At 68.1% G+C, this 54,978-nt stretch carries 57 protein-coding genes and 1 other RNA gene (1 of these 58 only partly in view); 31 read left to right on the top strand and 27 right to left on the bottom strand.

All coding sequences use genetic code 11. The features are described 5' to 3' along the window. Positions 1-2 precede the first annotated feature (2 nt). The 7 genes from D620_RS15210 to D620_RS0110715 all read left to right on the top strand — a co-directional run bounded on the left by D620_RS15210 (position 3) and on the right by D620_RS0110715 (position 6,649). Complete coding sequence (locus D620_RS15210) at positions 3-563, top strand: DUF3617 domain-containing protein (RefSeq protein ID WP_017665813.1); 561 nt, start codon at positions 3-5, stop codon at positions 561-563. A gap of 70 nt (positions 564-633) precedes the next feature. Then, positions 634-1,470 (top strand): esterase/lipase family protein, encoded by an 837-nt coding sequence (locus D620_RS0110740; RefSeq protein ID WP_017665812.1) that lies wholly within the window; start codon positions 634-636, stop codon positions 1,468-1,470. Between the two features lie 205 nt (positions 1,471-1,675). After that, complete coding sequence (locus D620_RS0110735) at positions 1,676-3,106, top strand: circularly permuted type 2 ATP-grasp protein (RefSeq protein ID WP_017665811.1); 1,431 nt, start codon at positions 1,676-1,678, stop codon at positions 3,104-3,106. A gap of 127 nt (positions 3,107-3,233) precedes the next feature. Next, positions 3,234-4,178, top strand: coding sequence for an alpha-E domain-containing protein (locus tag D620_RS0110730; RefSeq protein ID WP_026092139.1), 945 nt, complete (start codon positions 3,234-3,236; stop codon positions 4,176-4,178). Between the two features lie 5 nt (positions 4,179-4,183). After that, on the top strand, positions 4,184-5,032 hold the full coding sequence (locus D620_RS0110725; protein WP_026092138.1) for a transglutaminase-like domain-containing protein: 849 nt from the start codon (positions 4,184-4,186) through the stop codon (positions 5,030-5,032). Between the two features lie 107 nt (positions 5,033-5,139). Then, positions 5,140-5,886, top strand: a complete 747-nt coding sequence (locus D620_RS0110720; protein WP_026092137.1) for a proteasome-type protease — start codon at positions 5,140-5,142, stop codon at positions 5,884-5,886. Positions 5,887-6,028: 142 nt separating this feature from the next. Further along, complete coding sequence (locus D620_RS0110715; RefSeq protein WP_017665807.1) at positions 6,029-6,649, top strand: response regulator transcription factor; 621 nt, start codon at positions 6,029-6,031, stop codon at positions 6,647-6,649. 241 nt (positions 6,650-6,890) lie between these two features. Here D620_RS0110715 and D620_RS0110710 read toward each other — a convergent pair whose 3' ends face one another. The 3 genes from D620_RS0110710 to putP form a co-directional block, all read right to left on the bottom strand. Beyond that, complete coding sequence (locus D620_RS0110710; RefSeq protein ID WP_017665806.1) at positions 6,891-7,610, bottom strand: extensin family protein; 720 nt, start codon at positions 7,608-7,610, stop codon at positions 6,891-6,893. A gap of 107 nt (positions 7,611-7,717) precedes the next feature. Beyond that, positions 7,718-8,119, bottom strand: a complete 402-nt coding sequence (locus D620_RS0110705; RefSeq protein ID WP_017665805.1) for a VOC family protein — start codon at positions 8,117-8,119, stop codon at positions 7,718-7,720. A 139-nt stretch (positions 8,120-8,258) separates the two neighbouring features. Continuing rightward, positions 8,259-9,719, bottom strand: coding sequence for a sodium/proline symporter PutP (gene putP / locus D620_RS0110700; protein ID WP_017665804.1), 1,461 nt, complete (start codon positions 9,717-9,719; stop codon positions 8,259-8,261). Positions 9,720-9,796: 77 nt separating this feature from the next. On the opposite strand from putP, the gene D620_RS16425 reads away from it, so the two are divergent. Then, on the top strand, positions 9,797-10,198 hold the full coding sequence (locus D620_RS16425; protein WP_155800109.1) for a hypothetical protein: 402 nt from the start codon (positions 9,797-9,799) through the stop codon (positions 10,196-10,198). A 3-nt stretch (positions 10,199-10,201) separates the two neighbouring features. Here the strand turns inward: D620_RS16425 and typA are convergent, their stop codons facing one another. After that, a complete protein-coding gene (gene typA, locus D620_RS0110690; RefSeq protein ID WP_017665802.1) occupies positions 10,202-12,034 on the bottom strand; it encodes a translational GTPase TypA in 1,833 nt (610 codons plus the stop codon). Between the two features lie 442 nt (positions 12,035-12,476). On the opposite strand from typA, the gene D620_RS0110685 reads away from it, so the two are divergent. From D620_RS0110685 to D620_RS0110675, 3 genes are all read left to right on the top strand, one after another. After that, on the top strand, positions 12,477-15,053 hold the full coding sequence (locus D620_RS0110685) for a TonB-dependent receptor (protein WP_017665801.1): 2,577 nt from the start codon (positions 12,477-12,479) through the stop codon (positions 15,051-15,053). 124 nt (positions 15,054-15,177) lie between these two features. Continuing rightward, positions 15,178-15,573 carry a DUF805 domain-containing protein gene (locus tag D620_RS0110680; RefSeq protein WP_017665800.1) on the top strand — a complete coding sequence of 132 codons (396 nt, stop codon included), beginning with the start codon at positions 15,178-15,180 and terminating at the stop codon, positions 15,571-15,573. 101 nt (positions 15,574-15,674) lie between these two features. Beyond that, on the top strand, positions 15,675-16,544 hold the full coding sequence (locus tag D620_RS0110675) for a hypothetical protein (RefSeq protein WP_017665799.1): 870 nt from the start codon (positions 15,675-15,677) through the stop codon (positions 16,542-16,544). Here the strand turns inward: D620_RS0110675 and D620_RS0110670 are convergent. Continuing rightward, positions 16,541-19,066, bottom strand: coding sequence for an ABC transporter permease (locus tag D620_RS0110670; RefSeq protein WP_017665798.1), 2,526 nt, complete (start codon positions 19,064-19,066; stop codon positions 16,541-16,543). The genes D620_RS0110675 and D620_RS0110670 overlap by 4 nt on opposite strands. Continuing rightward, positions 19,063-19,770, bottom strand: a complete 708-nt coding sequence (locus D620_RS0110665) for an ABC transporter ATP-binding protein (RefSeq protein ID WP_017665797.1) — start codon at positions 19,768-19,770, stop codon at positions 19,063-19,065. The genes D620_RS0110670 and D620_RS0110665 overlap by 4 nt, the downstream gene beginning before the upstream one ends. 59 nt (positions 19,771-19,829) lie before the next feature. Between D620_RS0110665 and D620_RS0110660 the strand changes: the two genes are divergently transcribed. Further along, complete coding sequence (locus D620_RS0110660; protein WP_026092135.1) at positions 19,830-20,576, top strand: arylesterase; 747 nt, start codon at positions 19,830-19,832, stop codon at positions 20,574-20,576. Between the two features lie 33 nt (positions 20,577-20,609). After that, positions 20,610-20,738 (top strand): hypothetical protein, encoded by a 129-nt coding sequence (locus D620_RS16880; RefSeq protein ID WP_017665795.1) that lies wholly within the window; start codon positions 20,610-20,612, stop codon positions 20,736-20,738. A gap of 37 nt (positions 20,739-20,775) precedes the next feature. Here the strand turns inward: D620_RS16880 and recF are convergent, their stop codons facing one another. Next, entirely contained in the window at positions 20,776-21,864 is a 1,089-nt protein-coding gene (recF, locus tag D620_RS0110650; protein ID WP_017665794.1) for a DNA replication/repair protein RecF, read from the bottom strand. Between the two features lie 233 nt (positions 21,865-22,097). Between recF and D620_RS16645 the strand changes: the two genes are divergently transcribed. The 3 genes from D620_RS16645 to D620_RS0110635 are packed head-to-tail and all read left to right on the top strand — an operon-like array spanning position 22,098 to position 22,600. Further along, positions 22,098-22,211, top strand: coding sequence for a hypothetical protein (locus tag D620_RS16645; protein WP_017665793.1), 114 nt, complete (start codon positions 22,098-22,100; stop codon positions 22,209-22,211). 30 nt (positions 22,212-22,241) lie between these two features. Beyond that, the gene (locus D620_RS16640; protein WP_017665792.1) at positions 22,242-22,355 is read left to right on the top strand and encodes a hypothetical protein; all 114 of its coding nucleotides are present in this window, start codon (positions 22,242-22,244) and stop codon (positions 22,353-22,355) included. A 32-nt stretch (positions 22,356-22,387) separates the two neighbouring features. Continuing rightward, positions 22,388-22,600: a PspC domain-containing protein gene (locus D620_RS0110635; protein ID WP_017665791.1), complete on the top strand. Its 213-nt coding sequence runs from the start codon at positions 22,388-22,390 to the stop codon at positions 22,598-22,600. Positions 22,601-22,622: 22 nt separating this feature from the next. Here D620_RS0110635 and D620_RS0110630 read toward each other — a convergent pair whose 3' ends face one another. The 5 genes from D620_RS0110630 to D620_RS0110610 all read right to left on the bottom strand — a co-directional run bounded on the left by D620_RS0110630 (position 22,623) and on the right by D620_RS0110610 (position 26,213). Continuing rightward, positions 22,623-23,405: an SDR family oxidoreductase gene (locus tag D620_RS0110630; protein WP_081596579.1), complete on the bottom strand. Its 783-nt coding sequence runs from the start codon at positions 23,403-23,405 to the stop codon at positions 22,623-22,625. Between the two features lie 5 nt (positions 23,406-23,410). Further along, a complete protein-coding gene (locus tag D620_RS0110625) occupies positions 23,411-23,971 on the bottom strand; it encodes an NUDIX hydrolase (RefSeq protein ID WP_017665789.1) in 561 nt (186 codons plus the stop codon). 69 nt (positions 23,972-24,040) lie between these two features. Beyond that, positions 24,041-24,715 carry a TPM domain-containing protein gene (locus D620_RS0110620; protein WP_017665788.1) on the bottom strand — a complete coding sequence of 225 codons (675 nt, stop codon included), beginning with the start codon at positions 24,713-24,715 and terminating at the stop codon, positions 24,041-24,043. Between the two features lie 3 nt (positions 24,716-24,718). Next, positions 24,719-25,588: a TPM domain-containing protein gene (locus D620_RS0110615; protein WP_017665787.1), complete on the bottom strand. Its 870-nt coding sequence runs from the start codon at positions 25,586-25,588 to the stop codon at positions 24,719-24,721. A gap of 22 nt (positions 25,589-25,610) precedes the next feature. Then, entirely contained in the window at positions 25,611-26,213 is a 603-nt protein-coding gene (locus D620_RS0110610) for a LemA family protein (protein WP_017665786.1), read from the bottom strand. 171 nt (positions 26,214-26,384) lie between these two features. On the opposite strand from D620_RS0110610, the gene mscL reads away from it, so the two are divergent. Together mscL and ssrA are read left to right on the top strand one after the other, a co-directional pair. After that, the gene (gene mscL, locus D620_RS0110605) at positions 26,385-26,807 is read left to right on the top strand and encodes a large conductance mechanosensitive channel protein MscL (protein ID WP_026092132.1); all 423 of its coding nucleotides are present in this window, start codon (positions 26,385-26,387) and stop codon (positions 26,805-26,807) included. A gap of 138 nt (positions 26,808-26,945) precedes the next feature. Next, positions 26,946-27,318, top strand: a transfer-messenger RNA (tmRNA) gene (gene ssrA / locus D620_RS16045). Between the two features lie 192 nt (positions 27,319-27,510). Here the strand turns inward: ssrA and D620_RS0110600 are convergent. The 4 genes from D620_RS0110600 to D620_RS0110585 all read right to left on the bottom strand — a co-directional run bounded on the left by D620_RS0110600 (position 27,511) and on the right by D620_RS0110585 (position 31,308). Then, the gene (locus tag D620_RS0110600) at positions 27,511-27,765 is read right to left on the bottom strand and encodes a hypothetical protein (protein ID WP_017665784.1); all 255 of its coding nucleotides are present in this window, start codon (positions 27,763-27,765) and stop codon (positions 27,511-27,513) included. 92 nt (positions 27,766-27,857) lie between these two features. Further along, on the bottom strand, positions 27,858-29,108 hold the full coding sequence (locus D620_RS0110595; protein WP_017665783.1) for an N-succinylarginine dihydrolase: 1,251 nt from the start codon (positions 29,106-29,108) through the stop codon (positions 27,858-27,860). Next, entirely contained in the window at positions 29,105-30,121 is a 1,017-nt protein-coding gene (locus D620_RS0110590) for an arginine N-succinyltransferase (protein WP_017665782.1), read from the bottom strand. The genes D620_RS0110595 and D620_RS0110590 overlap by 4 nt, the downstream gene beginning before the upstream one ends. After that, positions 30,118-31,308, bottom strand: coding sequence for a hydrolase (locus D620_RS0110585; RefSeq protein WP_026092131.1), 1,191 nt, complete (start codon positions 31,306-31,308; stop codon positions 30,118-30,120). The genes D620_RS0110590 and D620_RS0110585 overlap by 4 nt, the downstream gene beginning before the upstream one ends. A gap of 115 nt (positions 31,309-31,423) precedes the next feature. Between D620_RS0110585 and D620_RS0110580 the strand changes: the two genes are divergently transcribed. Then, positions 31,424-33,520 (top strand): malate synthase G, encoded by a 2,097-nt coding sequence (locus tag D620_RS0110580; RefSeq protein WP_026092130.1) that lies wholly within the window; start codon positions 31,424-31,426, stop codon positions 33,518-33,520. Between the two features lie 237 nt (positions 33,521-33,757). Here D620_RS0110580 and rsmA read toward each other — a convergent pair whose 3' ends face one another. From rsmA to D620_RS0110560, 4 genes are all read right to left on the bottom strand, one after another. Continuing rightward, on the bottom strand, positions 33,758-34,582 hold the full coding sequence (gene rsmA, locus D620_RS0110575; RefSeq protein WP_051020601.1) for a 16S rRNA (adenine(1518)-N(6)/adenine(1519)-N(6))-dimethyltransferase RsmA: 825 nt from the start codon (positions 34,580-34,582) through the stop codon (positions 33,758-33,760). A gap of 4 nt (positions 34,583-34,586) precedes the next feature. After that, the gene (gene pdxA, locus D620_RS0110570) at positions 34,587-35,606 is read right to left on the bottom strand and encodes a 4-hydroxythreonine-4-phosphate dehydrogenase PdxA (protein ID WP_026092129.1); all 1,020 of its coding nucleotides are present in this window, start codon (positions 35,604-35,606) and stop codon (positions 34,587-34,589) included. Continuing rightward, the gene (locus tag D620_RS0110565; protein WP_017665777.1) at positions 35,603-36,970 is read right to left on the bottom strand and encodes a peptidylprolyl isomerase; all 1,368 of its coding nucleotides are present in this window, start codon (positions 36,968-36,970) and stop codon (positions 35,603-35,605) included. The genes pdxA and D620_RS0110565 overlap by 4 nt, the downstream gene beginning before the upstream one ends. 193 nt (positions 36,971-37,163) lie before the next feature. Beyond that, a complete protein-coding gene (locus D620_RS0110560) occupies positions 37,164-39,575 on the bottom strand; it encodes an LPS assembly protein LptD (protein WP_017665776.1) in 2,412 nt (803 codons plus the stop codon). Positions 39,576-39,699: 124 nt separating this feature from the next. On the opposite strand from D620_RS0110560, the gene D620_RS0110555 reads away from it, so the two are divergent. From D620_RS0110555 to D620_RS0110540, 5 genes are all read left to right on the top strand, one after another. After that, the gene (locus tag D620_RS0110555; protein ID WP_017665775.1) at positions 39,700-41,160 is read left to right on the top strand and encodes a leucyl aminopeptidase; all 1,461 of its coding nucleotides are present in this window, start codon (positions 39,700-39,702) and stop codon (positions 41,158-41,160) included. Positions 41,161-41,184: 24 nt separating this feature from the next. Further along, positions 41,185-41,337 carry a DUF2256 domain-containing protein gene (locus tag D620_RS16040; RefSeq protein ID WP_081596577.1) on the top strand — a complete coding sequence of 51 codons (153 nt, stop codon included), beginning with the start codon at positions 41,185-41,187 and terminating at the stop codon, positions 41,335-41,337. Next, on the top strand, positions 41,334-41,756 hold the full coding sequence (locus tag D620_RS0110550; protein ID WP_017665774.1) for a hypothetical protein: 423 nt from the start codon (positions 41,334-41,336) through the stop codon (positions 41,754-41,756). Before D620_RS16040 ends, D620_RS0110550 begins: the two co-directional genes overlap by 4 nt. Next, positions 41,753-42,187, top strand: coding sequence for a DNA polymerase III subunit chi (locus D620_RS0110545; RefSeq protein ID WP_017665773.1), 435 nt, complete (start codon positions 41,753-41,755; stop codon positions 42,185-42,187). Before D620_RS0110550 ends, D620_RS0110545 begins: the two co-directional genes overlap by 4 nt. Before the next feature lie 64 nt (positions 42,188-42,251). After that, positions 42,252-42,770: a hypothetical protein gene (locus D620_RS0110540; protein ID WP_017665772.1), complete on the top strand. Its 519-nt coding sequence runs from the start codon at positions 42,252-42,254 to the stop codon at positions 42,768-42,770. Positions 42,771-42,777: 7 nt separating this feature from the next. Here the strand turns inward: D620_RS0110540 and D620_RS15205 are convergent, their stop codons facing one another. Beyond that, positions 42,778-43,419 (bottom strand): protocatechuate 3,4-dioxygenase, encoded by a 642-nt coding sequence (locus D620_RS15205; RefSeq protein WP_017665771.1) that lies wholly within the window; start codon positions 43,417-43,419, stop codon positions 42,778-42,780. A gap of 211 nt (positions 43,420-43,630) precedes the next feature. Between D620_RS15205 and ndk the strand changes: the two genes are divergently transcribed. After that, positions 43,631-44,053, top strand: coding sequence for a nucleoside-diphosphate kinase (ndk, locus tag D620_RS0110530; RefSeq protein ID WP_017665770.1), 423 nt, complete (start codon positions 43,631-43,633; stop codon positions 44,051-44,053). 56 nt (positions 44,054-44,109) lie between these two features. On the opposite strand, the gene D620_RS0110525 is transcribed toward ndk, so the two are convergent. The 3 genes from D620_RS0110525 to purM form a co-directional block, all read right to left on the bottom strand. Continuing rightward, entirely contained in the window at positions 44,110-45,327 is a 1,218-nt protein-coding gene (locus D620_RS0110525; protein ID WP_017665769.1) for a sulfotransferase, read from the bottom strand. Then, entirely contained in the window at positions 45,327-46,286 is a 960-nt protein-coding gene (gene purN / locus D620_RS0110520) for a phosphoribosylglycinamide formyltransferase (RefSeq protein WP_026092128.1), read from the bottom strand. The genes D620_RS0110525 and purN overlap by 1 nt, the downstream gene beginning before the upstream one ends. A gap of 105 nt (positions 46,287-46,391) precedes the next feature. Then, a complete protein-coding gene (gene purM, locus D620_RS0110515) occupies positions 46,392-47,513 on the bottom strand; it encodes a phosphoribosylformylglycinamidine cyclo-ligase (protein ID WP_017665767.1) in 1,122 nt (373 codons plus the stop codon). 102 nt (positions 47,514-47,615) lie between these two features. Between purM and D620_RS0110510 the strand changes: the two genes are divergently transcribed. From D620_RS0110510 to D620_RS0110495, 4 genes are read left to right on the top strand one after another with little or no spacing between them, the layout of a single operon-like run. Beyond that, positions 47,616-48,875, top strand: coding sequence for a heavy-metal-associated domain-containing protein (locus D620_RS0110510; RefSeq protein WP_233992057.1), 1,260 nt, complete (start codon positions 47,616-47,618; stop codon positions 48,873-48,875). 16 nt (positions 48,876-48,891) lie between these two features. Continuing rightward, positions 48,892-49,530 (top strand): HdaA/DnaA family protein, encoded by a 639-nt coding sequence (locus D620_RS0110505; RefSeq protein ID WP_017665765.1) that lies wholly within the window; start codon positions 48,892-48,894, stop codon positions 49,528-49,530. Between the two features lie 53 nt (positions 49,531-49,583). Then, the gene (gene epsC / locus D620_RS0110500) at positions 49,584-50,324 is read left to right on the top strand and encodes a serine O-acetyltransferase EpsC (protein WP_017665764.1); all 741 of its coding nucleotides are present in this window, start codon (positions 49,584-49,586) and stop codon (positions 50,322-50,324) included. An 8-nt stretch (positions 50,325-50,332) separates the two neighbouring features. After that, complete coding sequence (locus D620_RS0110495; protein ID WP_026092125.1) at positions 50,333-50,701, top strand: DUF2794 domain-containing protein; 369 nt, start codon at positions 50,333-50,335, stop codon at positions 50,699-50,701. A gap of 11 nt (positions 50,702-50,712) precedes the next feature. Here D620_RS0110495 and D620_RS15840 read toward each other — a convergent pair whose 3' ends face one another. The 3 genes from D620_RS15840 to D620_RS0110480 all read right to left on the bottom strand — a co-directional run bounded on the left by D620_RS15840 (position 50,713) and on the right by D620_RS0110480 (position 53,215). Then, the gene (locus D620_RS15840) at positions 50,713-51,366 is read right to left on the bottom strand and encodes a DUF4328 domain-containing protein (protein ID WP_017665762.1); all 654 of its coding nucleotides are present in this window, start codon (positions 51,364-51,366) and stop codon (positions 50,713-50,715) included. Positions 51,367-51,466: 100 nt separating this feature from the next. Continuing rightward, positions 51,467-52,396, bottom strand: a complete 930-nt coding sequence (locus tag D620_RS0110485) for an SDR family NAD(P)-dependent oxidoreductase (RefSeq protein WP_017665761.1) — start codon at positions 52,394-52,396, stop codon at positions 51,467-51,469. A gap of 123 nt (positions 52,397-52,519) precedes the next feature. Beyond that, positions 52,520-53,215, bottom strand: a complete 696-nt coding sequence (locus tag D620_RS0110480; protein WP_017665760.1) for an HAD hydrolase-like protein — start codon at positions 53,213-53,215, stop codon at positions 52,520-52,522. A gap of 70 nt (positions 53,216-53,285) precedes the next feature. On the opposite strand from D620_RS0110480, the gene glmU reads away from it, so the two are divergent. Then, positions 53,286-54,659 carry a bifunctional UDP-N-acetylglucosamine diphosphorylase/glucosamine-1-phosphate N-acetyltransferase GlmU gene (glmU, locus tag D620_RS0110475; protein WP_017665759.1) on the top strand — a complete coding sequence of 458 codons (1,374 nt, stop codon included), beginning with the start codon at positions 53,286-53,288 and terminating at the stop codon, positions 54,657-54,659. Between the two features lie 4 nt (positions 54,660-54,663). After that, on the top strand, positions 54,664-54,978 hold the 5' portion of the coding sequence (locus D620_RS15195; protein WP_081596576.1) for an alpha/beta hydrolase family protein. 615 nt of this gene lie beyond the right edge of the window; the window shows 315 of its 930 coding nt (coding positions 1-315); its start codon is at positions 54,664-54,666; the stop codon falls past the right edge of the window.

The raw sequence follows: 54,978 nt of genomic DNA, 5'->3' as shown, positions 1-54,978 counted from the left end.
CCATGACCCGCACCACCATCCTCGCCGCCGCCGCCGCCGCTGTCACCGCGCTGCTGGCGGGCTGTTCGGGCGGAGGCACCGCCGAGAGCGGCAAGAACGGCACGGCCGGCGGCACAGAGGCGGCCGAACAGGCGCAAGCCCAGATTCCCCGCCCCCGGCCCGGGCTCTACAAGACCACCGTCACCATGACCAATATCGCGATCCCCGGCGTTCCCGACGGGCACGGCGCGGGCCAGATCGTCACCACCGAGGACTGTCTCACCAAGGCCGATGTCGACAAGGGCTTCGAGGAGATGGTCCGCCAGGGCCAGGATGGCGAGTGCACCTATGAACGCTTCGCCATGGCGGACGGCAAGCTCGATGCGGTGATGGTCTGCGCCGCAAAGGGGCGCACCTCGCGGATCGCCATGCAGGGGACGATCACCCCCACGGGCAGCGATCTTGAAGCCGCGACCGATCTCGAATTCGAAGGGATGGGCAAGGGCCGCATGACCTTCACCGTGAAGCATGAACGCCTCGGCGAATGTCCCGCAGCGCAAGCCTCTGAAAAACCTGCCGGATAAAATGTGTCGGAATTGTTACGCATGTTACAATTAATTGAACGATCAGAGGGAATCTGGTTGGGTCGTGTCAATGGCCCAGCAGCGTTTCCTCCCCGAATTGCCCCGCTTGCCCGCCCCGCTGATGGCGGCGGCGAGCGCTGCGGGTGCGCAGGCGCAGCAGGCCTATAGCGCGAGCCTCTTCGCCCGCCGCGTCGCCCTGGCGCGCGAGGCCTGTCCGGAAGAACACGAACTCGGCAAGCCGCGCCTGATGCGCCTGCTGGGCGAGGCCGGGGTGCTGGCCGAACCGATCCGCCGCCCGCGCCGCAAGCTCGCGATTGCGCCCACCAGCAATCCGCAGGTGGCGATGATCCTCCCCGGCTTTGCCACCCACCCGATGCGCATGCGCTACCTCGCGCGCGCGCTCGAGGCCGCCGGGCACACCACCAAGCGCTGGGGGCTGGGCCGCAACTGGGGCCCCGATCCCGAACGCTTCGACGCGATCGAGGAGCGCCTGCTCCAGCTCCACGCGCGCCACGGCCGCAAGGTCGTGCTGATCGGCTGGAGCCTCGGCGGGCTCTATGCGCGCGAGATCGCCAAGCGCCAGCCGGGCAGCGTCGCCAAGGTGATCTCGATGGGCTCGCCCTTTTCGGGAAGCCCCCGCGCCAACAACGTGTGGCGCGCCTACCAGTTCATCACCGGCCATTCGGTCGACGCGCCCCCGATCGCCGCCGAGCTCGCCGTCAAGCCCCCGGTCGAGACGGTCGCGCTGTGGAGCGCCAATGACGGCGTCATCGGCCCGCGCTGCGCCGCCGGCCGCCCGGGCGAGCGCGACCGCGCGGTGGCCGTGCGCTGCACCCACATGGGCTTCACCTACGACCCGCAGGTGATCGCGACGCTGCTGGCGGAGCTGGAGAGCGTGCGGGGGTAAGGTTGCTGCGGTTCGTCACCCCAGCGAAAGCTGGCGCCCAGGGCTCCACAATCTATTGCTTGCGGCTCTAGGTGCCAGCTTTCGCTGGGGTGACGGACCAAGCTTGAGGTTTGTGTCCACCCCCATCTACGTCAAATGCCCCATCCGCTTTCCTTTTGCGAAAGCGGGGTTAGAGTGGCCGGACTAAGTCATTCAGCGGGGGTCGATGCAGGCGCGGGGCGGGAATTTCGACGAGATGTTCGACGAGGCAGGCAATACCCGCCCGGCCTATGCCGAATATTGCCGCTGGTATCACGAACAGCCGCCAGAATTCCTGCGCCGCAAGAACCGCGAGGCGGATGACACTTTCCGCCGCACCGGCATCACCTTCAACGTCTATGGCGAGAACGAGGCCGAGGAGCGGCTGATCCCCTTCGACATGGTGCCGCGCATCATCACCGCGGCCGAATGGCGCAAGCTGTCGAAGGGCATCGAACAACGGGTCCGCGCGCTCAACTCGTTCCTCTATGACCTCTATCACCGGCAGGAAATCGTGCGCGCGGGCCGCCTGCCCGAACGCCTTCTGCGCAGAAACGACGCGTGGCTTGCCAACATGGTCGGCTTCACCCCGCCGGGCGGCATCTACACCCACATCGTCGGCATCGATCTGGTGCGCACCGGGCCGGACGAATTCTTCGTGCTCGAGGATAATGCCCGCACCCCCTCGGGGGTCTCCTACATGCTCGAAAACCGCGAGACGATGATGGGGATGTTCCCCGATCTGTTCAGCCGGATCGGGGTGGAGAGCGTCTCGAACTACCCGCGCCGCTTGGCCCGCAGCCTTGCCGCCTGCGTCCCGCCGGCGTTCGGCGGGGGCAAGCCGACCGTCGCGGTGCTGACGCCGGGCATCTTCAACTCGGCCTATTTCGAACACGCCTTCCTTGCCGACCAGATGGGCGCCGAACTGGTCGAGGGCAGCGACCTGCGCGTCACCGGCGGGCGCGTACAGATGCGCACCACGCGCGGCTACAAGCCGATCGACGTGCTCTATCGCCGGGTCGATGACGAATTCCTCGATCCGCTGACGTTCAATCCCGATAGCGTGCTGGGCGTGCCGGGGATCATGGACGTCTACCGATCGGGCGGGATCACCATCGCCAATGCGCCGGGCACAGGCGTTGCCGACGACAAGGCGATCTACTCCTTCATGCCCGAGATCGTCGAATTCTACACCGGCGAGCGGCCCTTGCTGCCCAACGTCCAGACCTGGCGCTGCGCGGACAAGGACTCGCTGGCTTACGTGCTCGACAATCTCGCCGAGCTGGTGGTCAAGGAAGTCCACGGCTCGGGCGGCTACGGGATGCTGATCGGGCCAACCTCGTCGAAGCGCGAGATCGCGCTTTTCCGCGAAAAGCTCGTCGCCAAGCCCGACAATTACATCGCCCAGCCCACGCTCGCGCTGTCGACCTGCCCGATCTACACCGCCAAGGGCCTCGCGCCCCGGCACCTCGACCTGCGGCCCTTCGTGCTGGTCTCGCCCGAGGGGATCGACATCACGCCCGGAGGGCTCACGCGGGTGGCGCTCAAGAGGGGCTCGCTGGTGGTCAATTCCAGTCAGGGAGGCGGCACCAAGGACACCTGGGTGCTGAAGGACTGATGGTGCGGACCGATCGCCTTGCCAAAGTCCCCCTCCCGCCTGCGGGAGGGGTTACGGGTGGGCCCGTCAAGGGGCGGTGTGCGGCTTCGTGCCCACCCCCGGCCCCTCCCGCAAGCGGGAGGGGAGTATGCTAGGCAGAACCGCCAACGGCCTGTTCTGGATGTTCCGCTATCTCGAGCGGGCCGAGAACACCGCGCGCCTGCTCGAGGCGGCGCTGCGCATGGCGCTGACCCGCGATGTGGTGACGGCCGAGGCGGAATGGCGCTCGGTGATCGCGACGCTCGGCTTGCAGAAGCCCTACGAGGCCGCGCACGAGGCCTATGACGGCATCTCGGTCTGGAACTTCGTGCTGCGCGGGCCTTCCAACCCCGGCAATGTCCGCAACATGTTTGCAACCGTCCGCTCCAACGCCCGCGAGAGCCGCATCAACATCTCCTCGGACCTGTGGGAAGCGGTCAACGAGAACTGGATGCGCATCGACCGCCTGCTGGCGCGGCCCGTCGGCCAGAGCGCGGTCGGCGAGGTGCTGGCGGCGATCCGGCGCGCGGGCACGCAGGTCCACGGCGCCTTCGACGGGTCGATCCTGCGCGACGAGGGCTACCACTTCGCCCGCGCCGGCACCTTCATCGAACGCGCCGACAGCACTGCGCGCATTCTCGACATGAAATATTTCCTGCTGCTGCCCTCGCTTTCCTATGTCGGATCGAGCCTCGATACCGGGCAGTGGGAACAGGTGCTGCGCTCGGTCGCGGGGGCGCGGGTCTATAGCTGGCTCAATGCCGGGCAGATCGAGGCGCGGGGGATCGTCGAATTCGTGGTGCTCGACTACCGCTTCCCGCGCAGTCTCGCCTTCTGCCGCAATGCCCTGCGCGATTGCCTCGGCGCGCTCGCCCGCACCCACGGCACCGAAGGCAGCGCGGTGACCCTGATGCGCGAGGCGGACACCAAGATCAGCCACCTCACCGTCGACCAGATCTTCGAGCAGGGCCTGCACGAATTCCTCGTCGATTTCCTCGCCCGCAACAACGCCATCGCCCGCGCGATCGCCGAGGATTACCGGTTCCACGCATGAGCAAGCTGAAACTCCAGGTCCGCCACACCACGCATTACGCCTTCGCAACGCCGGTGGTCCACGCGCTCCAGCGGCTGCGGCTGACCCCCAAGGAGACGCAGGGCCAGCGCATCCTCGACTGGCGGATGAGCTTCGAGAATGCCCATGCCGAACTCCACTATGACGACCAGCATTTCAACCATGTCACGCTGATCGGCCTGACGCCGGGCGCGCAGGAGGTGACGGTGACCTGCGAGGGGGTGGTCGAGACCGAGGACAATGCCGGGGTGATCGGCCGCCATTCGGGCCACCTGCCCTTGTGGAGCTTCCTGCGCCAGACCCCGCTGACCCGCCCCGGTGCGCGCCTGCGCGGTCTGCTGCGCGATGTGCCGGCGAGCGACACCAGAAAGCCGCTCGACTTCCTCCACGCGCTGTCTGCGCTGATCCGCGAGCGGATCGTCTACGAGACCGGCCGCACCCATTCGGCCACCACCGCCGAGGAAGCTGTCGGGCACGGGGCGGGGGTGTGCCAGGATCACGCCCACATCTTCATCGGCGCCGCGCGGGCGAGCGGGGTCGCGGCGCGCTATGTCTCGGGCTACCTCTTGATGGACGACCGGATCGAGCAGGAAGCAACCCACGCCTGGGCCGAGGCCCATGTCGAGGGGCTGGGCTGGGTGGGCTTCGATGTCTCGAACGGCATCTCGCCCGATCCGCGCTATGTGCGCGTCGCCACCGGCAGCGACTACCGCGATGCCGCGCCCATCACCGGCATCAGCATCGGCGCTTCCGAGCAGGTGCTGACCGTGGGCGTGGCGGTGGAAGCCCAGCCGGTCGCCGCCCAGAGCCAGAGCCAGAGCCAGTCCAACCAGTAATCCGCCGGACACATCTCCCCGCCCCCTCTTGCGCCCGGCCCCGCCTTTGCGCTTGGCCGCGCATCGCGCTAGGGCAGGTCAGGGAGCGGCAGGGAGAGAATGCTTTCATGACCTATTGCGTTGGCATGGTGCTCGACAAGGGGCTCGTCCTGATGAGCGACACGCGCACCAATTCGGGCGTCGACAACATCTCGACCTTCCGCAAGCTGTTCCACTGGAGCGTGCCGGGCGAACGCATCATCGCGGTGATGACCGCAGGCAACCTTGCCACCACGCAGGCGGTGATCAGCCAGCTGGAGGAACGCACCAAGGCGCCCTCGGAGCGCGAGAACTGCCTCATCAAGGGGCCGACGATGTTCCAGGTCGCCACCGAGATCGGGCGGCTGCTGCGCACCACCATCGAACAGGCCCAGCGCGACAACGGGCCGGACGGCAAGGGGCGCTTCACCGCAACGATGATCGTCGCCGGGCAGATCGCCGGGATGCAGCCGCGCCTGTTCATGATCTACCCCGAAGGCAATTTCATCGAGGCGAGCTGGGACACGCCGTTCTTCCAGATCGGCGAGACCAAATACGGCCGCCCGATCCTGATCCGCGGCTACGAGAAGGACATGAGCTTCGAGGACGCGGTCAAGCTGATGATGGTTAGCTTCGATTCGACTCTCAAGGCTAACCTGTCGGTGGGTTTGCCGCTGGATCTGCTGGTCATATCGAAAGACAATTTCAAACCTTTGCATGAACATCGCGTCACCGCCGAGGATGAATATTATGATGCCATTTCATCGGGTTGGGGGAACGCGCTGCGGTCGGCATTCCATTCGCTGCCGCCCTACAGCTTCAGCGATGACACCTAAGGGGCAGGCCTGATCTGGCTCCGTTCCGGAGGTAAAATACTTTTAAAATAGAGATACTTGACCTTTCGGGGAGACGGTAAATCCTCCGGATCGGGGGCGCTCCTGCGTGAAACCCATAATCGGTTAGCGCAGACAGGCTCACATGACACGCAAAGCCTCCCTCCACTTCATCGACTCGTGCAGCCGCCAACGCGCCGAACTGGCTCGTGTAGGCTTCGCGCTTGGCCACCACTGCGAGGTCTATGGTGACCTCTCCGAACTCGCGGTCCACCCGCCGAGGGAGGGGATCATCATCGCCCGCGACACGCCCGAGGAAGGCGGGGTGGGGATGATCCTCGACCGCCTCGGCAGGCTCGGGATCTGGCTCCCGATGATCGCGGTCGAAGTGCAGCCCCGCCCGGGCCGCATCGTCGAGGCGATCAAGGCCGGCTCGCTCGATTATCTCGCTCTCCCGCTTGACCCTGAACGTTTCACCCGCTGCCTGCTCCGCATCGAAAAGGAAGCCGAACAGTTCGGCGCCGCCCGCCGCCGCATGATCGAGGCGCGCGATCGCATCTCCACCCTCTCGGCGCGCGAGCGCGAAGTTCTGGACTGGCTGGCCGAGGGCAGCAGCAACAAGGCCATCGCGCGCGAGCTTGATATCAGCCCGCGCACCGTCGAAATCCACCGCGCCAACATGATGACCAAGCTCGGTGCGCGCCACGCGGCTGAAGCGGTGCGGCTCAAACTGGAGGCGAAACTCGAACCCAAGCTGCGCGCCTGATACCACGCGCCCGCGACTGTCCCGGCCCTTTCCCCCCCCTTGAGGGCACCAGCCGCCAGCAGCCTTGGATTGAGAGTTTTCGTCTTCTCGGCGGCCCCCTTGCCGGTGATCCGGTGAGCGGGGCCGCCAACTTGTCCCGGCGGGACCGGGCGTGCATCGCGCTTGCGCGGGTCGCCGCCAGAGGTGGGGGCAGGGGGTGGAGGCGGCGTGCCGGCTCACCCGCCGCCACGCGGCCGGCGGCTCAGCGGCAGAACTTCGCGCCGGTGCCCTCGAGGTGGAAGTGATCCTCGTGCGCCGCATTGTATGCGGGGCCGAGCACCGTGCCGAAGCGCTTGCAGGCGCTCTTGTGCACCACCCGCAGGAACTCGCGCGTCGCCGCATCGCCGCCCTGCCAGTCGCGTTCAAGGACAATGCGCCGCCCGTCGGCCAGCACGAAGGCCGACACGTCGATCGCCTCGGCGCGGGCATGGGCCGAACGCACCCCGGTCCCGGCGACGTTGCGGCAATTGTAGGAACCCATCGTCTCGATCCGCGCGAGCCGGCTGCCGAGCAGCTGGCGCGCGGCGCGGTCGACGCCGAAGCGCGCCCAGTCGCCGAACGCCTTGGCGACCTGGCACTGGACCGGGCCGAGGTTGGCGATGGAGAGCGGCGCGCGGTCGCCCGCCAGCGCCATCAGCTGCACCGTGCCGAGCTGGTTGCAGCCCGGGGCGGCATAGGTGTCGGGCACGGGATCGAAGCGTGCTCCGCTGGCGCCGAGATCGGCAAGGCAGTTCGCCTCGCCCGGCCGCGGCGCAAAGGAGCGCGGCGCCGAGGCGACCGCCACGGCCGGACGCGCCGGAGCGCTCGCGGTGCTGCGCGCCGCGCGCTGCGCCCCGCCGCTCACGCCCGGAACCACCGAGCCGCAGCCCGCCAGCAGCGCCGCCGCGCCTGCCAGCCAAGCCGTTCTGGAAAGAAGTGTCATATGCCGCATTGCTAGGCATTATTGCGCAGGCATAATTAAGACCCGCGCAAGAAACTCGGTTAAGAAAAGCTTGCGTGGTTACCGGGTATCCCTAACGGGGTGCTGCGTTATGGCAGACGGTCCTCGACCTGCTCCCACAGCTCGATCTTCACCCCGTCAGGGTCGAGCAGCCAGGCGAACCTGCCATAGCCTTCGTCCGCCTCGCCGAGGATATCGACGCCTTTGGCGCGCAGGTCCGCCACGAAACCGGCGAGGTCATCGACCCTGAGGTTGATCATGAAGCCGCCCGTGCCGGGCTGGATGTAGCTGTCATCGCCGAAATGGCTGATCAGCGAATAGGGGTGCGCGCGCGGCTCGTCCGCCCAGGCCAGCTGCGGGCCATATTCGCCATCCAGCCCCAGCACCTCGCGATACCACGCGCGGCTCGCGGCCGGATCCTTCACCCTGTAGAAAATGCCGCCGAGCCCGGTGATCCGCCCGCCGCTGCCGCCTGCCGAATGTCCCGCCATGCCGCGTCCTCCCCGGGCCGGGAGTATGCCGGAAGCGGGGCCCGGTGAAAAGGGCGCGAGGCCCGCATCGGCGCGTCGCTGGAGGGGGGACGGCCGAGCGGGCCTCGCTCCCCCCGTTTCGCGCCGCCGGCGTCTGCGGTTATACCTGCGCCTTGCGCGGCGCGGTGAGGCGGCTGACCACCAGGATCGCCAGCAGCGAGGCGGCAAAGCCCGGCACGATCTCGTAGAGCCCCGGGCCGCCCAGCAAGGCCTTGTTCCAGCCGAGCGCGATCCACCCCGCGACCACCGCCGCCCCCGTCACCAGCCCGGCCACCGCGCCCGCGCCGGTCATCCGTTCCCAGGTCAGCGCGAGCAGGATCAGCGGGCCGAATGCCGCGCCGAAGCCCGCCCAGGCGTTGGACACGAGGCCCAGCACCTCGCTGTCGGGATCGGCCGCGATCACCAGCGCCGCGCCTGCGACCAGCGCCACGCACAGCCGCCCGATATTGACCGCCTCCGCCTCGGTCGCGTTGCGGCGCAGGAACAGGCGGTAGAAATCCTCGGTGAGCGAGCTCGACGAGACCAGCAGCTGCGAGGAGATCGTGCTCATGATCGCGGCGAGCAGCGCGGCGTAGAGGAAGCCCGTCACCGCCGGGTGGAACAGGATCTGTGCAAGCAGGATGAAGATCGTCTCGGGGTCCTCGACCACGGGGCCATGGGTGTCGGCATAGACGCGCCCCGACAGCCCCACCGCCACCGCGCCGACCAGCGAGATCACCATCCAGATCATGCAGATCCATCCGGCAAGCGGGACGTTCTCGACCTTGTCGATCGCCATGAAGCGCACGATGATATGCGGCTGGCCGAAATAGCCCAGACCCCAGGTCACCGCGCTGATGATGCCGATCAGGCTCGCCCCGTGGGTGAGGCTGAGGAAACCCTCGGGCGGCCGGGCGGCGAGCGTGCCGGGTTCGGTGCCCGTCAGGATCACCAGCGGCATGATCACCAGCGCGGACATCATGATCACCCCTTGCACGAAGTCGGTGAGGCTGACGGCCAGAAACCCGCCGATCATGGTGTAGACCAGCACGATCCCCGCGGTCAGCAGGATGCCGACCATGTAATCGCTCATCCCCGCGACCGGCAGCGCGCCCGCGAACGCCGTCTCGAACAGCTTGCCCCCGCCGACCATGCCCGACGCGGTGTAGACGGTGAAGAAGCCGACGATGATGACCGCCGAGGTGACGCGCAGCAGCGTGCCGGCTTCGGGAAAGCGGTTGGCGAGGAACTGCGGGATGGTGAGCGCATCGCCCAGCCGCTCGGTCTGCTCGCGCAGGCGCGGGGCAACGATGATCCAGTTCAATGCCGCGCCCGCCGTAAGCCCGATGGCGATCCACGCCTCGACCAGGCCGGAGGCAAACAGTGCCCCCGGCAGCCCCAGCAACAGCCACCCCGACATGTCGGAGGCCCCTGCCGAGAGCGCCGTCACCGCCGGCCCGAGATTGCGCCCGGCAAGCAGATACCCCGAAGAATCCGCCCGGGTCTTGGCCCAGGCATAGATGCCGATGGCGACCATCAGCAGGAAATAGGCGGCAAGACTGGCGAGGGTGTAGGTGTTCATGGAAGCGAGGCGTAACGGGTGCGGGCGGGGTTGGCCACATTTCACCCGACTTTATCCAGCAGCATTGTCGTGGCATATTGGATCACATGCCGCGAACGACGACCCTAACCGAAGCCTTCGCTCATTTTGGAGCTTCGTCTCACAACATTCGCCAGGCGTGGTCCGCCGCAAGTGAGGATGGCAGAACGGTCGTTCTCACGATCTGGAGGCACAAAGCCGCGGCTGATCGCTCCGTCGATTATTTCGACCCTTCCGGCGCTGCCCGATGGCAGCATCTCTGGGGAAACAAGGAGCGCAAGCGCCATATCCGTCATGCCCTCGATCACTGCGCAGGCCAGATTCGAGTGGTCTGGGTCATCGCTCAGGACGAAAAAGCACATCCCAAGACGATCAAGGACAGAGTCGCCGACCTTGATACGGTCATGCAGATCACGGCCTTCGATGAGGTCACGGGCGAGTTTGCTGCCCGCCCGATCTGACCATCAATCCTCCTTCTTGCGCCGCGCCTTCTTGCGTTCGTGCGGGCACAGGATCGCCTTCCTGAGGCGGATCGACTGGGGGGTGACTTCGACCATTTCATCATCGTCGATATAGGCGATCGCCTGCTCGAGGCTCATGCGGCGCGGGGGGGTGAGGCGGATCGCGTCGTCCTTGCCGCTCGAGCGGATGTTGGTGAGCTGCTTGGCCTTCAAGGGGTTGACCTCGAGGTCATCGGGCTTGGCGTTCTCGCCGATCACCATGCCTTCGTAGACCTTCATCTGCGGGCTGATGAACAAGGTGCCGCGCTCTTCCAGCGAATTCAAGGCATAGGCCACCGCCTCGCCATCGCCGTTGGAGATGAGGACGCCGTTGATGCGGCCTTCGATGGGGCCCTTGTAGGGGCCGTATTTTTCGAAAAGGCGGTTCATGATCCCCGTCCCGCGCGTGTCGGAGAGGAATTCGCCGTGATAGCCGATCAGCCCGCGCGAGGGGGCGCTGAAGGTGATGCGGGTCTTGCCTTGCCCTGAGGGGCGCATTTCGGACAAGTCGGCCTTGCGGCGCTGCATCTTCTCGACGACCGTGCCCGAGTGTTCGTCATCGACGTCGATCACGACGGTCTCGTAAGGCTCCATGCGCTTGCCGCCTTCCTCGCGGAACAGCACGCGCGGGCGGCTGATGCCGAGCTCGAAGCCTTCGCGGCGCATGGTCTCGATGAGCACGCCCAGCTGGAGTTCGCCGCGCCCGGCGACCTCGAAGCTGTCCTTGTCCTCGGATTCGGTGACGCGGATCGCGACGTTGGTTTCGGCCTCGCGCAGCAGGCGGTCGCGGATCATGCGGCTGGTGACCTTGCTGCCCTCGCGGCCCGCAAGCGGGCTGTCGTTGACCGAGAAGCGCATCGCCAGCGTCGGCGGGTCGATCGGCTGGGCGGCGATGGGGTCGGTCACCGAGGGATCGCACACGGTGTTGGCGACGGTCGCCTTCTCGAGCCCGGCGAGCGCGATGATGTCGCCCGCCCGCGCGACCTCGACCGGCACGCGTTCGAGCCCGTCGAAGCTCATCAGCTTGGTCGCGCGGCCGGTTTCGATCACCTTGCCGTCCATGTCGATCGCATGGATCGGATCATTGACGCGGATCGTGCCCGACTGGACGCGCCCCGTGAGCACGCGGCCCATGAAGTTGTCGCGATCAAGCAGGGTGGCGAGGAAGGCGAATTTGGCATCGGGGTCGAGGCCGGGGGCCGGGACGTGCTCGATCACCTTGTTGAACAGCGGGGCGAGCGTGCCCTCGCGCGCGTCGGCGCTCTCGCTGGCGTAGCCTTCGCGTCCGCTCGCGTAGAGCACCGGGAAATCGAGTTGCTCGTCATTGGCATCGAGGCTGACGAACAGATCGAACACCTCGTCGAGCACTTCCTGCGGGCGGCCGTCGGGGCGGTCGATCTTGTTGACGACGACGATCGGGCGAAGGCCCAGCGCGAGCGCCTTGCCGGTGACGAACTTGGTCTGCGGCATCGCCCCTTCGGCGCTGTCGACCAGCAGGATCACTCCGTCGACCATGCTGAGGATGCGCTCAACTTCCGCGCCGAAGTCGGCGTGGCCGGGGGTGTCGACGATGTTGATGCGGGTGGTATCACCGCCGGCTTCCCACTCGACACTGGTGCACTTGGCAAGAATGGTGATCCCGCGTTCCTTTTCGAGATCGCCCGAATCCATCGCGCGTTCCTCGACGCGCTGGTTGTCGCGGAAGGTGCCCGATTGACGGAACAGCTGGTCGACCAGCGTGGTCTTGCCGTGGTCGACGTGGGCGATGATCGCGATATTTCTGAGGGCGGACGACATTTTTGCGAAAACTTCCGGTGAAAAGCCGGCTGCGGGGCGCATCCGGGTTAGAAAAGACAGGTGGCGGGGCAGGAAACGGGGCGGGCGCGTAAAGGCAGCCCGGTTAGGCGGGGTTTGTGGCGGGTTGGCGACAGCGCCGGACGCTACGGCATGCGCCGAAGCTGCGATCTGGCGCTGCGATGCAACATTGTGCGCGCGCCTAGCAGGGGTCCGCCCGAGGGGCAAGCGCCGGGGCATTGCGGAGGATTGCAAGGGCGGGCGCGAGTGTGACTCTTGCGCAACATACACGTCACCTGCCCGTCAAAACCGCGAGGGTGCGACTTGTTACAATCGCAGGCCTCGCTTATGACCGCCGGCACACGATCTCGGGAGAGAGCGCACTGGGACGGTGCGTGCCCGCAACAGGGCGCCGGGGTCGCGGGATTTTTGGAGAGGAGCTTCCATGCGTTCGACCATCACCGGCGCTGCCGGCGCATATCGATTCACCCTGCTTGCGGGCGCTGCCTGCCTTGCCATGCCGGGCGTCGCCCTGGCGCAGGACGCCGAGCCCGAGGCCGGTGACCCCGAAGCCAGCAACGTCATCATCGTCACCGCGTCCAAGCGCGAGCAGACCCTGCAGGAAACCCCGATCTCGGTGTCGGTGACCAGCGGCGAAGTGCTCGAGCAGGCGCAGATCCGCGACGTGCTCGACCTGCAAACCGTGGTGCCCTCGCTGCGCGTCAGCCAGCTCCAGAGCGCTTCGGCGACCACCTTCATCATCCGCGGCTTCGGCAACGGCGACAACAATTTCGGGATCGAGCCCTCGGTCGGCGTGTTCATCGACGGCGTGTTCCGCTCGCGCTCGGCCGCGGCGCTGTCCGACCTCAACATGGTGAGCCGCATCGAAGTGCTGAACGGGCCGCAATCGACCCTGTTCGGCAAGAACGCGAGCGCCGGCGTGATCTCGGTCGTCACCAAGGAGCCACAATACGAATTCGGCGGCCTCGTCGAAGCGAGCTACGGCAACTACAACGCCGTGGTGCTCAAGGGCGAAGTGACCGGGCCGATCGCCGAGAACATCGCCTTCTCGATCGACGGCAGCTACAACCGCCGCGACGGTTATGCCCGCATCACCAACCTCAACACCGATACCTCGGACCGCAACCGCTGGGCGGCGCGCGGCCAGCTGCTGATCGAGCCGACCCCCGACTTCAAGGTCCGCATCATCGGCGACTACGCCAAGATCGACGAAAGCTGCTGCCTCGTCTCGACCCTCGTCGCCGGCCCGACCGCGCCCGCGATCTTCGCGGTGGGCGGTGCGCTCAGCACTGACTTCTTCAGCTACAACACCTTCCTCAGCCAGAAGCCGCTCAACACCGTCGACAACTACGGCGGCTCGATCCAGGCCGACTGGAGCACCGGTGCGCTGACCTTCACTTCGATCACCGCCTATCGCGAGCTGAAGAACTTCCTCGATCAGGACGTCGACTTCACCAGCGCCGACGTGGTGACCGAAACCCGCGACCAGCAGGTCAACACCTTCACCCAGGAACTGCGGCTGACCTCGGACTTCGATGGTCCGATCAACTTCCTTTTGGGCGGGTTCTACTTCGACGAATCGATCTCGCAGGACAGCCGGCTCACCACCGGTGCCGACACGCGCACCTTCTTCGCGCTGCTGACCGGCAACCCGGCGACCTTCAACGGCGTCGAAGCCGCGCTCGGCCTGCCGCAGGGCGCGATCTTCAGCCCCGGTCTGCTCACCGCCGAGCAATATTCGATGGACAACACCGCCTGGTCGGTGTTCGGCACCATCGACTTCGAGCCGATCGACGGCCTCGTCTTCACCGGCGGGTTCAACTACACCGATGACAAGAAGGACTTCGCGCTCGCGGGTCAGGCCTTCGACGAGCTGGCCAACATCAACCTCGTCGATGCCTTCATCACCGGTGCGACCGTGGCCAACCCGGCGCTGCCCGACGTGTTCACCCGCGCGCAGTTCCAGGCCCTGCCGGGTGCGGTGCAGCAGCAGCTGCTCGCCGCGGCGACCAACCCGGCGACCAACCCGCTGCTCGGCCTCTCGCCGTTCCAGTTCCAGCCGCCGTTCCTGAGCATTCCGAACGCGGTCGAACCCGGCCAGACCCGCGACGACAAGTTCACCTACCTGCTGCGTGCCGCCTATCAGGTCTCGAACGAGATCAACGTCTATGCGAGCTACGCGACCGGCTTCAAGGCGAGCTCGATCAACCTGTCGCGCGATAGCCGTCCGGCGTTCGGCGACTATATCCCGGGTCCGGGCCGCTCGCGCTTTGCGGCGCCTGCCTCGCCGATCACCAATGCCGGACTGGCGGTCGCCAACCTCGGCACGGGTTCGCGCTTTGCAGGTCCGGAAAATGCCGAGGTCTACGAACTGGGCGTGAAGGCGCAGTGGCAGGGCTTCGGCTTCAACCTTGCGCTGTTCGACCAGACCATCAAGGGCTTCCAGAGCTTCCTGTTCACCGGCACCGGCTTCCAGCTGAACAACGCCGGCCAGCAGTCGGTGAAGGGCTTCGAGTTCGACAGCAATGTTTCGCCGACCCCGGGCCTCGTGTTCAACTTCGCGGCGACCTACCTCGATCCGAAGTTCGACAGCTTCACCCAGAGCCCGGTGGGCAACCTGACCGGCGCGCGTCCGGGCGGGATCCCCGAGTGGAACCTGCGCGTGGCCGCGACCCACACCCACGAGTTCGGCTCGAGCGGCACCAAGCTGGTCAGCCGCCTCGATTACAGCCACGAAAGCAACGTCAACATCAACAACGGTCTGCCGACCTTCAACACCGCGCTCGGCAACACCCGCATCTTCGAGCGCGAGGTCAACCTCGTGAACGGCTCGATGACGCTCCAGCTCGAAAACGGGCTCGAGGTCGGCGTGTGGGCGCGCAACCTGCTGGAGGATCAGTACATCATCACGGTGTTCGACGGCGTCGCGCAGTCGGGCACGGTCTCGGGCTACCCGAGCCAGCCGCGCACCTATGGCGGCATCGTGCGCTTCAAGTTCTGATCGGCCTTTTTGACCGGGCAACAGGCAGGGGGCCCCGCACCAGATGGTGCGGGGCCCTTTGGCTGTGTGGAGCATGGTGTGCCGAGGGCTTGCGCGCGGGCGCGCGGCGGGAGATGAGGAACCCATGCTTACCAGCCTGATCCAGCCGATCCGCCGCAGCTTCGACCTTCGCGGGCGGGCCAGGCGCACCGAATACTGGGCCTTCATCCTGTGGCAGATCGGCTTTCTCGCAGCCGCGCTCAACCTTGCCTCGCTGCTGCCCGAGGGCAGCCTGCGCGAGAATATCGTGCTGGCGGTGTTCGGCCTCTATGTCCTCGCCTTCGCCGTGCCGACCCTCGCGCTACAGGTGCGCCGGGTCCACGATCACAACACCAGCGGGTGGATGCTGACCGTCATGTTCCTGCCCTATCTCGGGGTGGGCTGGATGCTGTGGCTGATGCTTGCGGCCGGAACCCCCGGGCCCAACCGCTACGGCAGCGATCCGCGCGCGATCGATTACGAGGCCGCGCTGTTCGATTAGGGCCGGGGCAAGGGCGCCTTTCCCGTTGCAACAGGCGCTTGCACCATGCATCCTGCGTTCGCGCGGCAGCCCGGACCGGGGATGACCGCAGGGGGACAATCATGATCGATATCGGACGCGTGTTTGCGACCAGCTGGACGATGCTGCGCCAGCGGTTCTGGCTGCTGCTCGGCATGTTCGCGGTGTTCTTCGCGATCCAGATGGTGGGCTCGGTGGTGCTCGGGATCGTGATAGCGATCATGGGCACGGCGGGCGCGGTGGGCATCGGTGCGGGGCTTGACGATCCGGCCGCGGTGACGGGGATGGGGGTCGTGTTTTTCCTCGTCATGATGCTGTTCTATGCCGCCTATGCGGTGCTGGCGCTGGTCCAGCAGGCGGCGATGGTGACGATCGCCTCGCCGCTCGAGGAGCCCTCCTTCAGCTCCGCGATGGTGCGCGGTTTCAAGAGCGTGCTGCCCTTCATCCTCATCTCGCTGATCCTGGGGCTGGCCTATCTCGCGCTCGGCGCGGCGGTGCTCGCGGTGGCGGGCGTGGCCGGGCTCGGCGGCGGCACGGCCGGGAGCATCGTGGGCGTGTTGCTGGTTTTGCTGTTCATGCCGGCGGTGGTATATCTTGGCTGCCGGCTTGTGGTGCTGGTGCCGGTGGTGGCGGTCGACCAGGTGTGGGGTCCCGTCGCCGCGATCCGGCGCAGCTGGGCGGTGACCGAGGGCCGGGTGCTCGGCATTTTCCTGGCGATGCTCGCGCTCGTGGTGCTGACGCTGGTGATCTTCGGGCTGCCTTTCGGCCTCGTGTTCACCACCGCGATCAGCGCCGATCCGGCCTCGGGCCTGCCGCTCTTGATCCTGCTGCTGCCCTTCGTGCTGCTGCCGCTTTTCGTCATCTACGTGATGTTCGCCTCGACCTTCATCGCGGCGCTGCACAGCGAGGTGACCGGCGGCGGTTCGGAGCGGCTCGAAGAGGTCTTCGCCTAAAGCTCGCGCAGCGCGCGCGCCGGTTTCGCGCCCAGCAGCGGGAGCGATCCGGCGAGCGCGAAGCCCAGCACCAGCGCGGTGCCGAGGCCGAGCACACCGAGCACCTCGCCCCAGTCGGGCAGCCAGTCGAATGCGAACAGCCGGGTGACGATCACCCAGGCGAGCCCCCCGCCAAGCCCCAGCGCGACCAGCGCCAGGAGGCCGGCGAGGAGGCCGTATTCAGCCAGCTGCAACAGCAGGATCTGCCGCCGGCTCGCCCCGAGCACGCGCAGCATCACCGTGTCATAGGTGCGCGCCGCGCGCGCGGCGGCGATCGCGCCCATCAGCACCGCAAGGCCCGCCAGCACCGTCACCGCGGCGGCAGCGAGGGTCGCAAGGCTGACCTGTTCGAGCAGCTTCCTCGCCTCGACCAGAATGCCGCCGACTTCGATCACCGAGGATGAGGGCATTTCCTTCACCAGCGCGCGCAGCAGGCGGCCGCGCGCGGCAGGATCGGCGCCGTCGGGCAGGTCGATGGTCGCCGAAAGGTTGTGCGGCGCATCGGCGATCGCATTGCGGCTGAACACCAGCGCGAAGTTGAAGCCCATGCTCTCCCAGTCGATCTCGCGCAGGTTGGCGACCCGGGCGGTGCGTTCGACCCCGAGAATGCCGATGGTCAGATAGTCGCCGACCTTCAGGCCGACCGCCTCGGCAAAGCGCGCATCGACCGAAACCAGCGGCTCGCCCCGGTGGAGCGGGCTCCACCACTCGCCCGCGACGATGCGGTTGCCCTGCGGCAGACGGTCGGCATAGGTCAGCCCGCGCTCGCCGCGCAGGGCCCAGGCGCCATCGGGGATTTCCTTGAGGTCGGCGACCCGGGTGAGCTTGTCCTTGGGGCCATAGGCGAGCACCGCGCCGCGCAGCGTGGGGACGGTGCGGATGCCGGCCTTGGGAAACGCGCTCTGGATCAGCGTGAAGAAGCGCGGCTCCTTGGCGGGCGGCACATCGAGCACGAAATAATCGGGCGCCTCCATCGGCACGCGGCGGGCGATATTGCCGTCGATCGCGCTCTGCACCGCGGCGAGCAGCACGAAGGCGGCCAGCCCGAAGCCCAATGCGGTGACCAGCGCCCCGGTCGGCGCGCCGGGGCGGTGGATGTTGGCGATGGCGCTGCGCAGCAAGGGATTGCGCGGCCGCGGCAGGCGGCGGGCGAGGCGCTGGATGCCCCAGCCGATCCCGGCGAGCAGCGCCAGCGCCGCGCCTGCGCCGAGCAGAAACCCGCCCGACAGCAGCGGTTGCGCGGTGGTGGTGAGGGCCAGCGCGCAGACCCCGGCGATGCCGATCGCGGTCGCTGCCAGCGCGCGCCGGTCCCGCGCCAGCGGCACGATGCCTGAGCGCATCAGCGCCATCGCCGGGAAGGTCCGCGCCCGCAGCAGCGGCGCGGCGGCGAAGGCGAAGGCGACCAGCAGGCCGTAACTCGCCGCCAGCAGCAGCGCGGGGGGCGAAATGATGAAGCCGCTCTCGACCGGCAGCAGGCCTTCGAGGGCGCCCGCCAGCAGCGGGGTGACGAGCACGCCGGCGACCAGCCCCGCAAGGCTCCCCGCCAGCGCCGCGGCGCCGATCTGCATCGCATAGATGCGCACGATGTCACCCGAGGTCGCGCCCAGCACCTTCAGGGTCGCAATGCTCGCGCGGCGCTGGTCGAGATAGGAGGACACCCCGCCGGCAATCCCGATCCCCGCGATCACCAGTGCGGCGAGCCCCACCAGCGTCAGGAAATCGCTCATCTGGCGCACGAAGCGGTCCGCCCCGGGCGAGGCGCGGTCCCGGGTGCGGATGTCGAACCCGGCGGTGGGGAATTTCCGGGCGAGCGCCTCTTCCACCGCCGCAGGATCGCGCGCAGGATTGGCAAAGGCGATGCGGTGCTTGCTCTGGTAGAGCGCGCCCGGGGCGACGAGGCCGGCCTCGGCGGGGATGCCCTCGGCAACGATGATCGTCGGGCCGAGCTGGAAGCCTTCGGAAAGCCGGTCGGGCTCGTCCTTGATGATCCCTGCGGCCCGCAGCGTGACCGTGCCGACCTTGAAGCTCTCGCCCACCTTGATCCCGAGCCGTTCGAGCGCGGTGGCCGCGACCCATGCGTCCTTGCCCGCAGGCGCGCCGGCGCGGCGGCCATCGGCGAGGGTGAGCGTGCCGTACATCGGCCACTTGCCGTCGACCGCCTTCAGCTCGATCGGCGCGGCAGCCTCGGGCGTGCTGGCCATCGCCTGCATCCGGTAGCCGCTCGAGATGGTGCCGTAAGCGCCGAGCGCCTTCCTTTCGGCCGGGGTGAGGGTGCGCTGCCACACCTCGACTTCAAGGTCCCCGCCGAGCAGCGCCTGCCCGCTGGAGGCAAGCTGGCTCTCGATCGCCGCGGTCAGCGTGCCGATCGCGGCCAATGCGGCGGTGCCAAGGACAATGCACACCAGCAGCAGGCGCAAGCCCCGGAAGCGCGCGTTGAGATCGCGCCGGGCAATCGCCCATGCGGTCCTTGTCGGCAGGCTCATGCGCCAGCCGAAACCACAGGAGCGGTGTCCGAGACTATCCGGCCATCGGCCATGGTCAGCACCCGTTCGCAGCGTGCGGCGAGGGCGGCGTCGTGGGTGATGATCAGCAGCGTCGCCCCGGTCTCGGCACGGCGGGCGAGGAGCAGCTTGATGATCTCCTCGCCGGTCGCGGCATCGAGATTGCCGGTCGGCTCGTCGGCGAAGATCAGGCCGGGGCGCGGTGCGGTGGCCCGCGCAATGGCGACGCGCTGCTGCTCGCCGCCCGACAGCTGCGCGGGGTAGTGCCCGGTGCGGTGCGCAAGGCCGACCGCTTCCAGTTCGGCGAGCGCGCGGGGGGCGGCATCGGCCATCCCGGCCAGTTCCATCGGGGTGGCAACATTCTCGGCTGCGGTCATGGTGGGGAGCAGGTGGAAGGCCTGCAAGACGATCCCGATCCGCCCGCGCCGCGCCGCCGCAAGGCCATCCTCGCCCAGCGCCGCGAAATTGGCGCCCGCCACGTCAAGGCTCCCCCCGCTGGCGCGTTCGAGGCCCGAGAGCACCGCCATCAGCGAGCTCTTGCCCGATCCCGAAGGCCCGAGCAGCGCCACGACCTGCCCCTGCGGCACATCGAGATCGATCCCGCGCAGGATCGTCACCGGCGAAGCGGTGCCGCCGAGCGTCAGGGTGAGGTTGCGGGCGCTGATGGCGAGAGAGGGACTTGTCACAATTGTCCGATGGCATAGGTGGGGGGTGGCGACAAGCTACAGGTATGGAAGGCTGGCGGATGCACAAGCGCTCTTGGTCGATTATTGCTCTGGCAGGCGGCGCGTCGCTGGCGCTGGCGGGATGCTCCGACAAGGCCGGGGACGCCGCCAACGCCCCGGAAATGGCCGAGGACGGCCAGCCGGCGCTCCCCGCGGTTCCGGTGATGGGGCCCGAACGCAAGGTCATCGCTTTCGGCGACAGCCTGTTTGCAGGCTACGGCCTCGATGCGCGCGATGCCTATCCCGAAAAGCTCGAGAACGCCCTGCGCGCCAAGGGGATCAATGCCGACGTGATCAACGCCGGGGTCTCGGGCGATACCACTGCGGCAGGGCTCCAGCGGCTCGAATTCACCCTCGCCGCACAGGAGACGCCGCCGGCGCTGTTCATCCTCGAACTGGGCGGCAATGATCTGCTGCGCGGGCTGAAGCCTGACGAGACGAAGGCAAACCTCGGCAAGATGCTGGCGATCCTCAACCAGGAAAAGGTGCCGGTGCTGCTGATGGGGATGCGCGCGCCCCCCAATTACGGGCCGGAGTATCAGGCGGCCTTCGATGCGATCTATGCCGATCTCGCCAAGGAACATGGCGCGGCGCTGATCCCCTTCTGGCTGGAGGACATCTACCGCGAGCCGGCGCTGTTCCAGTCGGACAAGATCCACCCCACCGCCGAGGGGATCGAGCGGCTGGTGGCCGCCACGCTCGGGCAGGTGGAGAGCGCGCTGCCGCCCGCGTCCGGCGCTTCGCCTGCCATGCCCGCACCGCGCTGACCGGGGCATTTTCCTACACGGGTGTGCGGCGCTATGACGGGCGGGCTCTTTCGCATTGTCGAGGCGATCATCCCGCTTGCAGCTGGCGGCGGCGCGCACGAAATCTGTGTGAACTTCGATTTCGGCCTTCAAGCCGCTGAATGCATTGCAGAAAGCCTGTAGGATTGCGCATTTTGCAATATGAACTTCGTGAACTTCGCTAGAGAGGCTCCACGCCCCCGCCCGAAACCCGCCACACCGCCGCCTCGCTGCGGATGGCATCGAAGGGGGCAAGCTCGGTGCCGGTCATCCATACCTGCGCGCGGCCTTCCCTGAGGCGCCGGAACAGCTCGGCGCGGCGGACCGGATCGAGGTGGGCGGCGACCTCGTCGAGCAGCAGCACGGAAGGGCGGCCGGCGGCGGCGAGGATGCCGTGGGCCAGCGTGATGGCGATCAGCATCGCCTTCTGCTCGCCGGTCGAACAGGCGGCGGCGGGGTGGCCGGTGGAGGCCATGCGCACCTCAAGCTCGTCGCGCTGGGGCCCGGTCAGTGCGCGGCCTGCGGCCCGGTCGCGCGGGCGGGCGCGGGCGAGTTCGGCGCGCAAGGCAGTCTCGTCCGCCGGGCCGCCGGGACGATAGGTCAGGGCTGGCCGTGCGAAGGGTTCGGGCGGGAGGGCGGACAGCTCGTCGGCGAGGCGCGCCACCAGCTCGCCCCGGGCGCGGGTGACGGCGGCGCCGTGATCGGCGGCCTGGGCCTCGACCGCATCGAGCCAGCGCGGGTCGCCGCCGCTGTCCAGCAGCTTGCCGCGTTCGCGCAAGGCGCTCTCCAGCGCATTCACCCGGCGCGCGTGATCGGGGGCGAGGGCCAATGCCATGCGGTCCATGAACCGCCGCCTTGCGCCCGCGCTGTCGGTGAACAGGCCGTCCATCGCCGGGGTGAGCCATGACAGGGCGAGCCACTCGGCAAGGCTCGCGGCGGTGGCGGGCGCGCCGTTGACGCGCACCAGCCGCCGTCCGGGGCTGCCGGCCTCGGTATAGGTGCCGATCCGCGCCGAGACCGTGCCCGCCTCGGTCAGGCTCGCGCCGATCGCGAAGGGCAGGGGGGCAGCGCCCGGCGCGGTGCGGCGGGCGAGGTCGGCGAGGTTCGCGCGGCGCAATCCGCGCCCGGGGCCGAGCAGCGACAGGGCTTCCAGAAGGTTGGTCTTGCCCGCCCCGTTCTCGCCCACCAGCAGGTTGAAATGCGCGGTTTCGGCGAGCGTGGTCGCGGGGTGGTTGCGGAAGTTTTCAAGGCTGATGCGGCTGAGGCCCATGGCAGGCGCGGGGGTAGCGGGAGGGCGGCGTTTTGGCCAGTGCGGCGGGCGCAAAATCGCCGATCCCGATACTTGGGAAAAATTCCCAAGCTTTCGTTCGGGTGAACGGCGCACTTGCGGGGCGAAAGGTGCGGAACCGCAGAAATCCGCCGTTTTTCAAGTTTGGCACGACCCGTGCAAAGTATCCGGCATCCCCGGGACAGCCCCGGCAACACAGCAACAGGAGACACACAATGTACGCCAACGAAACCTCCAGCCGCCTCTTCGCCGCCGCCTTCTCGGTCGTGATCTCGGCCGCCTTCTTCGCCTACGCCATCATCCCCGCCAGCCCCTCGCTGACCGCCTGACCCGCCCACTCTGACCAAGGACCAAGACCCATGTTCGGACAAGACAACACCGCCCGCCTTGCTTCTGCCGCTTTCGCTGTCATCCTGACGGTTGCCAGCTTCGCCTATGCGATCCTCCCCGTCAGCCCCTCGCTGATGGCCTGATCGCCTCTCGTTTTCACAGGAGTTCGACCACCATGAACGATATCAGGAATTCGGGCAGCACCCCGCCGAGCCGCAGCTTCCGCCTCGACAAGGGCAATGCCAGGCTTGCGGGCGTGTGCTCGGGGATCGGCAACTACTTCGGCATCGACCCGCTGCTGGTGCGCGCCGGCTTCGTGATTGCCACGCTGGTCGGTTTCGGCAGCCCGGTGCTGATCTACGCCGCAATCGCGCTGATCGCGGATTGAGGGGGGAGCAATCCCCCCTCCCTCACATCGCCGAGATGCCGCCATCCAGTTTCAGCTCGGCGCCGGTCATGAAGCGGCTTTCATCGCTCGCCAGATAGAGCACCGCGTTGGCGATGTCGTTCGGCTCGCCGACGAACTTCAAGGGAATCTGCCGCGCCAGCTTCTCCATCAGCACCGCCTTGTCGAGCGCGTGCGCTTTTGCGGTGCCATCGAGGATCGGGGTGTCGACAAAGGTCGGGTGGACCGAATTGCAGCGGATCTGCATCCCCTTCTTCGCGCAGTGGAGCGCGATCGACTTCGACAGCATCCACACCGCCGCCTTGCTGGCGTTGTAGGCGGGCATGGTGTCGCTCGCGATCAGGCCGGCGATCGAGGAGATGTTGATGATCGAGCCCGGCGCATGCTCGCGCATCAGCGGCAGCGCCTTCTGGCAGCCGTGGAAGATCGAGTTGACGTTGATGTCGAAGCAGCGCTGCCAGTCGCCGAAGTCGCAGGCCTCGATATTGCCGGGCACGCCGATCCCGGCATTGTTGACGAGGACGTTCAATCCGCCGAGCTGTTCGCGCGCGGCATCGACGGCGGCGTCCCACTGGTCGGGGCTGGTCACGTCATGCGCCATGCCGAAAGCGGTGCCTTCGCCCAGCTCGGCGTTGATGATCGCGGCGGTTTCCTCTGCGCCCGCACCGTTGATGTCGGTCGCCAGCACCCGCGCGCCTTCCTGCGCCAGAGCAATGCAATGCGCGCGGCCGAGGCCCTGCGCAGCCCCCGTCACGAGGGCCATCTTGCCCGCTACACGTCCTGCCATATCTGTCATTCCTCTCCCAAATATCCCGGCGTCAGAAGCATCGCGATCCTGACATCGACCGCGTGGCCGGCGCGCCGCCACTCGGCCACAAAGCGTGAAAGATCGCGCAGCGCAACCCGGTGGACGATGATGTTCTCGTCTTCCGTCCCGCCGCCCTCGCTCACCCGTTCGAGCGCCGTGGCCTTGAGCAGCGTGAAGCTTTCCGAGACCATGCCCGGCGAGGAGTAGAATTCGCCCAGCACCTCGAGCCTGCCGGCGCGGTAGCCGGTTTCCTCCTCCAGCTCGCGCGCGGCGGCAGCAGTGGCTTCCTCGCCTTCGCCGCCCGCATCGTCGCCGACCAGTCCTGCGGGGATCTCGAGGCTGAAGCGCCCCAGGGGCACGCGGTACTGGCTGACGAGGATCACGTGGCGGGTGCCATCGGGGTCATCGTCCAAGGCAATGATCGCCGCCGCGCGGATGCCGCGCGCGCGGCCGACATATTCCCAGCGCCCCCGCGTCCTGGCGGTGATGAAGCGGCCCTCCCACTGCACGATCTCGGGCAGGTCGGCGTCGCGGTCTTTCTGCAAGGGGGGCTCCGTCGGCTGGGGGAGGGCAGGGAGCGCCCTTCGACAGGCTCAGGGCATCAAGGTCAAGGCCTAAACCTCGATCAGCCGGTCGGGCAGCTCGTTCACGTCACCCGCCCCCCGCGGGAAATGCTCGGCGAGAATAAAGCCCACATCGCTAATGCCGACTGCGAGCCCTTCGGCGATCGCGCCCTTGCGGATCTGGGCGAGCATGTCGCCCATCGCCTCGCCCCACACCTCGGCCGGGACTTTTGCCGCGATGCTTTCATCGGCGACGATTTCGGCGCGGCGCTCGCGCATCGAGAGGTAGATGAGCACGCCGGTGCGCCCCGTGGTGCGGCGCTCGGCACCGACCCTGAACTGGCGCACCGCCTGATTGTGGACGCGGATCGTCTTCACCGGGCCGGGCACCAGCAGCCATTTCAGCGGCTGCCATTGCTGGACCAGCCACACTCCGAGGAATTTCACGAGGCCCAGCGCGATCACCATGCTGGCGATCTCGCCGCTCGTCCATTCGTGGCCCCAGCCGCCGGTCATGGCGTCCCACGCTTCGAGGAAGGGCGCGGGGAAAGCCGCAAACACGCTCATCGCGGTGAACGCCGCGCCCGCCGCCCACAGCAGCGCGACATCGGTATAGCCGTCCGAGCTGTCCGCGAGCACGGTGACGATCTCGCCCGAGGTCGCGCCCTCGGCCGCGGTCACGGCGTCGCTGACCAGCTGGCGGCCGGCATCGTCCATCATCGCCATCGCCTACCAGCTCCCCCCGGCGCCGCCACCGTTGAAACCCCCGCCGCCGCCGCCGAAGCCGCCGAAGCCGCCGCCTCCGCCGCCGCCCCAGTCACCGCCGCCGCCGCCGCGGCCTCCGCCGCTGTTGATGAGGCCGCGGGCGATCGCGCTGCCCACTTCCCACAGGATCACGTCGCGCGCCGTATCGCCAAGATCGCGACTGCCCCACGGGCCTGCCCCGCGCGAACGATAGCGCCGCCGCCGGCCGCGGCTGGCGATGATCGGCAGGATGAAGAAGAAGAACATGAAGGCGAGCCAGATCAGCACGCCCACCGGAAAGCCGCCCTCGTCGCTGCTGTTGCGCTTGGCTGCCGCCTCGGCCTCGGCGATCGCCTTGGCATCGGCGGGCGAGAGGTTAAGCCGCTCGATCATCTGGTCGGTGGCTCTGGCAATGCCCCCGCCGAAGTCGCCCTCGCGGAAGGCCAGGCGCAGGGTGGTGCGGACGACCTGGCCGGTGAACAGATCGGTGAGCCGGTCCTGCACCCCGCGCGCGGTGGTGATCCACATCTCGCGTTCGTTGGGCGCGATCAGCAGCAGCACGGCCTCCTCGGTTTCCTTGCCGCCGAGGTCCCACGCCTCGGCAAGGTCGCGCGCGTAGGTCGCCGGATCCTGCCCCTCGAGCGAGCTGACCGTCGCCACCGCGATCACCCGCCCGGTCGCCTTGGTATAGGCGCGCAGCTTGGCATCGAGCGCGGCCTCGTCGGGTTCAGGGATGATCCCGGCCTGATCCAGCACCGGCCCGTCGGGGCGCGCGGGCAGGGTCTGGGCCGCCAGCGGCGCCGCGACAAGCGCGAGCAGCGCCCAGCACAGGGCGAGAAGATGGCGCAGGCTCACGGCCGGCTCCCGGGCCCTGCCCTTATGCCGGCGCGTCGAAATTGACCTCGGGCGCCTCGTCCGCGCCGGGCTTGGCCTTGAAGCCCTGCATCGGCTTGGCGCCATGGATGATGTTGGCGCCGATGCTGTCGGGGAAGGTGCGGATCGTGGTGTTGTAGTCTTGCACCGCGGCGTTGTACTTGGTGCGCGCGTTGTCGATGCGGTTCTCGGTCCCCTCGAGCTGGTCCTGGAGCGCGAGGAAGCCCTCCTGGCTGCGCAGCTGCGGATAGTTCTCGGTCACCGCCAGCAGCCGCGAGAGGGTCGCGCCGACTTCGCCCTGGGCCTGTTCGAAGGCCTGGAACTTGGCCGGATCGTCGAGATCGTCGGCCGAGATCTGCACCGCGGTGGCGCGCGAGCGGGCGTTGATCACGTCCTCGAGGATCTTGCCTTCCGAGGCGGCCGCGCCCTTCACGGTCGAGACGAGATTGGGGATGAGATCGGCGCGGCGCTGGTAGGCGCTCTCCACATCGGCCCACTTGGCCTTGGCGGCCTCCTCCTTGGTGGGGACCGAGTTGATCCCGCAGGCCGCAAGGCTGAGCGCGGCAGCCGCCGCCAGCGCGCCGCGCAGCATGGTGGTGAAGTTCATCGCGTGGGTCCCTCCTCGAGCGGCGGGGTCTGGCCCTGCCGGAATGTCTGTATTGCGCATATAGCACACCTCTGGCCCCGTTCAAGCGGTGGACGGCACACGCCCCGCGTCTTGGCAGGGCTGCGGGGCGGTGCCAGACAGGGTTAACCGCCAAAAACAATGGGGATCATCATGCTGTCGGAATTCCGGGCCTTCATCGCCAAGGGCAATGTCATGGACCTCGCGGTCGGCGTCATCATCGGCGCGGCCTTCGGGACGATCGTCAAGTCGCTGACCGATGACATCATCATGCCGCTGATCGGCTGGGTGTTCGGCAGCGTCGACTTCTCGGACCGCTACATCATCCTGTCGGGCGACGTGATCGAGGGCGCCCCGCTCGAGGCCGCGCGCCAGGTCGGCGCCAACGTGCTGGCGGTGGGGGCGTTCGTCTCGACCATCATCAACTTCGTGATCCTGGCCCTCATCATCTTTCTGATGGTGCGCTATGTGAACAGGGCGAGCGCGAGGCTCGCCAAGCCCGAAGAGCCCGCCGCCCCCGCCGGCCCGACCGAAATCGAGCTGCTGGCCGAGATCAGGGACGCGCTGAAGAAGTAGAAGATTTCCCCCCTCCCGCTTGCGGGAGGGGTCGGGGGTGGGCAAGCGAACCGTCGCGCAGGCCCACCCCGCTGCGACTAAGCCCCGGATCAAGTCCGGGGCAAGTCTCGCCCCCCTCCCGCAGGCGGGAGGGGGGATACACTTCACATTCAGGATTTCAGCGCTATATCCACCCGCGCCGGCCTCGGCCGGCTATGGCGATAAACTGCTGCGTGCAATAGATGCAACGGACCCGGGGGCAGTACCCGGCGGCTCCACCATCTGAGCTCACGGTCGACACGCGTGAAGCGTGCCGACCGAGCGGCTCAGCTGGAGGGGCCGAACCAGGATCGACGTGTGTTGAAAGACGTAGTTTTTGCCCGGGCTGAGTAACCCGCATAAGGCTCACAACCAATAAGTGCCAACGACAACGAAGCACTTGCTCTCGCCGCGTAATGTGACGGCTTAACGGCCTGAATTTACAACGCTACGAGCACGGTTCGGACCGAACCGGGTAACAGAATCGGAAACCGGGCGCCCGGGGGAGCGTAGCAACAGAATCCCCCACCTTTCGGCCGAGGGAGAGCGCAAGCTGGCCGATCCGGGCAACGGTCCTCGCCCCCCTTCACAAGGGCGCGGGCGTAGCAACAGAAACCCCCACCTTCCTGCGATGGATGGTGATCAGAGCTGCCGGTCACCGGCCGGGCGGTGGCTTTGTGTGAACCTAATCCGGCTGGGCAAGGCGCGCCGCGCGCAGTTCGGCCACTTCGCTCTCGAGCTTCAGGCAATCGAGGATCTTCGCCCCCGCCAGAAACACCGCGCCGGTCGTCGCTAGGAACAGGAGCTTGCCGCCGAAGCCCGGGTATTCGTGGAGATAGACCATGCCCCGCGCGCTCGATCCGAGGGCGAGGGCGTAGATGATCAGGAACGCCTCGAAGCGGTTCTTGATCACGAATAGCCGTCCCAGCTTGCGCAGCATAGCGTTCCTCAACCCGTGGGCGGCCCGCCGGATGCTGAGTCGCCTTTACAATGAAGTAACCTTACGCCTGCCGGCCCGCATCGCCAAATGCGTTAACCAAGCTGTGCCAGATCGAGCGCGTCGAGCAGGGCGAGCCGTGCAGCGATCACGCTGTCCGCGAGGGTCTGCGTCCCGATATCGGACGGGTCGATCTGCAAAGGCCAATGCGCAGCGATGGTGCGCTCCAGCAGATCGGCCTTGGCTTCGCCCAGCAGGAAGCGCGGATCGACCGTGGCCGGATCGCACACCACGCGCAGGCGCAGGCAGGCAGGTCCCCCGCCATTGGCCATCGACTGGCGGACGTCGACCGGGATCACCTGCCGGATCGGGCCGTTTCCGGCGAGCATCGCTTGCGCCCAGCCCCACACGGCGGGGCTTTCGCGGCATTCCTCGGGGACGATCAGCGCCATCTCGCCGCCCGGCAGGGTCAGGAGCTGGGCGTTGAACAGATAGGTGCGGATCGCCTCTTCCAGCGACACGGCGGAGGAGGGCACCTCGACCACCTCCAATGCAGGGAAGGCCTTGCGGATCGCCTCATAGGCCCCCTGCTGGTCGGCGAAGGCCTCGGCATGGGTGAAGAGCACGCGGCCGTTCGCCACGGCGACCACGTCATTGTGGAAAGCGCCCGCCGCGATCGCCTCGGGGTTCTGCTCGATGAAGACGGTGCGCGCGGAATCAAGCCCGTGGGCGCGGGCGACGAGGCGGCTGGCCTGTTCGTGCTGGCGCGCGGGGAAGCGGCCACCCGGCCTGCCATAGACGAACACCTCGACGCCTTGCCGCTCATGGCTCTCGCACAGCCGCATGTGATTGGCCGCGCCCTCGTCGCCGAAGGTGGGGGGCACGGCATCGTGCACTGCGAAGTGCCGCGTGTCGCCGAAAGCGATCCTGAGCTGGGCCTGCGTATCGGGCCATTCCTGCGCACGGTGGAGCATGGTGACGAGGTTCGCCGGCGTCAGGTGGCAGCGCCCGTCCGCGGTGTCGGGGGCGGGCGAGACAGTCGCGGCATTGGCGGTCCACATCGCAGAGGCCGACCACGGCGCGGCGCGCAGCTGCGGCGGCTCTGTGCCGTCGAGCGCAAGCGCCTGCCGCAAGGCCCCGTTGGGGCGCGGCAGCGGCAGCAGGAAGCCCTGCACGCCCAATCGCGCAAGATTGCCGCGCATCTTCGCCACGCCCTGCAAGGCGGCGGCGCGCGGGTAGGAGGGATCGCCCGCATGGCCCTGGCTGGCGATATTCCCGAGGCTCAGCCCCGCATAATTGTGCGAGGGGCCGACGATCCCGTCGAAATTGATTTCGGCAAGGCTCATCGTGCCACACTCCACACCGCGTCGCCCGCGCACACGTCGAGGAGGTCCGCACTCGCCGAATCGATCGCGATGCCGCCCGCCCCGTCCATCACCCGCGCGCCGAAGCAGGCGCGGAAGGTGCCGAGATGGCCGGTGGCAAGGATCGCGCGCTCGCCCTCGGCGACGTCGAGCGCGGTGACCTTGGCGTGGGCTGCGTTCCTGACGCTGGTGACACTGTCGGTCCAGGCGGTCATCGTCGGCCCGCCATCGAAGATGTCGACATAGCCATCGTGGCGGAAGCCTTCGCCCTCGAGCATCCGCATCGCCGCGCGCCCCGTCGGGTGGGGGACGCCGATGACGCTGCGCGCATCCTCGCTCAGCATCGCGATATAGACCGGGTGCTTGGGCATCAGGTCGGCGATGAACTGGTTGCCGTTGATCGCGTTGAAATAGTCCGCCTCCTGGAAGCCCATCCCGAAGAAGCGCCCCGCGACCCCGTCCCAGAAGGGCGATCCGCCGCGTTCGTCGATGATGCCGCGCAGCTCGGCAAGGATGCGGTCGGCAAAGCGCGGCCGGTGCATGGCGACGAACAGATAGCGCGAGCGGGCGAGCAGCAGGCCGAAGCCTCCGGCGCGCTCGCCCGGGTGGAGGAACAGCCCGCCGACCTCGCTCGACCCCTCAAGGTCGGTGACGAGGCTGAGCAGTTCCGCGCGCACGGTGCGGTCCAGTTCCTGCGAATACTGGGTCAGCGTGTTGAGGCGGTAGGAATAGAAGGGCCAGCGCTGCCCGACCTGGGTCATCAGCTGGCAGGTGCCGCGCACCGCGCCGTTGCGGGCGTTTTCGAGCACCAGCACGAATTGCTCGTCGGCCAGCGTGTCCTGCGGCCTCGCGAAGGCGGCCTCGGCGCGCTCGAGCTTGGCCTTCAATGCCGCGCGGTCGGGCGGCAGGTTGGTGAACCCCCCGCCGGTGAGCTTGGCCATTTCGTAAAGCGCTTCGAGATCGGCGGGGCGCGCAGGCCGGAGGCGAAAGGTCACTGGAGGGCTCCCTGAGCGAGACGCTCGATGACGCGGGCGCTGAGTGCCGCGCGTTCGGCAAGGCTGGGGACGATCAGATACTCGTCCGGCGAATGGATCGCGCCGCCGCGCACCCCCATGGTGTCGACCACCGGGACGCCGCAGGCAGCGATATTGTTGCCGTCGCACACCCCGCCCGAGGCTTGCCAGCGGATCGTCTGGCCAAGCTCGGCGCCGCATTGGCGCACGAGATCGAACAGCGCCTGCGCGCGCGCATCGACCGGCTTGGGCGGGCGGGTGACCCCGCCGTGGCGGTGGGCGGCAATGTCGTGTGCGGCCGCGATGCTGCGTAGCAAAGCGTTGAGATGATCGTCGAAGGCCTCGGCGGCGGCGGTGGTCCGGGGGCGCACGTTGAAGCGCAGCACGGCCGTGTCGGGCACGACATTGTTGGCCGCCCCGCCTTCGAGCCTCGCGGGATTGATGGTGATCTCGCCCGTCTCCAGCGCCTTCAGCCGCAGGATCAGGTCCGCCGCCGCGACGATCGCGTTGCGCCCCTCGTGCGGATTGCGCCCCGCGTGGGCGCTCTTGCCGGTGACGGTGATCGAGTAGTTGCCCGTGCCCCCGCGATCGTGCGCCAGCGTGCCATCGGGGAGCGCTGCGGGTTCATAGGTCAGCGCCGCGAGCTTGCCCGCCGCGAGTTCCGCGATCAGCGCGGCGCTGGCGAGCGAGCCGGTCTCCTCGTCCGAATTGATGAGCACGTCATAGCCCAGCGCCGAGGCGTGGGCGGTGCCTTCGAACGCCAGCAGCGCGTGGAGCATCACCGCGATCCCGCCCTTCATGTCGGCGACACCCGGCCCGTTCAGCGTCTCGCCGTCGAGCCAGGTCTGGCGCTGGAAGGGGTGATCGGCCGGGAACACCGTGTCCATGTGCCCGGTCAAGAGGATGCGCCGGTTCGCCTGCGGGCGCACGCGGACAACCAGATGCTGGCCGTGGGGCTTCTCGTAAGCCGAGCCATCGGCGGCGATCGCGGTGACGGGGGCAGGGTCGACCAGTTCCACCGTGCCCGGGAGCGCACCGAAGGCCTCGGCCAGCATCGCGGCCTGCTCGCCAAGGCCTGCAAGGTTCGCGGTGCCGGTGTTGAGCGCGCTCCATGCCTGCACCTGCGCCAGCATTTGCGCGCTGTCGATTGTCGCTCTCGTCCCGTCCATCCCCACCCTCTAGCCGCGCCAGCGCGCGGGGCCAAGGCGTTGCAATCGCCTCTCCCCTTTGCCATAGGGCGCGCGTCCTCTCCTCCCCGGATTTGTTCAACCGACGAGGACACCGATGACTGACATGATCCCCCGCGCCGGCCTTGCCGTGGACGCCGCCCTTGCGAGCTTCCTCGAGCGCGAGGTGCTTGCCCCCCTCGGGCGCGACGTGGACGCCTTCTGGCAGGGCTTCGCGGCGCTGCTCGCCGACTTCGCGCCCCGCAACCGCGCGCTGCTGGCCAAGCGCGAGAGCCTTCAGGCGCAGATCGACGCATGGCACATCGAGCGCGCCGGCAAGCCGCATGATCCAGCGGCCTACAAGGCGTTCCTCACCGCAATCGGCTATCTGGTTCCCGAGCCCGGCGACTTCCAGATCGGCACCCAGAACGTCGATTCCGAGATCGCGACGATGGCCGGGCCGCAGCTGGTGGTGCCGATCCTCAACGCGCGCTTCCTTTTGAACGCCGCCAATGCGCGCTGGGGGAGCCTCTACGACGCTTTCTACGGCACCGATGCATTGGACGCTCCCCCGGCGCGGCCCGGCGGCTATGACGAGGCGCGAGGGCAAGCGGTGATCGCGCGCGGGCGGCAGTTCCTCGACGCGACCTTCCCCCTCGCCAGCGGAAGCTGGGCCGACCTTGCGGGCCGCGAGACAATCGCGCTTGCCGATCCAGCGCAGCAGGTCGGCACCACCGACAAGGGCATTCTGCTGGAAAACAACGGCCTGCACGTCGAAGTTGTGTTCGATTCCAGCACCCCTGTCGGCAGGGCCGACAAGGCCGGCATCGCCGACATCATCGTCGAAGCCGCGCTTACCACCATCGCCGACTGCGAGGATTCGGTCGCGGCGGTGGATGCGGCAGACAAGCTCACCGCCTACACCAACTGGCTCGGCATCATCCGCGGCGATCTGTCGGAGAGTTTTGACAAGGGCGGCAAGACCCTCACCCGCACGCTGACGGGCGACAGGAGCTTCACCGCCACAGATGGCACCGCGCAGACCCTCAAGGGCCGCAGCCTGATGTTCGTGCGCAATGTCGGCCACCTGATGACCAACCCGGCGATCCGCCTGCCTGACGGGAGCGAAATTCCCGAGGGCATCATGGACGCGGTGTTCACCTCGGCGATCTCCACGCTAGACGTCGAAGGCCACGGGCGCTTCGGCAATTCGCGCAAGGGCTCGATCTACATCGTCAAGCCCAAGATGCACGGGCCGGAAGAATGCGCCTTCACCAACGATCTGTTCGATGCGGTGGAGGATTTGCTCAAACTCCCCCGCCACACCATCAAGGTCGGCGTGATGGACGAGGAGCGCCGCACTTCGGCCAACCTTGCCGCCTGCATCTACGCGGTGAAGGACCGGATCGTCTTCATCAACACCGGTTTTCTGGATCGCACCGGCGACGAGATCCACACCTCTATGCGCGCAGGACCCATGCTGCGCAAAGGCGCCATGAAGACCAGCGCGTGGCTCAAGTCCTACGAGGCGCGCAATGTCGCCATCGGCCTTGCGCACGGCCTTTCGGGCAAGGCGCAGATCGGCAAGGGCATGTGGGCCGCGCCCGACCTGATGGGCCAGATGATGGTCGAGAAGGTCGGCCACCTGAAGGCCGGCGCGAACACCGCATGGGTCCCGTCACCCACCGCCGCGACGCTCCACGCGCTGCATTACCACCAGATCGACGTGTTCGAGGTGCAGCAAGCTCTGCCCGAACCCGCCGGTCTCGATGACCTCCTCGCAATCCCGCTCGCGGAAGGGGCGAACTGGTCGGATGAGGAAGTGCGCGAGGAGCTCGACAACAATTGCCAGGGGCTATTGGGCTATGTGGTGCGCTGGATCGATCAGGGCGTTGGCTGCTCCAAGGTGCCCGACATCAATGATGTGGGCCTGATGGAGGACCGCGCGACGCTGCGCATCTCCTCGCAGCACATCGCCAACTGGCTGCTGCACGGGGTGATTACCGAAGCGCAGGTGCTGGACAGCCTCGCCCGCATGGCCGCCAAGGTCGACGCGCAGAACGCGGGCGATCCGCTCTATGTGGCGCTCACCGGCAACGAGGACGGCGCAGCCTTCAGCGCGGCCACGGACCTGATCTTCAAGGGGGTGGAACAGCCGTCGGGCTATACCGAACCGCTGCTGCATGCGTGGCGCTTGAAGAAGAAGGCGGGGTAGGGCGCGGTTGCGCCGCCTGTCCGGCTGAGCGAAGTTGGAAGGGCAGCGCGCGCGCCGGGCTGAAAATCGGCGCTTTCCTACTCGCCTTGCGTAAGGCAGGCTTGCCCTTATGGCCCGCCTTTTCTCCCTTCGCGATCGTCTGGAAAGCGCGCTCGCCAAGGGGCACGTTTTTCGCCTCAGGACAGTGTCTCATGTGTCTCCTACACGCTCTGGCGCGGGCCGGAGCGGGCGGGCGGGTCACCCCTGCATCGCGCGGGCCAGCGCCACGAACTCGGCGACGCTGACGGTCTCGGCGCGGCGGGTCTCGTCGATGCCGAGGCTGGCAAGGGCCTCCAGCGCGCCCGGCACGCCCTTGAGGCTCTGGCGCAGCATCTTGCGGCGCTGGCCGAAGGCGGCTTCGGTGAGGCGCTCGAGGGTGCGCAGCGCTACGCCCTCCGGCATGGCGGCGGGCGTGACGTGGACGATCGCGCTCATCACCTTGGGGGGCGGGGTGAAGGCGCTGCGGTGGACCTTCATCGCGAGCCGCGCCTCGGAGCGCCACTGCGCCAGCACGGCAAGGCGGCCATAGGCGTCCTCGTGCGCGGCTGCGACGATGCGGTCGGCGACCTCGCGCTGGAACATGAGGGTGAGCGAGCGCCAAAGGGGCGGCCATGCCTCGCCGCCGAGCCAGCGCACGAACAGCGCGGTGCCGACGTTGTAGGGGAGGTTGGAGAGGACGTGGAAGGGCTCGCCCTGCATCAGCGCGGCATGGTCGAGCCTGAGCGCGTCGCCCTCGACGATGGTGAGCTGGTCGGGGAAGGCTTGCCCAAGCTCGGCAAGGGCGGGGAGGCAGCGGCGGTCCATCTCGATCGCGGTGACGCGCGCGCCGGCCCTGAGCAGCGCGCGGGTCAGCCCGCCGGGGCCGGGGCCGACTTCGAGCACCGCCTGGCCGGCAAGGTCGCCGGGAAGCGCGGCGATGCGGGCGAGGAGCTGCTCGTCGAGCAGGAAGTTCTGCCCGAGCGCCTTGGAGGCGGCGAGGTTGTGGCGCTGAATGACGTCGCGGATGGGGGGGAGGGTGGTCACGTGGTCAGGCACCGGCGCGGGCCCGCGCGCGCACCATCTGCGCGGCCATGGCGATGGCGGCGGCCATCGCGCCGGGATCGGCCTTGCCTTGCCCGGCGATGTCGTAGGCGGTGCCGTGGTCGGGCGAGGTGCGGATGATGGGCAGGCCGAGCGTGACATTGACCCCCTCGTCAAAGGCGAGCGCCTTGAGGGGGATGAGCGCCTGGTCGTGGTACATGCACAGCGCCGCGTCGTAGGTCTCGCGGGCGCGGGGGGTGAACAGCGCGTCGCCCGGGACAGGGCCGGTGACGGCGAGGCCCTCGGCCCTAAGGGCGGCGATGGCAGGCGCGATCAGCCTCGCCTCCTCGTCCCCGAACTGGCCCTGCTCGCCCGCATGGGGGTTGAGGGCGGCGACGGCGAGGCGCGGCTGCGCGATGCCGAAGTCGCGGGTGAGGCCAGCGGCGACGATGCGGGCCTTGTGGACGATCAGCTCGGCCGAGAGCAGCGTGGGCACCTCGGCGAGGGCCACGTGGACGGTGAGCGGGACGGTGCGCAAGGCCGGCCCGGCGAGCATCATCACCGCGTCGCGATAGGGGCGGGCGCAGGCGTCGGCGAGGAACTCGGTCTGGCCGGGGTAGTCCCAGCCGATCGCGGCGAGCGCGCCCTTGGAGACCGGCGCGGTGACCACGCCCGAGGCAGCGCCCGCGCGCACGCAGCGCGCCGCCCACTCGAGCGAGGCAAGCGCCAGCCGCGCGCCGTCGGCCGAGGGGCGGGCAGGCTGCCACGGCCCGTCGAGGAGGGCGAGGACCGGCAGGCCCACGGCGCAGGCATAGGCCGCCTCGGACGGGTCGGCGATGGGAATGATCGGGCAGTCGATGCCGAGCGCCTCGGCGCAGGCGCGCAGCAGCTCCGGCCCGCCGACCACGAAGGCCGGCGGCGCGCCGCCCCCGGACCCCAGCCGCGTCCAGGCGCCGAGGATCACCTCGGGCCCGATGCCGGCCGGATCACCGAGCGATATGGCGAGAGGTGCAGAAAGTGCGGTCAATTGTACTCGATATAGGCGTCATTGCGCAGGTCGCGCATCAGGCGCTGGGCCTGCTTGTTGACCCGGTCGTCCTCGATCTGCTTCATCACCGCCTGGAAGGTCGGCGCGCCCGCATCCTTGGGATCCTCGCGCCCGCACAGCATCAGCACGCGCACGCCTTCCTGGATGCCGCCGAAGGGCGGGGTGGCCTGGCCGATCTGGAGCTGGAGGACGATGTCGCGCAGCTGCGGGGGCAGGTTGGCCGCCTTGATCTGGTCGTTCGCAATCACCTCGGCGCCGATCTTCGCCGCGCCCGCCTCGACATCGGCGCAGCCGCGCAACGCGCTGAGATACTGGCCGAAAGCGTCAACCTTGGCTTCGGCCTGTTCCTGCGTGACGCCGGGCGCGAAAGCGATCGAGATCTGCTTGAGGCTCAGCAGCGCCTCGGCCGGGTCGGGCATCAGCACCTGGCGCTTGTTGATGAGGTAGATGATCGACAAGCCGCCCGGGATTTCGATCGGACCGCCGAGCTGGCCGGGCTGCATGGTGCGCACCGCGGCGGCCAGCTGCGGGGGCAGCTGGCCGGCACGCACCCAGCCGAGGTCCCCGCCGACGACCTGCGTGCTCGCCTCGGAATATTGCCGCGCATAGGCAACGAAGCTGCCGCCCTGCTGCAACTGCTGCATGATCGCCTGCGCGTTCTGGAGCACCGCTGCGCGGTTTTCGGTGGTCGCGGAAAGGTAGATCTCGCCCAGCCGGTATTCGTCGGTGCCCTTGGCCGCTTTCATCCGCTCGAGGACTTCATTGACCTCTTCGGCCGAGACATTGACGCGCGGCATGACGTTGCGGCGCAGCAGGTTGTCCCACGCCACTTCTCCTTCGATCTGGCGCTTGAGCGATGCGGCCGAGGAGCCGATCGATTCGAGATAGGCGTCCATCTTCTTGGGATCGCCGGCGAAGTTCTGCGCGGCGAGCTGCTGGTAGGTCTCCTCGATCTCCTCGCGCTTGGCCTGGACCTCGTCGGCCTCGGCGGCCTGGATGCGCAGCGTCTCGTCGATGAGGTTGCGCAGCACCTGGACGCGCAGGCGCAGCATCTCTTCCTCGGAAATCGGCGCTTCGGAGGCCGAGGTCACCAGCGCGACGCGCTGGTCGATGTCGGTGCCGGTGATGACGAAGCCGTTGACGATGGCGGTCGCGGTGCGCTTGTCCGGGTCGGCCTTGCCGAACAGGGTGATATCCTCGGGCAGGCCGAAGGGGTTGTCGGCGGTCGGCACGGCGACGGTCTGCGCGCCCGCGGCCATAGGCGCTGCGGCAAGGCCGAGCATCGCGGCCCCTGCCAGCGCGGTTCCGGTCCTGGCGAAAAGCGCCTTCGAAAACAGCTTCACACTCACTCGTTCAATCCCGCCTTGTGGCCATTGCCGGCGTGCCAAGCGCACGCTGCCGTGTTGCCGATGCCGCGCACCGGCTGAATGAAAGCTGAGCCCCGGGCGATCCCGCACCCTCTGGCCAGCTTGCCGCGGTCGGCTCCTTAACGCGATTTGCGCGCCCTGCCAATTCTTGCAGATGCCAGGCGGGGGATCAGCGGAAACCCAGATTGCGCAGCGCGAAGAAGATCTGGAACGCATTGCCGCGCCGCGCGTCCCCTGCGTCGATGAAGTCGCGCCGCCAGGTCGCACCGAACTCGATGCAGTCATCGGCATAGGCGACCCCGAAGCGGGTGCGGATCGGCTGGAAGCCGTCGGGCTGGAACACCGGGTCCTCGTCGCGGTCGGTGAGGTTGAAGACCCCCGAGCCGAACATCGACCACCTGCGCCCGATCGCCACGCGCGCAGCGGCGCGCAGCTCCTCGCGGTCACGCAGGTCCTCGACCGTGGCGATGTCGCGGTTGAGGCGCAGGTAGCCGACCTCGACATAGGTGCGCCGCGAGCCGATCGTCGCGTCCACTTCGTTGCGGCGGATCGCGAGGCTGTCCTTGTCGAGCCGGAAACGGTGGGTGAACTGCACGAGATTGCGGAACCGCACCTCAGTGCGGCCGACGAAATCAGTGACCCGCTCGGACAGGCCGGTGCCTTCAGGGAACAGGCCGGGGCGCGGCTCCTCAAGGCGGAAGGACTGGCCGATGGTCGATTTGATGCGCCAGCCCGGGCGCTGCAATTCCCAGTCGAGCCCCCAGGTGATGCGGCTGCCATCCTCGATGCGGTCGTAGCCGGGGAAGCGGTTGAGCGCGAAGAGGTTTGAATCCTCCAGGTCGATCGCGCGGGCATCCTCGTTGGGGACGGCAAGATTGCGGATGCGCGGGGACGCCACGACTTGCAGCCGCGGCTTGAACACCTGCGTGCCGCCGAAGGCCTTGCCCACGAAGGGCCACTCGATATCGAGCGCCGCGGTGGCGATGCCGCGCGCGTTCCAGCCCTCGGTCCCGCGATAGGCGAGCGTGGTGGTCGCAAGGCTGTTGCGGGTGTTGTAGACATCGCCCCGCACCAGTGCGGTCAGCGTCACCACCTGTCCGAGCGGGGTGAGGCGCTTCAGGTCCCACTGCGCGCCGGCAAAGGCGCGCTGGGTGTCCTGACCCTCGTTGCGCAGCAGCGCGAGGCTGTTCGCCTGGAACATCAGATTGCCGCCCAGCACCGGATCGGCGATCTTCTGGCGGTAGTCGATGGCCGGCAGCGCGAGCGGCACCTGGCCCTGGTCGGCGTTCAACCGCAGCGTTTGTGTCGCCCAGCCGGCGATCGAGAAATAGGAATTGTCGGTGACGCGCTCGAGATTGATGGTCGAGCGCAGCCGATCATCGCGGCTGATATCGTAGCGCCTCAGGAAGGTGCGGTCCGAGGCGAGGCGGATCGATCCGGTCAGGCTCCAGTCGGGCGAGAACTGGAAGCGGCCATTGGCATCGAGGTAGCCGCGCGGATCGTTGCGCAAGGATTGCCCGCCGGTGAGATCGGAGGCGCGGTCGGAGAAGGTGACATAGCCGGTTGCCTGATAGGCGCCCTTCTCGGTGAGGTGGCGCCACTTCGCGCTCGCCATCGGCGCGGTGTTGGAAAACACATAGGCGCCCAAAGTCAGGTCGGCATTGTCGGCCATGCGCCAGTAGTATTCGCCCGAAAGCTCGAGCCCGTTGACCTGCGTCAGGCGCACATCGGGGACGAGGAAACCGCTCTCCGACTTGCCGTCGGTGCGCACCGCGAGGCCCGGCATGGGCAGGACCGGCGTGCCGAACAGTTCGAGCATCGCGCCCTCGAAGCGCACGCGGCTGGCCTTCTGGTCATAGATCACGCGGCGCGCGGTGACGCGCCAGCTCGGGTCCTTAGCGCAGCCTGCGGCATCGACCACCGGGCAGGCGGTGTAGGTCGCATCGGCGAGCACCGCGACGCCGTTCTCCCCGCGGGTCGCCGAACGCGCCGCGAGCCGTCCGCCGGCGCGCAGGGCGATCAGCAGCTCGCTCATCGCGCCGGCATCGAATTCTTCCGTCAGCTCGACCTGATCGGTGAACAGCTGGTTGCCCGCCTCGTCGACGAGGCGGATGTTGCCGGTGGCGATGATCTTGCCGGTCTTGCGGTCCCAGGTGACCGCGTCGGCGCGCACCGAGCGGTCCTCGGAACGCAGGATCACATCGCCGCGCGCGGTGACGGTGTCGGTCTGGTCGTTGTAGGCGAGCTCGCGTGCCTCGAAGTCGATCCGGCGGGGGGGGCGTGCACCGGCGGCCGGGGCGGGTGCGAGGTCCCGGGCGGTGATCAGGACGGGCTCGGCCAGGTCGGCAGGCGGGCGGCGGTGGCCGTAGCCGATCAGGTCCTGCTCGATTCGCTCTTCCATGGTGCGGTCATCGACCGGCGCGGGCGCCGGCGCGGGAGCCGGCGTCTCCTGTGCGGCGAGCGGCTCGGCGGCGAGCGCAAGCGCCAGGGCGAGCGCGATACGCGACACCGATCCTCGCGCCGGGAAGCGCGGGGCGTGGCGCGCGGCCACGCGCGGTGCGTCTTGCAAGCCTCCCGACATGGCCTTGCCTATTGCACCGCTCGCGCTTAATCGCAATCGCCATTGCGCAAGGGCGCGCGCGGCCTGCCGCAGGGGCCACGCGCCCAGTCCGCCCCGGCGTTTCCAAGTGTCCTTCGGAGTGTCCATGCAAATCCATCTCACCGCCGCCGCCCCTGCCGAAATCCGTCTTCATGCGCGGGTGGTCAATCAGGGCCAGGCGCTGGCCGGTCTCGATCCGGCGCTGGTCGAGGGCGCGGCCGCCTCGCGCTTTTCGGGTCGCGCGGGTCAGGTGTTCGAAGGCTTCGCCAGCCTCGATGGCGGCGTGAAGCGCATTGCCATTGCCGGGCTGGGCGAAGCGGGCAGCGCCGATCGCCGCCACCACTGCGAGCGTGCGGGCGCGGCGCTGACCGCGAAGTATCTCGTCTCGGGCGAGACGGCGATGGTGCTCGACCTTGGCGGTGCAGGCCTTGCGGCGGACGATGCCGCCGCGCTGCTGCTCGCGCTGCGCCTGCGCGCATGGCGGCATGACACCTATCGCACCCGGCTGCCTGCCGACAAGCGCCCCTCGCTTGACGCCGTCCATGTCGTCAACGCGCCCGAGGGCACGGCTGCGGCATGGGAGCGCGAGGCGGCGCTGGCGAAGGGCGTGGAATTCACTCGCGGTCTCGTCACCGAACCGGCCAACATCCTCTACCCCGAAAGCTTCGTCGCCGCCTGCCGTGAGGCCTTCGCGGGGACGGGTGTCGAGATCACCGTGCTCGGCGAAGCAGAGATGACGGCGCTCGGCATGGGCGCGCTGATCGGCGTCGGGCAGGGCTCGGCGCGCGAATCCCAGCTATTGGCGATCCGCTGGAATGGCGGCGCGCAAGGCGAAAAGCCGACCGTCTTCGTCGGTAAGGGTGTGACCTTCGATACCGGCGGCATCTCCCTGAAGCCGCCGCCGGGGATGGAAGACATGAAGTGGGACATGGGCGGGGCGGGGGCCGTCGCGGGGGCGATGCTGGCCTTGGCCTCGCGCAAGGCGAAGGCCAACGTCATCGGCGTGATGGGCCTGGTCGAGAACATGCCCGACGCCGCCGCCCAGCGCCCCGGCGACATCGTCACCACCATGAGCGGCCAGACCGTCGAGGTCCTCAACACCGATGCCGAAGGCCGGCTGGTGCTGTGCGACGCGCTGCACTGGGCGCAGGAGCAGTATGACGCGGCGCGGATCGTCGACCTTGCCACGCTGACCGGTGCGATGATCATCAGCCTCGGCAACGAATATGGCGGGATGTTCGCCAATGACGACACGCTCGCCGCGCAGCTTTCGGCGGCGGGGCAGACCAGCGGCGACAAGCTGTGGCGCATGCCGCTCGGCGCCAATTACGACAAGCTGATCGATTCGCCCGTCGCCGACATCAAGAACGTCGGCCCGCGCGAGGCCGGTTCGATCACCGCCGCGCAGTTCCTCCAGCGGTTCATCAAGGACGGCACCCCCTGGGCGCACTTGGATATCGCCGGCATGGTGTGGTCGCAGAAGCCCGGGCACACCTGGGAGAAGGGCGCGACCGGTTTTGGCGTGCGCCTGCTCGACCAGTTCGTGCGGGATGTGGTGGAAGGCTAAAGGGGAGTTTCTGCCATCCCCAAGATGCGCAAGAAGAGCGATCTGCCGACCAAGACCTGCCTGACTTGCGGGCTGCCTTTCGCATGGCGCAAGAAGTGGGAGCGGGACTGGGACAATGTGAAATATTGTTCCGACCGCTGCCGCGCAAACGCGAAGTCGGGGGCCAAGGGGGGATGATGATGCGCTGGTTCCTGCGGGCAGGCGTGGCGGCAGCGGCACTGGCGAGTGCCAGCCCGGCGCTCGCCAGCGATTTCTCGGGGATCGGGCGGATCATCGCGTGGGGCGTGCTCGCGCTGGGGGCGCTGATCGTCCTGCCGCTGGTTCTGCTGCTGCGCAAGGGACGCAGGGGCAGCCCGGAGGGCAACGCCGCGATCGCCATCACCGCCGCCGTGATCTTCGCCCCGGCGATGGCCTTTCGCGACTATGACCAATGGGTCTACACCCTCTTCCCCGGCACCGCAGCGGCGATGCTTGACGGGCGGTGGGGGTTGCTCTGGCCCGTGCCCCTGATCTCGATCACTTTCTGCGCGCTCGGTGCCTATTGGCTGCTCCAGCGCATGGACGGGCCGGCCGGGGAAGGTGAGCGCCCGCAATGAAGCTCGATTTCTGGCAGGTTACCGACGATCCCGTAGAGAAGGTTGTCGCCCTCATCGCCCGGCGCGTGCTGGACGAGGGCGCGCGGGTGCTGGTGGTCTCGGCCGATCCCGGACAGCGCACTGCCATCGCCGCGGCCCTGTGGCAGGCCGGGCCGGAGAGCTTTCTGGCCAATGGCGAGGCCGATGCCCCGGGCGCGGATCGCCAGCCGGTGCTGCTGTCCGATGCGCCCGCACCGCTCAACGGCGCGAGCCATATGATCCTCGCCGATGGCACCTTCCGCGAGACCGAGGGCTTTGCCCGCGTCTTCCTGCTCTTCCCGCCCGAGCTTGCCCCGCAGGCGCGCGCGGCGTGGCGCGCGGTTGACGGGCGCGACGGGGTGGAGCGCGCCTATTTCGCGCAGGAAGCGGGCCGCTGGGTCAAGAAGGCCTGACCCTTGACCGAATCCCCGCGATGGGGGATGCTCCTCCCCGATAGCTTCAGGGGGGGACAGGCACATGCGCATCGTCACAGCCATGCTCGCAGGCGGAGGCGCGGCGCTGCTGCTGTCGGCCTGCGGATCGCAAACCTCGGGCGAGGTGACCACTGCGGACGGCAAGGACGCGCGCTACACCATCGACAAGGCGACCGGCGAGACCAGCATGACCATCACGGGCGATGATGGCGATGCGACGATGCGCTCGGGCCCCGCGGTGCCGGTCGATCTGCCGCAGGGCTTCAGCCTGTTTCCCGGATCGAAGGTGATCGCCAACACCCTCGTCAACCAGCCCGATGGCGAGGCGACGATGCTGACCTTCGAGGCGGGCGCCCCTGCCGACAAGGTCGTCGCCCATTTCAAGGGCGAGGCCAAGGCGGCCGGGTTCGACATCCAGATCGAGATGGACACCAACGGGACCCGCATGATCGGCGGCGAGCGCAAAGAGGACGGCGCGACGCTCTCGGTCACCGCGAGTGCGGGCGAGGGAGGGGCCGTCACCACCGGCCAGATCATCATCGCCACCAAGAAGGGCGGCTGAGCAGGCCTCAGCCTTCGCCGAGCACGATGTCCCAGCGGTAGCGATCGGCCTCGGCCTGCTGCTGTGCCATCGCCGTCACCGCGTCCTCGCCGAGCTGCCTGTAGAGCGCGTCCTGGCTGTTGGTGGCGTAGTCCTCGGTGAAATACATCTGGGTGATGAGCCGCTTCTCGCGGCCCTTGATGTCGAAGTGGATGTGCGGCGTGCGGTGGCCGATCGGGCTGTCATAGCCCGAAGGCTTGATGGTGCGGATGCGCCATTCGCCGCTGGCGCCGGTGACGAGCCTCGCAAAACCCTGGAAGTTCGGATCGAGCGGCGCTGTGGCGATATCGCCCGGATGCGCGTAGCGTCCGGCGGCATTGCACTGCCACAACTCGAGCACGGAGCCGCGCACCGGATTGCCCTTGCGGTCGAGCACGCGGCCGGTGACCTCGATGACGCGGCCCAGCGCCCGGCCCTTGCGGCCCTTGATGTGGGTCATGTCGAAATCGTCGTCACCCGGGCGGATCACCGGGTAGAACGGCCCGAGATCGCCGCCCGCGGTCTGCGCCTGCTCCGCTGCACGGGCAACCCCGCCGCCCAGCACAAGGCCCGCAGCGCCCAGCGCCGCCCCTGCAAAATGCCGCCGCGAAAGTCCGGTATCGTGGTCCATGCTATCCCCCCTCAAGCAATCCCTTCCCCACCATAGCACGCCTCCGGGCGGTCGGGAAACACCCGGTCCCTATGCCTCGGCATGGCGCCTTCCTCTTTCCTTGCGCCGGGCCATGATCGGCTCCGTGCCAATGCTTGCACCCCAGCGCGACAGGCTCTAAGGGCGCGGCCAACGATCCCCCACAACGAAAAGAGTTCACAGGAGCATACTCATGGCGGTCACCCGCACCTTCTCGATCATCAAGCCCGACGCCACCCGCCGCAACCTTACCGGCGCGGTCACCAAGATGCTGGAAGAAGCCGGCCTGCGCGTCGTTGCGAGCAAGCGCATCCACATGACCCGCGAGCAGGCCGAAGGCTTCTACGCCGTCCACAAGGAGCGCCCCTTCTTCGGCGAGCTGGTCGAATTCATGATGAGCGAGCCGGTGGTCGTGCAGGTGCTCGAAGGCGAAGACGCCGTGACCCGCAACCGCGACATCATGGGTGCGACCAACCCCGAGAACGCCGAACCCGGCACGATCCGCAAGGAACTGGCGCTGTCGATCGGCGAGAATACCGTCCATGGTTCGGACTCGGAAGAAAACGCCGCGATCGAGATCGCATTCTTCTTCAAGCCCGAAGAGATCGTCGGCTAAGTCTTCGGACTTCGCCGCAACCAAAGGGCCGTCCCGCGAGGGGCGGCCTTTTTGCGTCAGGCCCCGGCAAAGCGCGCGAGCTGTTCGGCATGCTGGCGGTGGTGGCCATCCTCGCTCGCGGCCATGACCTTGCGCATCGCGGCGCGTGCTTGCGGGGTGAGTGCGAGGCCGAGATCCCGGTAGATGCCGGCGATCGCCGCCTCCCAGCCATGGTTCAGCGCATCGAAGCAGGCGCGCGCGGCCGGGCCCTCCCAGCCTTCGAGCGCTGCGGCCATGCGTGCCTCGCGCAGCGCGATCTTGTGCCGCCAGCGTGCTTCGATCGCCTCGAGGCAGCACGTGTCGGACTGCATCGCCATCTGGTTGGCCGCGAGGCTGATCGCGCTCTTGAGCACCGCCTCGTGCTCGCGCGTCGCCAGCACCAGCCGCGCGTCGGGGAACAGGGCGAGGAGCGTCGATAAATCCTCGGCAAAGGCGGGGACCTTCAACACACGCGGCTTGTCGGCGATCCCGCGATGGGCGGCGTCGGTCTGGAGAATGCGGCGGAACTCGCGGTAGATCGGCGCAGGCCCGCGCGCCTCGCTCCATGCCGAATAGGCCGGAATGTGCCATTGGCTCTCGTAGATCGAATGGTGGAGCGCGGCCGAAAGCCACGCCAACTCCTCCTCCACCGCCGCGGGGGCCATCGGGTGGATCGACTGCATCCACGGATTGAGGAGCCCGAGCATCGCCAGCTCCATCGCCGCCTTGACGCGGTTCATGCCGAGGCGCGCCCCCAATCCTAAGGGCACGGGGTGATAGGCGTCGCAGTAGCGGGTGTGCGAATGCGCCGGATCGGCGGCCAGCAGCGTGTGGATGCGGGTGGTGCCGCTGCGCATATGGCCGATGACGATGATCGGCGGGCCGAGCGGGGTTTCGAGCAGTTCGGGCCGGTCGCGCCACAGCGCGCCGAATGCCAGCCGGTTCTTCACCACGCGCGACAATTGCCCCCAGGCCATCGCCCGGCCCAGAGGATTGAGGTGAGCCTCGTCCTCGACGCTCGCGATCAGCCGGGCGAGCCGCTCGCGGAAATCGGCGACGTCCTCGTCCGAGCGCCCGCCATGCTCCGCCGCCTCGGCGCGCGCGCCATAGGGCTTGGCGGCGAGCGCCCACAGCGCCTCGGGGTGCAGCTCGGGCGGCGGCAGCCACCCGCGCTCCCATGCCTTGCCGAGAAAGGCGTTGGCGCGTGTCGCAAGGGGCCCGCGGGCAAGCAGGTGGTCGCGGGTCGGCGGGGGCATCAGAATTCCTCCGCCACGTCCATCAGCCGCGTGAGCCGCCTGGGCGCCGCGCCGCGCCAGCTGCGCTCCAGCCATGCGGCAACCGCATCCCAGTCCACCCCCGGGCGGTTGAGGATGATCCCGATCCACCCGCTCGCGCCGTAATAGGCGGGTTTGAAATAGACCTCGGGCTGATCCTCGACCAGCGCGAGGAGTTCGTCCATCGATCCGGTGCGCACCAGCAGCGCGATGTGCGGCGTGCCGTGGTGCTGGTCGGCGAAATAGGCGAAATACTTGCCGGTCTTCTCGCCCCCGACGCGGAAGCCGGGGCTGCCGTGGCTCTCGCGCTCGTCGGTATCGGGCAAGGCAAGGGCGAGCGCGCGGAGGCGAGCCAGCAGCGCCGCCGGATCGAGCCAGCGGCTGACATAGTCGGCGACGGCGCGCGGGTAGAGCTGGTGCTCGGCAAGCTTGACGCGCGCGGCGAGGCTCTCCGGGGTGTCGGCGGGCGTGATCGGCACCGCGATCTGCGCCAGCACCTCGCCCGAGTCCAGTTCCGGCGTCACCAGATGCACGCTCGCGCCGCCGTGGCTGTCGCCGGCCGCGATGGCGCGGGCGTGGGTGCCGGTGCCCTTGTAGAGCGGCAGCAGCGAGGGGTGGATGTTGAGCATCCGTCCCGCCCAGCGGCTCGCGAACCCGTCCGACAGGATACGCATGTAGCCCGCGAGCACGATGTGGTCCGCGCCCGCCTCCAGCACGGCGGCTTCCATCGCGGCATCGTGCGCCTCGCGGGTCAGGCCCTTGTGGGGCAGAGCGAAGGTCGCGATCCCCTCGGCCTGCGCGAGCGCGAGGCCTGCGGCTTCGGGGTTGTTGGAGCCGACCAGCACCACCGCGTAGGGGCTCTCCGGCATACGGCTGGCATAGACGAGCGCGGCCATGTTGGTTCCCGCGCCGGAGATGAGGACGGCGATTCTGGCTGTCACTTCTCCCCTCCCGCTTGCGGGAGGGGCAGGGGGTGGGAATGCGGCGAGGGCGGTGACGCGCCCACCCCTAACCCCTCCCGCAGGCGGGAGGGGGACTTGCGGGCGTTAGCCCACATGCGTCGCGCTCCAATCGCTCTTGGCCGACCACGTTTCGACTGACCCGCGCACGGTGCAGCCCTTCTCGCCGCCCTCGATCCGGCCCACCGTGACGACGGTCTCGCCCGCAGCTTCGAGCTTGGCGGTGACCTCGGCGACGTTCGCCGCGCCCACGCTAAGCACCATGCCGAGGCCGCAGTTGAAGGTGCGGGCCATTTCTTCCGGCTCGATATTCCCCTGCGCCTGAAGGAAGGCTATCAGCCGCGGCTGGGGCCACAGATCGGCATCGACATGGGCGTGGGCGCCTTGCGGAAGGATGCGCGGGATGTTTTCGAGGAGGCCCCCCCCGGTGATGTGGGCCAGCGCATTGATGCGGCCTTCGCGGATCAGCGGCAGGAGGCTTGCGACATAGATGCGCGTGGGGGCGATCAGCGCGTCGATCAGCAATTGCTCCTGATCGAACAGGGCGGGGCGGTTCAGCTTCCAGCCCTTGTCCGCCGCGAGCCTCCTCACCAGCGAATAGCCGTTGGAATGGACGCCGGAGGACGCCAGCCCCAGCAGCACATCGCCGGGCGCAACCTTGTCGCCGGTGAGCTGCTGCCCCCGCTCCACCGCGCCGACGCAGAAGCCGGCAAGGTCGTAGTCGCCGGGCGCATACATCCCCGGCATCTCCGCCGTCTCGCCGCCGATCAGCGCGCAGCCGGCGATCTTGCAGCCTTCCGCGATCCCCGCGATCACCCGCTCGGCAACCCCGTTCTCGAGCTTGCCGGTGGCGAAGTAGTCGAGGAAGAACAGCGGTTCGGCGCCCTGCACGATGAGATCGTTGACGCACATCGCGACCAGATCGATGCCGACCGTGTCATGCCGGTCATGCTCGATCGCGAGCTTCAGCTTGGTGCCGACGCCATCATTGGCCGCGACCAGCAGCGGATCGGCATAGCCCGCTGCCCTCGGATCGAAGAACCCGCCGAAGCCGCCCAGCTCGCTCGTCGCGCCGGGGCGTGCGGTGGCCTTCGCCAAGGGGGCGATGGCCTTGACCAGCGCATTGCCCGCAGCGATCGATACGCCCGCATCGGCATAGGTATAGCCCGGGCCTTGCGGCGCGATCTCGTCGTTTGTCCCCGAAGTCATGCATAGGCCCATAGCCTTTCGCGCTTGGAATTCCACCCGCCTTTGGGCAAAGGGGCACAGGCTTTCCCCATGCGCGCGACGCTTTTCCCTTCCGCCCCCAGCGTGGCCCCTTCGCAAGCGCTGCGGCGCTGGCTGGTGGGCATTGCGCTGACGCTGGGCCTGCTCGGCGGCGGCTTTGCCCTGTTCGCGCAGGTCGCGGGCGAGCGCGGGATCGCGCCGACCGCGGCAAGCTCCGACATCGAGGTCAAGGGCATCAGCATCGACGTGCAAGGCAAGAGCGCCGAGGACGCGCGCACCAACGGCTGGCGCGAGGCGCAGAGGAAGGCGTGGGAGACGTTGAAGGGCCCCAAGCTTTCCGACAGCCAGCTCGAAGGCCTCGTCTCGGCGATCGTGATCGAGCGCGAGCGGCTTGGCCCACGGCGCTACATCGCGACGCTGGGCGTGGTCTTCGACCGCAGCCGGGCGAGCGGCTATCTCGGCGGGGCGCAGCAGGCTTCGCGCTCGGCACCGCTGCTGCTGATCCCGGTGCAGGAGAGCGGCGGGGCCTTCATCACCTTCGAACAGCGCAACCCCTGGCAGCGCGCCTGGGCCGACTTCAACCCGGGCGCGAGCAGGATCGATTACGTGCGCCTGAGCGGTGCGGGAGGCGATTCGCTGCTGGTCAATTTCGGGCAGACCGCCCGGCACAGCCGCGCCTGGTGGCGCTCGACCCTCGACCAGTACGGCGCGACCGACGTGCTGATGGCCTTCGCCCGGCTCGATCATCAATTCCCCGGCGGGCCGGTGACCGGCACCTTCACCGCGCGCTACGGCCCCTACAGCCGCCCGCTCGAAAGCTTCACGCTGAAGGCCGACAGTGCCGAGGCGCTGCCTGCGATGCTCGGCCAGGCGGTCGAGCGGATGGACCAGATTTTCACGGGCGCGCTGGCCTCGGGCAAGCTGCGGCCCGATCCCTCGCTGCGGCTGGGCGCGGGCGGCGCGATTGACCCGGCAATCCTGCGCCTCATCGAGATCGGCCGCGCCGCGCAGGCACGGCGCTCGGCCGCGGCCGCTGCGGCCGCCGGCACCGCCGGCCCGCGGATCGAGGCGCTGCCCGTCACCGGCATCGAGCCCGGCGAGGCTGCGGTGCGCAACATCACCGTCCAGTTCGCCAGCCCCGATGCCGGGGCCTTCGATGCGGCGCTGGGCGCGGTGCGCTCCACCGGCGGGGTGCGCGGCGTAGGCGTTACCAGCACCGCAATCGGCGGCACCTCGGTGATGAGTGTGAGCTTTGCCGGATCGCTCGAAGACCTCGCCGCCGCGCTCGAGGCGCGCGGGTTCAACGTGCGGCGCGGGGCGAACGCGCTCGCCATCAGCCGCTAGGGGCCAAAGCGCCGCGATGGGCGAGCCGTCCCAGATTGCCCTCCCGCTGTCCGCCCGCGGCGCCGCGCAGCGGATCGTGCTGGGCGATGCCAATGCGCAGGTGATCGAGGCCTTGCAGAACCCGGCGCGCTGGCCGTTCCATGTCGCCGTTCTCACCGGACCGGAGCGTTCGGGCAAATCGCTGCTGGCGCGCTGGGCGGGGGCCTTGCATGGCGAGAGCCTCGAGGTGATCGACGATGCCCACACCCACGACGAGACCGCGCTGTTCCATCGCTGGAATGCGGTCCAGCAGGGCGGCACAAGAGAGGGCGGGGCGCTGCTGCTGGTCGCCGCCGCAGGGCCGCTGGGCTGGCAGATCGGGCTCCCCGATCTTGCCTCGCGCGTCGGCGGATCGCTTGCACTGGAAATCGGCGCGCCTGATGATGCGATGGCGGGCGAGCTGATCCTCGCCCATGCCGAAGCGCGCGGGCTGAGCCTCCCCGAAGGTGCGGCGGATTATCTGGTGCCGCGCACGACACGCAGCTTCGCCGCGATCGAGGCGCTGGTCGCGACAATCGACCGCATCTCCCTTGAACGCCAGACGCCCGCCACCATGTCGGTGTGGCGCGCCGCGCTCGAGGCCCTGCACGGGCCCGAACAGCAGCGGCTGCTCTAGGGTTCGCGCGCTCCCGATTGCATCGGCGGCGTAATGGTGGGAAAAGCGTGGGGATGTTTGACCGTCTTGCCAGCTATCTGGACTCTGTCCGTGCCCGTGACCCCGCGCCGCGTTCGCGCTGGGAGATCCTGCTCTATCCCGGTGTCTGGGCGCTGGGCTTTCACCGCATCGCGCACTGGCTGTTCGAGGCGCGGATGTATTTCCTCGCGCGCTTCGTGAACCACATCGCGCGGCTCCTGACCGCGATCGACATCCATCCGGGCGCGAAAATCGGGAAGAATTTCTTCATCGACCACGGCTTCACCGTCATCGGCGAAACCGCCGAGATCGGCGACAACGTGACGATCTACCAGTGCGTGACGCTGGGCGGGACCAACCCCGCCAACGGCAAGGGCGGCAAGCGCCACCCGACGCTGAAGGACAATGTCATCATCGGTTCGGGCGCGCAGATCATCGGCCCCATCGTGGTTGGCGAGCGCGCGCGCGTGGGCGCCAATGCGGTGGTGACGGACGATGTGCCTGCGGGTGCGACGATGGTCGGGATCAAGGCCCGCTCGACGCTGGTGCCGGCGGAAGAATGGCTGCGCGAATTCACCCCCTACGGCACGCCCTGCGATGATCCCCCGTGCGACGATCAGGGCAGGCCGCGCCGCGACTGTGTCGAAAAGCTCGAGGCCGAGGTCGCCTCCATGCGCGAGGAAATGGCGCTGCTGAAGGCGATGCTGGCCGAGCGTGAAGCACCCGCTGCGGCACCCGTTCCGGCGCGGCTGCGCAAGAGCGGCACCAAGGACTGAGGGCGAGAATGGCCGCACCACAAGCGCCCGGGGGAAGCCCCGGACAGGTGGTTCCCTTCCCAGGCCGGGCGGCCGATCAGGTCGGCTTCGAGCGGCCCGAACTGATGCGCATCCTCGACCTCTATGGCCGGATGGTCGCTGCGGGCGAATGGCGCGACTACGCGATGGACTTCACCCGCCACGCCGCCACCTTCGCCGCCTTCCGCCGCGCCGCCGAACGCCCGCAGGCGCGGCTGGAAAAGCGCCCCGCGCTGCGCGGCAAGCAGGGGATGTGGACGCTGTTCGGCGAACACGGCCAAGTGCTGAAGCGCGGGCATGATCTTGCCAATGTCCTCGCCCCGATGGAGCGGCGGTTATTGAAGGCGGTGGACGACTAGCGCGAGCGCGCTCACTCGAAAATCTGCGCCGCTTCCAGCCCGTCGGTCTGCGCGGCCGTGATCTGGCGGATGATCCCGAGCAGCAGCCACGCACTGAACAGCGTACAGAAGCTCGAGGCGAGGCCCAGCGCAATGGCGAGCTGGATGGTGGTGCCGTCACCCAGCAGGCTCAACCTTGTGCTGATATTGCCGAGGATATTGCCGACGATCCAGAGGCCCCACCATGCGCCGAGGTTGCCGGGCGGATCGGCGCTGAAGCTGTCGGAAGTCTGGTGGCTGTCGGTCCACAATTCGCGCATCGCCTGGAACGGCTTGAACAGGTTGGCGATGGGGATGAAGTACCAGCCCACCGCCCAGCCGGGGGAGAACTTGAGCGCCGGAAGGCCCGCCTCGTGCAGATTGGCATGGGCACGGTAGATCCACATGGAAATCGCGATGACCGATGCGATGAACACCGCAAGATTGGCCAGCATCACCGCCTGATAGACCACCGCCAGCGGCGCGTCCGGGGCATCGACGAGATCGATCACCCCGCCGAGCTCAAGCATCTCGCCGATCGCCCCGAGCCCGACGAACGCGAATGTCGCATAGATCGTGACAGCCGCAAACTTCTCGCGCTGGCGCAGGATACCCACGCCTGCCGCAACACCTTCCTCCTGCATCATGGCCCCCTTTTGGCAGGGCCCGGCAACATAGCCAAACGCCCCCGCGCATTTCTGCACGAGGGCGTTGCTGTTGCAAGACTTTCGGCAAGCCGGGCGGGGATTACCCGCGCGCGCTGGTCGGCCCCGTGCCGGTCACCTTCTGCATCGCGCGCAGGATGTTGCCCGATTGCTCGCTGCCCGACTGGGGAGCGATGAGGTTGGTGAAGGAATTGATCTCCTCCCACCGCGCGGCGAAGCCTTCGAGGGTGCGCTCTTCCTCCGGCAGCCACACGGCATCGTTCATCACCGTCCACGAGGAGTGATAGCCGCCCGCGCCCGCGCCGACGATGGCGTTGGTCGGCGCGTCTTCGGAAACGAGGAACAGCGCGGCCGGGACCACGTTTTCCGGCGCGAAGAGCTTGAAGGCTTCCTCGGGGAAGAGGTCTTCGGTCATGCGGGTGCCCGCGACCGGCGACAGGGTGTTGCAGCGCACGTTATACTTCGCGCCTTCCAGCGCCAGCGTCTTGGTGAGGCCCGCGAGACCCAGCTTGGCCGCGCCGTAGTTGGCCTGACCGAAATTGCCGAACAGGCCGGTCGAGGACGCGGTCATCAGGATGCGGCCATAGCCCTGTTCGCGCATGGTTTCCCACGCGGCCTTGGTGGCGAAGGCCGAGCCGGTGAGGTGCACCTTGACGACGAATTCGAAGTCGGCGGGCTCCATCTTCGCAAAGGTCTTGTCGCGCAGCACGCCGGCGTTGTTGATGAGGACGTGGACGCCGCCCCACTTCTGCTTGGCGTCGGCGATCATCTTTTCCATCTGGTCGTATTCGGTGACCGACGCGCCGTTGGCGACCGCCTCGCCGCCCATCGCCTCGATCTCGGCGACGACCTGTGCGGCAGCGTCCGAGGTGCCGGTGCCATCACGCGAGCCGCCGAGGTCGTTGACGACGACCTTCGCGCCGCGACGGGCGAGTTCCAATGCATAGGCCTTGCCGAGCCCGCCGCCGGCCCCTGTGACGATGGCGACCTTGTCCTTGAAGCTGATGGTCATGGGTGTTCTCCTGTCCAAACTGCGGCGCGCTTTACGCCTGCGTAAACCGATATGCGGGGCGCTGCGTGGCACTTTCGTGGGCGGCTTGCAACAGCCGAACTGACAGGTCGCTTTGCCGTAGGGTCAGCGGGCCTGTCCGAGGCTTTCGAGCGCGGGAATCAGCGCCTCGAACGAATCGATCACGGCCGCCGCACCCATCTCGCCGGCCGGCTTGTCGCAATAGCCGTAGGCGGCGGCGATGAACGGCACGCCCGCCTGATCGGCCGCGCGTGCATCATAGGTGGAATCGCCGAGGAACACGAACGAGCCGCCGCCCAGCACCGCGCGCGCCTTGAGCACGGGGGCAGGATGGGGCTTGGCGAGGAACTGGCCGTCCGGCCCCTTGCCCATCGAATCCCCGCCGATCACGGTCTCGAAGGCGCCGATGAGATCGAGCTGCGCCAGCACATTGCGCGCAAAGGCTTCAAACTTGTTGGTGACCACCGCCATCCGCACGCCCTTGGCGGCCAGCTCCGCCAGCCCCTCGCGCACGCCGGGGTAGGGCACGGTGTGGACGGCATTATGCGCCTCGTAAAACCTGAGCATCGCCTTGTAGAGCCGCTTGAACTCGGCTTCCGGCAACCCGCCCTGCGCTTCCACCGCGCGCGCGAGCATGATCTTCGCGCCGCCGCCGATGAGGTCCTTGCTGCTTTCCACCGACACCTCGGCAAAGCCGCCCAGCACCAGTGCATGGTTCACCGCCGCGCCCAGATCGCGGAAGGTGTCGAGCAGCGTGCCGTCAAGATCGAAGCCGATGGCGCTGAAGGGGATGTCCGTCATGCGCGCGGCGGTGGCGCAAGCTTCTTCAATCTGCAAGCATTTGCTGGCAGGCGCGGCTTTCCCTAAGGACATGGGCATGACCACGAAGACGACCACTCCCTTTGCCGCCATCATCCTTGCCGCCGGCAAGGGCACCCGCATGAAGAGCGATCGGCACAAGGTGCTCCACCAGGTCGCCGGCAAGCCGATGCTGCTGCACCTGCTCGACAGCCTCGCCGAGGCGGACCTTGCGCGCACCGTGGTGGTCGCGGGCGACCGGCACGAGCAGCTGAGCGCGGCGCTGAAGGGGCGCGATGTCGAGGTCGCCCTTCAGGAACCGCAGCTCGGCACCGCCCACGCCGCGCTCCAGGCCAAGGCCGCGCTCGCCGATTTCACGGGCCACGTGCTGGTGTGCTTCGGCGATTGCCCGATGGTCGAGGCGGCAACGGTGCGCCGGCTGTTCGCCGCGCTCGAGGGCGGGGCGAGGGTGGCCGTGCTCGGCTTCAGGCCCGAAGACCCGCTCGCCTATGGCCGGATCATCGCCGATGCTGACGGCACGGTGAGGAAGATGGTCGAGTTCAAGGACGCCGCGCCCGAGGAGCGCGCGGTCGGCCTGTGCAACTCGGGGCTGATCGTCGCTCATTCTGACGACATGTGGCCGCTGCTCGAAAGCGTCGGCAACGACAATGCGCAAGGCGAATACTATCTCCCCGACGTCGCCACCAACGCCATCGCGCGCGGCGACAGGGTGGTGGTGATCGAAACGGGCGCCGACGAGGTTGCCGGGATCAACAGCCGCGCCGAACTCGCCGCAGCCGAAGCGCGCTGGCAGGCCGCGCGCCGCCTCAAGGCCATGGACGAGGGCGCAACCCTGATCGCACCCGAGACGGTGTTCTTCGCCCATGACACGGTGCTCGGCCGCGATGTCACCATCGAGCCCAATGTCTTCTTCGGCCCCGGCGTGCGCGTCGCCGACAGGGTGCTGATCCGCGCCAACAGCCACATCGAGGGCGCTTGCCTCGCCAGCGGCGTCAAGGTCGGGCCTTTCGCGCGGCTCAGGCCCGGTGCGGTGCTGGAGGAGGACAGCTTCGTCGGCAATTTCGTCGAGGTGAAGAATGCCGTGCTCCACCAAGGGGCCAAGGCGAGCCACCTCACCTATCTGGGCGACGCGACGATCGGTGCAGGCGCGAATATCGGCGCGGGCACCATCACCTGCAACTATGACGGCTATTTCAAGTACAGGACCGTGATCGGCGAACGCGCCTTCATCGGCTCCAATTCAGCCCTGGTTGCTCCCGTCACCATCGGCGCCGATGCCATCGTCGCGGCAGGCTCGACCGTCAGCCGCGATGTGGCGCCAGGAGAGCTGCGCATGGTGCGCGCCGAGCAATTGGTGAAGGACGGCTGGGCCGACCGGTTTCATGATACGATGAAAAAGAAGAAAGCCGCAGAAAAGAAGGAGTGAGGGGATGAGGATGAATTGGCGCAAGGCGCTGCTCGCGCTGGTGGCGGCGGGCAGCCTGCTGGGTGGGGCAGCGGCGCAGGAAGCCGGCGCGCCGCAGACCCTGGCCGAGGCCCGGGCAGGGCAGGCGGCCAATCTCGGCACCAAGGCGCGCCAGCGGGACAAGCCGGAAACCCCGCCCGTCAGCTGGATGAAGCTGGTCGGCTATCCCGGCCCGCTCGGCACCATGGCGGGCTATCTTGCCGGCGTGCCCGATACCGAAGGGCGGCGCCCGGCGATCATCTGGATCAGCGGCGGCAATACCGCGATCGGCGATTTCTGG

It is taken from the genome of Porphyrobacter sp. AAP82 (assembly GCF_000331285.1).
GTDB lineage: Bacteria > Pseudomonadota > Alphaproteobacteria > Sphingomonadales > Sphingomonadaceae > Erythrobacter.
The sequence above is the reverse complement of the archived record's forward strand: the minus strand, read 5'-3'. Positions and strand labels throughout refer to the sequence as shown.

Bases quoted from the DNA above. Each gene is read 5' to 3' on its own strand.
- D620_RS15210 (WP_017665813.1), top strand. From the start codon at position 3: ATGACCCGCACCACCATCCTCGCCGCCGCCGCCGCCGCTGTCACCGCG.
- D620_RS0110740 (WP_017665812.1), top strand. From the start codon at position 634: ATGGCCCAGCAGCGTTTCCTCCCCGAATTGCCCCGCTTGCCCGCCCCG.
- D620_RS0110735 (WP_017665811.1), top strand. From the start codon at position 1,676: ATGCAGGCGCGGGGCGGGAATTTCGACGAGATGTTCGACGAGGCAGGC.
- D620_RS0110730 (WP_026092139.1), top strand. From the start codon at position 3,234: ATGCTAGGCAGAACCGCCAACGGCCTGTTCTGGATGTTCCGCTATCTC.
- D620_RS0110720 (WP_026092137.1), top strand. From the start codon at position 5,140: ATGACCTATTGCGTTGGCATGGTGCTCGACAAGGGGCTCGTCCTGATG.
- D620_RS0110715 (WP_017665807.1), top strand. From the start codon at position 6,029: ATGACACGCAAAGCCTCCCTCCACTTCATCGACTCGTGCAGCCGCCAA.
- D620_RS0110710 (WP_017665806.1), bottom strand. From the start codon at position 7,610: ATGACACTTCTTTCCAGAACGGCTTGGCTGGCAGGCGCGGCGGCGCTG.
- D620_RS0110705 (WP_017665805.1), bottom strand. From the start codon at position 8,119: ATGGCGGGACATTCGGCAGGCGGCAGCGGCGGGCGGATCACCGGGCTC.
- putP (WP_017665804.1), bottom strand. From the start codon at position 9,719: ATGAACACCTACACCCTCGCCAGTCTTGCCGCCTATTTCCTGCTGATG.
- typA (WP_017665802.1), bottom strand. From the start codon at position 12,034: ATGTCGTCCGCCCTCAGAAATATCGCGATCATCGCCCACGTCGACCAC.
- D620_RS0110685 (WP_017665801.1), top strand. From the start codon at position 12,477: ATGCGTTCGACCATCACCGGCGCTGCCGGCGCATATCGATTCACCCTG.
- D620_RS0110680 (WP_017665800.1), top strand. From the start codon at position 15,178: ATGCTTACCAGCCTGATCCAGCCGATCCGCCGCAGCTTCGACCTTCGC.
- D620_RS0110675 (WP_017665799.1), top strand. From the start codon at position 15,675: ATGATCGATATCGGACGCGTGTTTGCGACCAGCTGGACGATGCTGCGC.
- D620_RS0110670 (WP_017665798.1), bottom strand. From the start codon at position 19,066: ATGAGCCTGCCGACAAGGACCGCATGGGCGATTGCCCGGCGCGATCTC.
- D620_RS0110660 (WP_026092135.1), top strand. From the start codon at position 19,830: ATGCACAAGCGCTCTTGGTCGATTATTGCTCTGGCAGGCGGCGCGTCG.
- D620_RS16880 (WP_017665795.1), top strand. From the start codon at position 20,610: ATGACGGGCGGGCTCTTTCGCATTGTCGAGGCGATCATCCCGCTTGCA.
- recF (WP_017665794.1), bottom strand. From the start codon at position 21,864: ATGGGCCTCAGCCGCATCAGCCTTGAAAACTTCCGCAACCACCCCGCG.
- D620_RS16645 (WP_017665793.1), top strand. From the start codon at position 22,098: ATGTACGCCAACGAAACCTCCAGCCGCCTCTTCGCCGCCGCCTTCTCG.
- D620_RS16640 (WP_017665792.1), top strand. From the start codon at position 22,242: ATGTTCGGACAAGACAACACCGCCCGCCTTGCTTCTGCCGCTTTCGCT.
- D620_RS0110635 (WP_017665791.1), top strand. From the start codon at position 22,388: ATGAACGATATCAGGAATTCGGGCAGCACCCCGCCGAGCCGCAGCTTC.
- D620_RS0110630 (WP_081596579.1), bottom strand. From the start codon at position 23,405: ATGGCAGGACGTGTAGCGGGCAAGATGGCCCTCGTGACGGGGGCTGCG.
- D620_RS0110620 (WP_017665788.1), bottom strand. From the start codon at position 24,715: ATGGCGATGATGGACGATGCCGGCCGCCAGCTGGTCAGCGACGCCGTG.
- D620_RS0110610 (WP_017665786.1), bottom strand. From the start codon at position 26,213: ATGAACTTCACCACCATGCTGCGCGGCGCGCTGGCGGCGGCTGCCGCG.
- mscL (WP_026092132.1), top strand. From the start codon at position 26,385: ATGCTGTCGGAATTCCGGGCCTTCATCGCCAAGGGCAATGTCATGGAC.
- D620_RS0110600 (WP_017665784.1), bottom strand. From the start codon at position 27,765: ATGCTGCGCAAGCTGGGACGGCTATTCGTGATCAAGAACCGCTTCGAG.
- D620_RS0110595 (WP_017665783.1), bottom strand. From the start codon at position 29,108: ATGAGCCTTGCCGAAATCAATTTCGACGGGATCGTCGGCCCCTCGCAC.
- D620_RS0110585 (WP_026092131.1), bottom strand. From the start codon at position 31,308: ATGGACGGGACGAGAGCGACAATCGACAGCGCGCAAATGCTGGCGCAG.
- D620_RS0110580 (WP_026092130.1), top strand. From the start codon at position 31,424: ATGACTGACATGATCCCCCGCGCCGGCCTTGCCGTGGACGCCGCCCTT.
- D620_RS0110560 (WP_017665776.1), bottom strand. From the start codon at position 39,575: ATGTCGGGAGGCTTGCAAGACGCACCGCGCGTGGCCGCGCGCCACGCC.
- D620_RS0110555 (WP_017665775.1), top strand. From the start codon at position 39,700: ATGCAAATCCATCTCACCGCCGCCGCCCCTGCCGAAATCCGTCTTCAT.
- D620_RS16040 (WP_081596577.1), top strand. From the start codon at position 41,185: ATGCGCAAGAAGAGCGATCTGCCGACCAAGACCTGCCTGACTTGCGGG.
- D620_RS0110550 (WP_017665774.1), top strand. From the start codon at position 41,334: ATGATGATGCGCTGGTTCCTGCGGGCAGGCGTGGCGGCAGCGGCACTG.
- D620_RS0110545 (WP_017665773.1), top strand. From the start codon at position 41,753: ATGAAGCTCGATTTCTGGCAGGTTACCGACGATCCCGTAGAGAAGGTT.
- D620_RS0110540 (WP_017665772.1), top strand. From the start codon at position 42,252: ATGCGCATCGTCACAGCCATGCTCGCAGGCGGAGGCGCGGCGCTGCTG.
- D620_RS15205 (WP_017665771.1), bottom strand. From the start codon at position 43,419: ATGGACCACGATACCGGACTTTCGCGGCGGCATTTTGCAGGGGCGGCG.
- ndk (WP_017665770.1), top strand. From the start codon at position 43,631: ATGGCGGTCACCCGCACCTTCTCGATCATCAAGCCCGACGCCACCCGC.
- D620_RS0110525 (WP_017665769.1), bottom strand. From the start codon at position 45,327: ATGCCCCCGCCGACCCGCGACCACCTGCTTGCCCGCGGGCCCCTTGCG.
- purM (WP_017665767.1), bottom strand. From the start codon at position 47,513: ATGACTTCGGGGACAAACGACGAGATCGCGCCGCAAGGCCCGGGCTAT.
- D620_RS0110505 (WP_017665765.1), top strand. From the start codon at position 48,892: ATGGGCGAGCCGTCCCAGATTGCCCTCCCGCTGTCCGCCCGCGGCGCC.
- epsC (WP_017665764.1), top strand. From the start codon at position 49,584: ATGTTTGACCGTCTTGCCAGCTATCTGGACTCTGTCCGTGCCCGTGAC.
- D620_RS0110495 (WP_026092125.1), top strand. From the start codon at position 50,333: ATGGCCGCACCACAAGCGCCCGGGGGAAGCCCCGGACAGGTGGTTCCC.
- D620_RS15840 (WP_017665762.1), bottom strand. From the start codon at position 51,366: ATGATGCAGGAGGAAGGTGTTGCGGCAGGCGTGGGTATCCTGCGCCAG.
- D620_RS0110485 (WP_017665761.1), bottom strand. From the start codon at position 52,396: ATGACCATCAGCTTCAAGGACAAGGTCGCCATCGTCACAGGGGCCGGC.
- D620_RS0110480 (WP_017665760.1), bottom strand. From the start codon at position 53,215: ATGACGGACATCCCCTTCAGCGCCATCGGCTTCGATCTTGACGGCACG.
- glmU (WP_017665759.1), top strand. From the start codon at position 53,286: ATGGGCATGACCACGAAGACGACCACTCCCTTTGCCGCCATCATCCTT.